We start from the raw sequence: 57,671 nt of genomic DNA, 5'->3' as shown, positions 1-57,671 counted from the left end.
CGATACTCAACGACCGGCAACCAAGGGCAACGGCAAGACTCCTGCCCTGGATCAATATACTGTGGACCTTACCCGCAGCGCGCGGGAAGGACGTATTGATCCGGTACTGGGACGCGAATTCGAAGTGCGCCAGATGGTCGATATCCTCACCCGTCGGCGGCAGAACAATCCGATTTTGACGGGAGAAGCAGGTGTCGGTAAAACCGCAGTAGTTGAGGGCCTGGCATTGCGTATTGCTCTGGGCGATGTGCCAACGCCACTCAAGGATGTCGCTATTCATACACTCGATCTGGGCCTGCTGCAGGCAGGAGCCGGGATTAAGGGCGAATTCGAGAACCGTCTCAAATCGGTGATTGAAGAAACAAAGCGCAGCGTGCATCCAATCATTCTTTTTATCGATGAAGCCCATACGCTGATTGGCTCAGGTGGCCAGGCAGGACAGAACGATGCGGCCAACCTCCTCAAACCAGCCTTGGCGCGCGGCGAACTGCGGACTATTGCCGCCACTACGTGGGCCGAGTACAAAAAATACTTCGAGAAGGATGCTGCCCTCGCCCGCCGCTTTCAGGTAGTAAAAGTAGAGGAGCCGGAAGAAGATCAGGCAATCTACATGTTGCGTGGCCTCTTGGAAAAAATGCAGGAGCACCATCGGGTAGCGGTCATGGACGAAGCGCTCGTCATGGCTGTCCGCCTGTCCAATCGCTACATCACAGGCAGGCAATTGCCGGACAAGGCCGTCAGCGTACTGGATACCGCCTGCGCGCGTGTCGCTCTAGGCCAGACATCACAGCCCGGCATGCTGGAAGATTGCCGGCGCATGATCGACAACCTGCGCACTGAAATATCTCTGCTGGAAAAGGAACAGATCAAAGGCAGCGACCATCAGCGCCGACTTGCTCAACTCGGTGCAGAACTGACCGACGCCGAGAAACGCGAACAGGAACTGGTCACACAGTGGCAACGCGAATTGGAACTGGTCAAACAGTTGCACGAACTTAGCGAACAGACCACAGGGCAGGACCACCGCACCGAGCTTGCCGACCTACGGGCCGAGCTTGCAAAAGTTCAGGGTGAGCAGCCATTGGTGCATGCGCTGGTAGACGGGGCCACCATTGGTGAAGTGATCTCCGGCTGGACAGGCATCCCACTGGGCAAAATGTTGCGCGACGAGATTGATACCGTCCAGCGCTTACCTGCACTGCTGGCCGAACGCGTTCTTGGTCAGGACCATGCTCTGCACGAAATAGGCAAACGCATCAAGATTTCCCGTGCGCGCATGGAAGACCCCAATAAGCCAATCGGCGTATTTCTATTGCTTGGCCCAAGCGGTGTTGGCAAAACGGAAACCGCACTGGCATTGGCCGATACGCTGTACGGCGGTGAACGCAATGTCATCACGATCAATATGTCCGAGTATCAGGAAGCCCACACTGTCTCCAGTCTCAAGGGCTCACCGCCGGGCTACGTCGGATACGGCGAAGGCGGCGTACTGACTGAAGCTGTGCGTCGCAAACCCTACAGCGTCGTATTACTGGATGAAGTCGAAAAGGCCCATCCGGACGTGCTCGAACTGTTTTTCCAGGTATTCGACAAAGGCGTATTGGATGACGGCGAAGGACGCGAGATCAACTTCCGCAACACGGTGATTATCCTCACGTCCAATGTCGGCACCGAGCACATCATGCAGACGTGTCTCGGAGTCAGCGAGCTACCCGCCCCCGCCCAGATCGTCGAAGACCTGCGCGACCAGCTCAACAACGTGTTCAAACCTGCATTTCTCGGGCGCTTGAGTATTGTTCCGTATTACCCGGTACAGGACGCCGTGCTCGAGCGCATTGTCGGTCTGAAGCTAGCGCGTATCCGTGAGCGTTTCGAACGAAATCATCAGGCCTCTCTAGAGTTCAGCCCGGAGCTGGTGCCCACGATTGCCGCACGCTGCACGGAAGTCGACAGCGGAGCCCGGAACATCGACAACATCCTGTCCGGCACATTGATGCCTGAATTGGCAGAGCACGTGTTGGCACGTATGGCAGAAGACAAACCCGTCAATAGCATGAGCATCGGCCTTGATGAGGCCGGAGGCTTTTCGTACACCGTGGCGTAGACGACAACCGGAATCCGGATGAGATTCAGCGTCGCCCGAATTGCCGGGCGTCGATAGGAAGTGTTTCAGGAGCAGCAGAATGGGCAGGTATTTGGGTGTTTTGATTATGTTGCTAGGGCTGACCGCCTGCGGCATCACTGACCGTGTAGGCAAGCGAGTCGATGACACATGGGCAGGCGACATGCTGTTCAGCAGCGATGAAAAGATCGTTCTGACCGTGGACGGCGGCAACCAGTTGAACCCCAATACCTCCGGCATGCCTTTGTCCGTCGTGACCAGGGTTTATCAGTTGACCTCACTGGACAAGTTCAACAGCGCGGACTCAAACACGCTGCTGGACCACCCAGAACAAGTGCTCGGCAACACCGTGCTCGATACCCGCGAACTCGTGGTTTTGCCCGGGATGGGTCAGGTCCAGACCTGGCCACTCGCCAAGGAAGCACGGTACATCGCAGTAGCGGCCTTCTTTCGTGATGATAGCGGCGGCCGCTGGAAAATGGCATTCAATGCAGACGCGTTTCGCAAGGACGGGATTCTGTTTTCATCCGAGGGCGGCCGCGTGCTTTTGGACGTGAACCGCATCAGTGCCGAGCGAGGGCAAGATGTGCTGCAGATGCCCGAAGAACAAATCATCGCGCCATTACAGCCAGCCCAGCCAGAGCATACGGAGCCTGGGCTTATGGAGCGCATGCAGTCAAAGGCCGCCGAATCTGCAGAAGACGCTGCCAACAATTCTATTAAGAAGTCGCTGAGCAATACATTTGACTCAGCTCTGGAAGGTGCTAAATGAGTAAAAAGAGCCGTGTGATGTGGTCAGAGGGCATGTTCCTTCTACCACAGCACTTCCAGTATCAGGATGAGTTCCACCAGAACCAGCTGGCTCAGGCGACACTGCGCTCGTCACCATTTCATTGGGGCGTGCAGCTTCTGGAAGTGGATGAGCAAGCCTTGGTCAACGGAGTGCTGCAACTCAAGCGGCTACAGATGGTTTTCCCGGACGGCTCGCTCTTTGACGCACCGCAGCACGACCCTCTGCCTGCTGCGCGCGATTTGAAAGATGTGCAGCACGGTTCGGAGCTGAAAGTGTATGCGGCGTTGAAATTGGCTGAACCGTACAGTGCCAATTACCTGGACGAAGGAGAAGAGCGCAAAGGCGCACGTCGCTACCGTAAAGCATTTGATATGTTGCCTGATATCAATGAAGGCGAGCTGGAAAACGAAATTACCAGCCTGCGACTTAATGTGGTTCTGCTGATTGATGGTGATTCACTCGATGGCTACAGCTATTGCCCGCTGACCCTGCTTCAGCGCAACAACATTAACGGATTTAGCCTGGACACTCAGTTCATTCATCCTGCCCTGCACATCGGGTCGCATGAAACGTTGCTGAAAATTGCCCAGCGCCTGCTCGCACTTCTGCAGAGCAAGAGCGAAACACTGTCTGGCCGCCGCCGGGAAAGAGCTGACCAGATCGCTGAATTCGGGTCTAGCGATGTCAGCCTGTTCTGGCTGCTTTATACCGTCAATCGCGCGTATCCGGGTCTTGCTCACCTGCTTCAGCATCCGAGACTGCATCCAGAGCAGCTGTATCGCTTTCTGGCTGAGCTGGCGGGCAGTCTGCTGACATTTTCCCTGAGCGCACAGCTCAATGACATCCCTGCCTACGATCATCATGATCCCGCCACTTCGATGATAAAGCTCGACAGGCTGGTTCGCGAACTGCTCAACAGTGTTGTGCCCAACCAATATATTCCGATCAGCCTGGAACAGACTCGTACGTCCTATTTTGTGGGCCGTCTGAACGATCCACGCTTGAGTGAGGCTGACTTTTACATTGCGGTTCATGCAGACATGCCAGGTGCTCAGGTTCTTGAACTGGTACCACGTGCCTTCAAGGTCGGCTCGCCGGAAGACATTGAGGTAGTGGTTAATACGGCAATGCCGGGGGCGGCGCTCAGTCACTGTGTGCGAACCCCAAATGCCATTCCCGTTCGTCTGGACAACCAATACTTCTCGATCGAACCCCATGGCCGGGTCTACGAACGCATGATGAAAGCTAACGCCATCGCGTTCTATGTACCCAGCGCATTTAAAAATCTCAAGCTTGAACTGATGGCGGTGCTCAAATGAATGATGCCGTGATGCAAGGCGGCGTTACTGCCCCAGCGCAAACACTGACACTCAAGGATATGGTCAAGGACTTCATGACCATGGCGCTGATGATTCGTCGCGGAAGCAAGGTGCGCGACGTCTCAAGGCTGCGTGCCAGCGTCGACGAATTCTTTCCCGCGCTTGAGCGGGATGCGCGTCGTGCCAACTACAGCGTCGAACAAGTCAGGGATGCGCAATACGCGCTATGTGCGTTTCTGGATGAAAGCGTCTTGAATGCCGGGCAGAGTGAAATACGCAATCAGATTGAAGTTAATCCACTGCAATTTCAGTATTTTGGCGTGCATTTGGCTGGTCAGGGTTTCTTCGAGAAACTCGAAGCATTGCGTACTGACGTGAAACGCAACCTTGATGTCCTTGAGGTTTATCACCTGTGCCTGGCACTGGGCTTTGAAGGCAAATACAGCCTCGAGAAGAAAGATCAACTTCGTTACATCGCCAATACCCTGGGGCAGGACATCGCTCGTTACCGAACCCCGCGCAAAGCGCTTTCCCCAGATTGGGCACTGCCCGATCAAGTGTCTCAGATGTTCCGTTATGAAGTCCCCTTGTGGCTCTACCTGGTACTCATCGCACTGATATGCGGTGCCGTTTACCTGACCCTGGACTGGCTTCTGGGCAAAGAGGTGGCAGCACTGGCCGAACAGGTCCGTCAGCTGTTCGGCGTTTAATTCAGTTACGGATCCGGTCAGGAAGACATGAAAGCATTATTGCGTTGTTTGAAAAATTTCTGGTTTGCACTGGCACTCCTGTGGACAGTCGGTTTGCTCGCCTGCTGGCTGGCACTCCCGCGCTGGAATTTCACGCGGGAAAACATTTACGTGGCCATGGCGCTGATCAGTGCCTTCTGCCTGCTGCTTATTGTGCTGCGTCAGTACCGCAGAATTCGCGCCGAACAGAACATCGAAAGCCTGGTGCAACTGGAGGTAGACCGGTCGTTAGGGGCAGAGGGCGAGTTTCGTGACCAACACGTACTGCGCGAGCGCCTCAAACACGCTATATCGATGCTGCGCTCATCGCGCTCTGCGGGCGGCGGCGGAGCATCTGCGCTTTCTGATCTGCCATGGTATCTGGTCGTCGGCATGTCAGCATCGGGCAAGACCTCGCTACTGACACGCTCAGGTCTGTCAGCGACCATTGCCGGAGCTCAGGCGAGCGGCATGGACAGCGGGACTCAGCACTGCGACTGGTATTTCAGTCCTGACGCAGTCTTGATTGATACTGCGGGCCGCTACTTGCGCGATGACCAGTCAGCCAGCGAGTTCGCCTCGTTCCTAAAGCTACTGCGCAAGCAACGCGCCAAACCCGCCGTTAACGGGTTGATTCTGGTGGTGAGCCTGCCAGAGATTGTCTCTGCTACCTTGGCCGAACGCGAAGCCCTGGCTGCCCGTCTGGTTTCTCGTATTGATGAATACAGCGAGTGCCTGGGTATTAACCCTCCGCTTTATCTGATGCTCAGCAAGACAGATCTGCTGCCAGGCTTCAACCAAGCCTTCGACGGTATGGACACTGCACAACGCCAGCAGCCTCTGGGCATGACGTTCGCCTTGTCGGATGTGCGCGCCAAAGGCCTGCGCGCCGTCATGGAAACCAAGTTTGCCCATTTGCTGGAGAGCGTGCGACACCACGTGGATACTCAGCTGATTATCGGGGGCAAAACCGCCAGCGCCGAGCTGCTGCAATTTCCCAATTACTTTGCCGAACTGTCGACCGTTATCTCTGGTTTTCTTGACCAGTTTGAACGCTCAGCGCAAGGGCATACGCCTCCTATTGTGCGAGGCGTCTATTTCACCAGCGCCCTGCAGACAGATGAGCAGTTGCCACCTGTCTATGAGGATGCTCTTGGAGATTACTACGCGCTTGAACCCAAAGAGCATCCGATACACAGCGATATACGTAGAAAGATAGGCGACAAGAGCTACTTCATTACTGAGACATTTCGTCAGGTAGTGTTCCCGGATCGCAATCTGAGCCTTTACTACTCACGCCTGGGCCGCACACGATCCTTGACCCCTGCATTGATCGCGATAGCGGCTTTGGCAGGTATAGGCTTGATCGCGTGGGAGGCGGTTTCTTATAACAAAAACCGTGAAATGCTGGCGGGCATCGCAAGCGAACTGACACAGCTTGAGACTGCACCCGATCGGTCAGATCGGCTGCGCTCGGGACAGGCGATGGAAACATTGCGTGTTTACCTTAGCGAGTTCGAAGGATACGGCAATCACGGCGTACCCTTCGCGTTGGGCGCAGGCCTGTACAGCGGCGATGATCTGCTGATCCCGCTGCGTGAGGCGTACCTGCAGCAGCTACGTACCCAAGCGCTGGAGCCCATCGGCAAGTACTTGCAGGTGCAGCTGCGCGAGCTTAACCAGTTTGCTCAGACGGTGGATCGGAGCCCACTGGCGCCTACCGATAAACGTCGCTCGGCCAAGTCCCCGTTAAAAAAACCGGCAAAAACACCGAGCATCAGCGCGTTGAAAGCGACTGTCAGCCTTCCGCGTAACAGCGCAGATCTGACCGGACAGCTACGCTCGGGCGTCAACGAGGCAGGTGAAGCCGGGCGTCGCAGAACGCTGGATGCTCTTCGCGATAACGCCAAGTCCGAATCAACTACGGATCTTGCCGAAGACACCGCACTGACTGCCGGGTTGTCACTGTCGGAAGACAGCCTCAGCCGGCTGACAGAGCAACAAGTGTCTTCAGTGATCAAGGCTTACAGCGCACTTAAGCTGTACTTGATTCTGTCGCGTCCGGATGAACACCGCGATGCCGAATTCGTTGCTGATGAACTTCCTCAAGCCTGGGCACTGGCGGCGCAGGCCGAGGGCCAAGAGATCAGTCCAGCACTGATTGAAGCCAATACCGCGATGTACGTGCGCTACCTGCAACAAGGTACCGCGCCAGCGCTGCGACGTAATGAGCAACTGGTCAACGACACACGGCAGAGCCTGCGTTCCTTCATGATCGCCAGTTCTCTGGTTGATCGTGAGTATCTGCGCCTTCAGCTGGAGTCGAGCCGTCAGTTCCCGTCGCTTACGCTATCGGACATGGTGCCCGCAGCCGGACGTGATCAGTTATTTTCGGCGGAAGCAGTACCTGCCATTTACACCCGACAAGGTTGGGAAGAGTTTCTGCAGCCCGAACTGATCAAGTTGCTGTCAGGCAACCTGCGCAACGACAGTGACTGGGTACTCGATAGCGAGGGCAGCAATGGCATGGTTCAGAAAGCCAACTTCGTGCGTGAGCTGATGGCTCGCTACAAAGCCGACTACGCAGATGCCTGGTTCAGGATGCTCAGAGGCGTAGGTGTGCGTCATTTCACCGACATGGCCAATGCTACCGAGCGTTTATCAGTGCTTAGCGACGTGCAGAACTCTCCCGTCAAGAGTCTATTGCACGCCGTGAACCAGAACACGTCGTGGGACTTGCCCAAAGTCAACTCTGCGGCGTCTCCGAATAAAGCGGACGACGGGTTCTGGAGCGGCATCAAAGGCACCTTCAGTACCCAAAGCGAGCAAGCCGAAAGCCTGGTAGTGACATTGCCACGTGTCGACGATGGGAGTCTGGCAAAACGCTTCGAACCCGTCGCACGCCTGTTCGCAACGCAAAATGCAGAGGGCGCGGACAGCACGGTGATGGATCGATATCTGGCAGCGTTACGCAAGCTCAAAGTGCGTTTGACCAATATTCAGCGATCGCAGGATGTCGGCAAGAACAGCAAGCTATTGATCAGCGAAACACTGGAAGGACAGCCGTCCGAAGTTACACAGGTACGCAACTACATCGAGACCAGCGTCGATACCAGCGAAGGAGGCCTGTCGAACTCCTTGCAACGCCTGTTCAACTCGCCACTGCAGTTTGCCTGGGAAACACTTCGCGACCCGGCTGGCCAACAGATCGCAAAAGCATGGTCGCAGGATGTCGCCCGCCCCTGGAAACAGGTCATGGCTTACCGGTACCCCATTGTGGCTGGCAGTGAAAACGAGGCATCAGTCAAGGATTTGCAGCGTTTCGTCGATCCTGAAACAGGTTTGCTGCCCGCGTTCAAACGCAACGAAATCGGCAACCTCGCCGGCGGCGAAGGATTGGGCATGGGTACAGGCGGCAACGCTGCGCCTCTGGTCAATACACGCATGATTGACAGCATCGACAAGGCCAGCTCGGTAGGACAGGTCATCGCCAGTTTGTCTGATCGTGAAAACGGCTTCGAAATCATGCTGGAGCCATCGGCTCGTTACACGGACATCATTTTCACGCTCGACGGACAGGAACAGCATTATCGAAACGGTCGTACCAGTTGGAACCGGTTCTCCTGGCCGGGTACCTCCAACGCACCGGGGGCACGTCTGGATGTAGTGACTCTGGAAGGCCAACGCATCACTGTTTTCGACTACCCGGGCCGTTGGGGCTTGCTGAAGATGAACGACAGTGCTCGCGTCACCGATCTGGACACGGTTCAGCAACGTTTCAGCTGGCAGTCGGCCGCCGGGCCGGTAAGCCTGGTCGTTCGTAACTATGGCGGCGTCAAAATGACTGACCTGGCACAGGTCAAATCATTGAGCGTGCTTAACGACCCTGGGCAGAAAAACTGATTATGGCAAGCCATCACAGAGGGGGCACAGGCTGATGATCGGATGTTTTGGCAAAGTGCCCGCGAGTGCCGACTTCGTCAGTTTGAACGGAGCCATGCCTGAGGTATGTGAGTTCGATCTGTGGCTACAAAACAGTCTGGGACGCATGCAGACGCGTGAGGATTGGCGGGAATTGTTTGATGAGTTGCCCGTGTGTTTTTTCTCATACCGCAGTCGCAATGGACAGTGGCTGCTGGGTGGATTCATAAGCTCGCGGGACGCCAGCGGCAGACGTTATCCATTTATGGTATTTCAAAGCATAAAGGTGGATCCCAGCGACCCGTTCATCAATCCGCACACGTTGTGCGAGTTGTTCGCCGGGCAGATAAAACCGCTTCTCATGCAGGCCGCGCAGGGAACGGACATAGAACAGATTTTTGCTCGACTCAGAACCATGCGTTTGTGGACCTCCAAGGATCTGGATCTCTATCGACGTGTGCATGACAAGTTTCTTATGGACTTTAACCTGCGTGATGTGTCGCGGCCACTGCGACACAGCTATCCGGAGTTCGGTACCCAGTCGGGGCTGGCCAGCCTTTACAAATTGCGCAAGGCCATGAGGAACAATGAGCCGCCCGCAATAAGCCTGCCTCTGCCAGCAGAAAGCGGCCTGAAGCGCCCCATGGCTGACTTATGGTGCACATTGCTGTCACGTCTGCGCGGCAAAACGGGCATGCCGGATGTCAGCGTGCTGGTAGACAGCTTTATGCGACCGGGACTGCTGTGCTTTCCGTCGCGTGGAAACAGTGAAATGTATCGGATGTTGACCGGTATCGCTGCACCCGAGGACCGCTACAACCTGCTGGATCCTTTACCGGAGCCCGCGTCTGCCGCCTCGCTTGTGTTGCCTGCCGATCACCTTGCATTGAACGACTTTATTGAGCGCTTTACAGACGCTCGGGATGAACAGTATTGATGAACAGGCTCAAATATTACTTTCTCAAGTACCAGCCATATGTTCTGGGGATTGCGTTCTTCCTGGCCATCTTCCTGGTGTGGTCGCTCGGTGTAGCGATGGGGTTTTCCTCCCTTCACAGCCTGCTGGCCGGGATAGGAGTGTTTCTGTTGCTATCGGCTGGTTATGTCCTTTTCATGGGACGAAGCCACGCACCGCGCCACGACCTTGAAGCGCTTCTACGTGATGACGCCGATCAGGCCGTGTTGAATTCCAGCCCGCAGGATCGCGAGGAAGTCAGCCTGCTACGCGAGCGCCTGCTGCAAAGCATCGAGCGCCTGCAGGGCAATTCAGGGAAGAACGCATCCAGTAAGGACGCACTCTATGCCCTGCCCTGGTACCTGGTAATCGGCCAGCCCGCGTCCGGCAAAAGCACCATGCTGTATCAGTCCGGATTGAATTTTCCCTATGCGGAGCGCGAAGGCGCACGCGTCGCAGGACTAGGCGGCACTCGCAACTGTGACTGGTTTTTCAGTTCTGAAGCAGTGTTACTGGACACTGCCGGCCGCTATATGGATAACCAGGAAGAGGCTGGCAAATGGCGTGCGTTTTTAAGTCTGCTTCGACAACACAGGCAACGGCGCCCGCTGAACGGCCTGATCGTCGCAGTGAGTGTAGAGGATGTTCTGAAGTCAACGCCCGACAGCCTCGAACGTCTTGCCAAGCGCCTGCGCGAACGCATTCAGGAAGCGCACGATCTGCTTGAGCTGCGCCTGCCTATCTATCTGGTGTTCACCAAATGCGACCTGATACCAGGCTTCACTCACTTCTATCGCCAGCTCGATAACCAGACTCGTGGCGAAGTAATGGGCAAGACATTTGCGCACGAAGGTTTCAGGCAGTCCGATTGGGGTAAGCGCTTCACCGCGGCAATGGGCGAATTGGTAGACCATTGGCAGCAAATTGCCGATCAGCAATTGGTGCAACAGGACATTCAGCTGACCAGACAGGACCCGGCGGCGTATCGCTTCCCTCTGGAACTGACAGCGCTCAAACCATTGCTTGAGACTTTTGTTACCGACTTGCTCAGAGCGAACCCGTATCAGAGTGCCGAGCTGCTCCGCGGCTTCTATTTCACCAGTGCACTCGACGCTGATAAAGCTACGCAGGGATTGTATGCACAGCATGTCACCGAGCGCTTTGCGCTGGCTGACTCGTCAGCCGAACTGCCGGTTACCGGGCAGACGCAGCCGATGTTTATCAATAGCCTTTTTCAGAAGGTCATTATCCCTGATCAACATCTTGTGGCGCTGTACACCAGCAATCGCAGCGAAACCCGGCGCAAAGGTATATGGATCGGCACAGCCGCATTGGCAGGCTTGCTGCTTTGTGTAGGCTGGGGCGTTTCGTACAGCAATAACAAAGCAGCCATCCAGGCAATTTCCGGCGGGCTGGTCGCAGCACAGCAAAAAGACGAACACACCAGCGGCCAATACACCCAATGGCAGACTCTGGATCAACTGCGACAGACTTCAGCAGATCTTTATACTCGTCACCACGGTGGCGGCGTACCGCTGAGCATGCGTCTGGGGTTGTACAAGGGTTATGACGTGGAGCCCTATGTACGTCAGCGCTATTTCGCACGTCTTGAAAGCGTAATGCTCAAACCGACTGCCGATAACCTGACCCGCTCGTTGTACCTGTTGAGCAGTATCAAGATATACCAGCGCAACGCGCCGACGCTTACAACCGTGACAGGAATCGACAGCGTCGAGCCGCGCGCGCTCCCTGTGGATAACCGCGCGCAGTCAGTTGCGACCTTTGGCAAGACCACGCTGGACACCTACTTGATGCTGTCCAAGGCGCAACGTGAGCAAGCCGATCCTGCGGTATTAAAGGCTCGCATTCCTGATTATTGGTATCCGGCGATCTACAAGCAGGTTCAACGCGATACAAACGTGTCAGCTCAAGCTGCTGGCGAGGTCGATGACTATCAGTTTGCCGGGCGTCAGATAGCATTCTATAGCGATCAGATCCGTGAACTTGACGTACCACGCATTCTCAACAATGCATTCTTGATCTCCAGCTCGCGCAATTACATAAATAGCCTGCTCTCACAGTCGTTGCGCGCTATCGAAACCATCACGCTGGAGTCCGACACCCTATTTGCGTTTGGCCGCGCGGACTTTCAAAGCCTTGAGCTTGCCGGGCAACGCCAGTTGAGCGCCATCGCCGGGAAACTGCTGAACACACCGAACGTGGGCAAGATCGTGATCACTGGCCACGCAGACCAGATTGGCGATGCGCAGAGCAATCTGCAGGTATCCAGACAGCGTGCGCAAACCATCAAAACCTACCTGGTAGGTAAAGGCTTGCCGAGCGAACTGGTCGACGCGGTCGGTGAAGGCAGCAATAAACCACTGGTGCATTGCGACATGCAGATGCCGCGCGCCGAGCTCATCCACTGCCTCGAGCCCAACAGACGAGTCGAAATCGAGGTGCGTGCGCTTAACTGAGCCGCCCCCGAGGTAAAACGATCGCCATGTGTGTGCCTGCTTCGGCATGCATGGCTTTAGAACGGCCCAGCCATTACGTGGCAGGGTCAAACACAGGGCGATCCAACTTGTGGATCAATGAAAGCCCTTTTAAGGAGAAATGAAAAATGGCATTTGACGCATTCCTCAAAATTGACGGCATCCCGGGTGAAAGTCTGGACGACAAGTTCAAGGACTGGATCGAAATCCTGAGCTACACGCACGGCGCTACACAGGCGACTTCGGCGACTGCCAGTTCGTCTGGAGGCGCTTCTTCCGAACGCGTTAACCTGAGCGACTTCACGGTTATCAAGTATGTCGACAAGGCTTCTCCCAAAGCCTTCGAGTCATGCTGCAAAGGCCAGCACATCAAGGAAGTTGTCCTCAACCTCAACCGTGCCGGCGGCGACAAGCTGACCTACATGACCATCACGCTGGAAGAAGTGGTCATCTCTTCTGTCACCTTCCTGGGCAACATGCCTGTGGCTGGCGAAACCAAGGCGGAGAGCGATCTGCCATTGGAAGAGATCAAGTTCAACTTCTCCCGCATCAAGATCGCCTACACCCAGCAGAAGCGTTCCGATGGTGCAGGCGGCGGTAAAGTTGCAGGCGGCTGGGACCGCTCGCTGAACAAGGTCTACTCCTGAGTAGGGCCTCGGGCGACTGAAGTTGTTCGGCCGCTCAATCGAGGGTCCCGCGCCTGCAAGGGCGCGGTGGCCTTCTCTTTTCACCTTTGAATGCAGAGCCGTCCATGTCTGACATCCTCGAAGACCTTTCGCTGGCCACATTGCGTACTCCCATTCAGGGTGGCGCGGGCGAAGACCTGAGTTTTTCCAGCCTGTTCGATCAGATCAAGGAGGCACGCCGCGCCGATGTCGACTATCTGACTCAGGGCGACTGGCAAACCGATCTGAAACAGGCCGACTGGGAACAGGTTGTGCAACTGGCCAGCGCCGGGATTGCAGAACAAAGCAAAGACTTGATGCTGGTCGCATGGCTAGGTGAAGGTCTGGCGCACAAATATCATTTCCGCGGTATCCGTTTCGCGCTGGCAGTGGCTCAAGCCATGCTGGAAGATTTCTGGGACACCCTGTTCCCTTCTCTGGAAGACGGCACCGAAGAGCGTTCTGCTCGCTTGGGGTGGTTGAATACAACCTTGGCCGAAGTGGTCCGTACGTTACCGATTACCCAGGGACAGGGCTACAGCCTGTTCAAATATGATGAATCTCGACAAGTTGAAAACCTGGCTCGACAGAACTCGTCGGCAATGAACCAGGCTCTCGAAGAAGGCAAGATCAACGCTGAATTGTTCCAGCGCTCGGTAGTACTCACCGACACAGATCACCTGAACCGCAAATACGCGGAAATGAGTGAATGCCTGGTTGCATGCAAACAGCTGCAATCAACCATCGATAGCGTCTTCGAACGCGATATACCCAGTTTTCTTGCCCTCAACGATGTACTCACTCACGCTCGACAGCTTGTTGAGCGACTGCTCAAGGAGCGCGGTGTCGAACTCGTGACACCGGCAAGCCAGTCAAAAGAAGACGTTGCAGACGAGCCCTTCAAAGAACGACCAGCGGCACGCGACGACATTCCTGCAGCCAACGCCCCTATGCGCACCGTGCCACTGACCCGTGACGAAGCGTTTGCCTTGTTGCAAGGCGTCGCACAATTCTTCAAACAGACAGAACCCCACAGCCCGGTGCCCTACCTGGTAGAGCGCGCAATCAAATGGGGAAATATGCCGCTGGAAAGCTGGCTGAGCGATGTGATCAAGGATGGTAGCGTCGTCGATGGAATCCGCGATGTTCTGGGCACCCTGCAACAGCGCGACTAAAAGGCTGTGATAGCCACCAAAAGGAGTTTCAACATGCGTCCGATCATTTTGCTGAACGACCCGACCGACAAGGCCGGGGTTGTTGTCGAAGGATCTCCGACCACTCTGGTCAACGGTCGACTGGTGGCCAGAGTCGGCGATAAAGTCATGTGCCCGCATGGGGTCTGTGCAATCGCGACAGGTGACACGTCAACGTTGGTAGATGGCCGGCCGGTTGCCCGCCATGGCGACAAGACTGCGTGTGGCTCCAGTCTGATCGCCACCAACAGTGACTGTGGCATATTTTAAGGACGACAGCATGTTGAAGCCCTACGGCCAAGGTCATCGCTCTTTATGGGATGTCATTGGTGAGCGACGCGAACAGGAACAACGTCAGGCAACTCCGGCACGTCCGCCGGCAGACTATGACCTCACACGCGTCAAAATAGACAACGCCTGGCTGTGGCTGCCGAATCTCGAACCTGCTCAAGCGGCTTCAGGCGCATGGCTTGGAGCCGTTAACGGCGATTTTGAACACGACCCCAGGCTGGTCAGTCCATCGGGCCACCGTTATAACCTGCGCCGCATTCGTCTGCCCCAGCACAAACCGGAAATCGATACGTTGCCACGTACGCTTCAACTGCTTGAGGCCATGCTCGCACAATGGGCTGATTTCGCAGCCAGCGTCGATTGGGAAAACACGAAGGTAGTATTGTTTGCGCCGTCGGGCATCGCCCCATCAGCATGGGAGAACCATGCGTTGCCGATCTGGCCGTTTGATTACCTGCCCGGCGAGGGTTTCGACACCCCTTCGCTGAACTTTGATGAATGGTTGCCTTGGGCGCTTCAAAACGATACCGAAGCGTCTAGCCTGCTGTGCGTCAGCATAGACACCTGGGCGACAAAAGACCGGGCTGGCGCTCTGTCCAACGGCGCCATGGTCGGTGAAAGCATCTCGATCGTGCACTTGCAGCGCGTAGACCATGCCAACCCCGACGAGGAAAATACCTGGCAACTCTATCCAGCCATGACCCGCGAACACTCTCCGCGTGCATCGCAGCCAAGGCAAAGCAGCGTCGATCTGCAACAGCTGGCAGAGGCCCTTTGCGAGCAGAGGGGTATTCAACCGAACGACATCCAGGGACTCGTCATCGACGGTCATCTTCATGACAGACGTCTTGAGCAGCTCTCTCATTACGCAAGTACCCAACTGCCGAACCTGGTGGTAGCGGAGCATGTCGCCGGGCAGGCATTACTGGCAGGCGAGCGAGGAAGGAGCGCGACTCAACTGACGTCGCTGGCACTTGCTTTTCACGCAGGCAAGGCAAGGCAGGGATCGGTGCTGATATTTGACAGACACGCCTCCACTCAGACTCAAGCCTGGTTGCTGAGTACCGGCAAGACGATAGCGCAAGCTGGCGATGAGGTAGCCGAACACCGCGGGCTTGAACACGACGGACAGAGCAAAGACTCATGAAGGAGAATTTCGATTTCAATCCAAAATCCTGCTCGATCAATGATCTGAATCCGGGTTGTGTCGAAATGTGGACACTTGGCCAGCAAGTGGCTGTCAGGCGCTTGTGTGTGAAAACCCGCGCCGAATACAAGCAACCGGCCAGGTATGAACTGCTCAAGGACTTCAGTACGCGGGCTGCGCGGATCGCAGGCAATTACGCACGTGTTTACCTGGAGCAAGAGCACAACGGCCAGCCCGAACAAAAAGGACGGTTTTACTGGACAGGGCTAGCGGCGTTTGCAAGCAAACAGGTCATGTGTGCACTGGATTACTCCGGCAACACAAAGATGCGCTATTTGCCGCCCGCCGTACCGCCCTTGGAGATTACCAAGATATTTTTGGGCAAGGGAAACTTTTGGCTATTCCAGGACATCTTCGTCTGGCACTGGTTTTATATTAATTACCCACAGCAGTTCGATGAGTGCATAAAAACTCGGGACTTCAGTACGTATGACCCACGATTCAAGCAAAGCTTTGCGCAACTGCCATGGATTGATGATGCGCTGCCAAGGATAAACAACCTGAAGGTGACTGATTATCTGGAAAGCGGCTTCAAGTTGATATCGGCCATTGAGAAGGAGCCGGCAGGCACACTGCGTGAAAAATATAAATTTCAGTCCCTCTTGGCAATTGCCAAACATGAACAACTGATGATACTGCAACCGTTGATATACGAGGATAAAGGCTTCAGGGCACTGTTGTCTATGCAAGCGCTGGTCGAGGGGCAGATGGGTGTTCCGCGCCGACTGGCGTCCCTGAATGTTGAATGCGAGACAGGCGACCCAGAGCAGGATGTCATCATGACCGATGGCAAGCTGTACGACGCCGAGGACAGAATGATCTTTATTACAACAATTGCCTCTACGTATCATCGGAGAATGCAGAGAAAAAATGTTGAGATGGAAAAGGCAATTATGACGATAGGGACGTGGAATGAACGCAACACTTAAATATATGATAGCGGTTTTCATACTGCTGACCGGTTGTGAGGCTTCGGATATGAATACAAAAAATCGTGAGGTCGAACTTTCTCTTGGAGTGTCAATTGATACTGTCCTGGCTTCAACATCTGTAAAGCTGCGAAAAGACTGCGATGATACGATGTGCCTCTACCAATTTATGGTGCCATCCAAATCCTCTGAACTGATCACTATCAAGATACGCTCAGTATCCAGCATATTAGCGATTGAGAACGTTAGTTCAACCACTATCGTCACCAATCCCCTGGGGCTTATTACAGATATAGACGTGTATGTAGCAGGAGTGTCAACCAATGCGAAACACGAAGACGCAATGGCGTACTTTTATCAACAAGTACAGAATCTAAACGCTGCGGGATGGCAGCGTTACATTTTCCCTAATGAAGCGAGAATACCCGGTACAGAAGCAGGCAAATTTACCAATTTAAATGAAGTGCTAGGTAAAAATGTTGGTACAGGCCCCTGGATGGACCCGAATCTCAAGCTTACGAAGCAGGTATGGGTCTCATTGCCTATGATCAATACGTGGATGTTCTACAGCGGTCACGAGTATCTTGATCTGATGGTACAGCGCGAGAACAGCAAAGACGACCCGCAGAACCGTGGATCTTACTTGTTTACATGGACGTTCAAATCAGAAAGTCAGTTCTACGCTGAATTCGTGAGAGCCGAAGATCACGCACGCTGGAGAGAACTTCTGCCTGCCGAATTAACCCGAATGGGTAAAGAGCGGCAGAAGACAGAGGCGCAACTGAAAAAAATGGGCATAACGATCGATGAAAACTATAAAGATGCCAAACCTCCCGTAGAAGCGGGTTAAACCAAAGATACGTCGCAAACCGATTCAAGCGGTAAAGGAGTTACACCATGGATCTGACATTCGGTACCGCCCTCAGCCAGAGCGGACGTTTACTGCAACTCACCACGCCACTGGGCGAGCATCAGCTCCAGGCGCTGCGCATGCATGGGGTCGAGCGCATCGGCCGCGTGCCCCGCTACACTCTCGACGTGGTGGTGCAGGACACCGAATACGATCCTGAAAAACTCATCGGCCAACCCGTCAGCCTGGCAATCCTCTGCGATGACGGTTCTCCCGCGCAGCGTCATGGCCTGGTCGAGAGCGTGCGCTATCTGGGCAATGACGGCGGCCTGCATGACTGGCAACTGGTCTTCGCGCCCTGGTTCAGCCTGCTCGAGTACCGCCTCGACTGCCGTATCTGGCAGGACAAGAATCTGCCGGCGATTCTTGAAGCCGTTTTCTCACTGTACGAACAGGCCAAGGGCAATTATCGCCTGGACCTGCGTCGCGAATACGCCCCGCTCTCCTACGTCACCCAGTTCAATGAAAGTGATGCCAACTTCGTGCAGCGCTGGTGCGAACAGGAAGGTCTTTTCTGGTACGTCGAACACACGGCGGACAAGCATTGCATCGTCTTCACTGACACCGTCGACACCCTGCCCGCGTTGGCACCCCAGAGCATTCGCTTTCACACTCAGAACGCCACCGAGAAACAGGACGGCATTACCCAGTGGAGCAGTGGCTCGCAGTTGCTCAGCGGCAAGCTGCATTGGCGCAGTGTCGATTACCTGGCCCACGGCCAGCCACGGGAAACCGTGATGCCTGCTTTGCAGGCGGCTTCGGCGCCACAGGCGCTGGAGCGTTACGAGTATCAGGGCCAGTACGGCTGGCAGAAGCAGGACCGCGGCGAGTGGCTGAGCCGCGTACAGATTGAACAGCGCGAATCCCAAGCGCGTCGCGTGCAAGGTCAAAGCGGCGTGCGGCAAATGGAAGCCGGACGCTGGTTTGAGCTGACCCAGCATCCGCTGTACGAACGCAAGGCAGCCGAAGAGCGTCAGTTCCTGCTGATCGAAGTCGAGATCTTCGCCGAGAGCAACCTGCCGCTGGCCAAGGAACGCCGCGAAGTGCCGGGGAGCATGGCGGCGCTGTTCAGATCAGTGCGCCCTGAGCCTTCAGGGCTTGGCGTCGTGAACAAGCTAGCGGACACCTTGGGCGTCGGCAGCCACGGCTTCTTCCTCAATCGCTTCGAAGGCCAGTTGCACAGCGTGCCGTTCCGCAGCCCGGCCGAGCATTTCAAGCCGAATAATCCTGGCCCGCAGACCGCCGTGGTGGTCACACCCAACGGTCATGAGGTGTTTACCGACACTCTGAACCGGATATGCGTACGCTTCCACTGGGACCGACTTTCCCAAGAGGGCGAACTGGGTTCCTGCTGGCTGCGCATGATGCAACCGAGCAGCGGCCCGGACTGGGGCAGTGTGCATGTGCCCCGTGCCGGTGAAGAGGTGGTCATCACTTTTCTGGACAACGACATCGACCGACCTCTGGTCATGGGCCAGGTCTACGGCGGCCACAAACCCGCCTGGCACTCCAGCGGGTTGATGGCCGGTTACAAGAGCAAGGAAGTCGCCGGAGGTGGTTTCAACCAGTGGGTGATGGACGACTCGACCGGCCAGGTCCGCACCCAGATCCACAGCAGCCATGGCCACACCCAACTCAACCTCGGTTATTTGATCGACCAGCGCGGCAACAACCGCGGCGGCCTACGTGGTACCGGGTTTGAACTGCGCACCGATGCTTACGGTGCCCTGCGCGCCCAGCAAGGTCTTTACCTCAGCACCTGGAAACGCAGCGGTGCTCAGGGCGCACAGATCGATGCCAGCGAAGCGCAGCAACAACTGAAAAACAGCGAGCAACGCGTCAAGACCCTGTCCGACACCGCGCAACAGCACAATGCCCTGCCCATGCAGGAAGGCCTGGACAGCCTGACACAGCTCAACAGCGATGCCGACGTGACTTACGGCAGCGACGACGGCAGCCCGAGCCAAGGCCCCGGTGAACAACAACGCAACGGCGGCGACACCGCCTGGGCGATCCGCAGCGGTGGACGCGGCAAGACACCGGGTTACCAGCAACCGCTGCTGATCGCCTCCTCCCCTGCCGACATCGCCACCGCCACGCCGAAAAGCACCCACCTGCACAGCGGCAAACACCTGACCCTGAGCACCGGCGAAGACGTCAGCATCGCCAGCGGCAAATCCCTGCTGGCCAGCGTCGCGCAAAGCATCAGCCTCTTTGCCCAGAATGCCGGGGCGAAGCTGTTTGCAGCCAAGGGCAAGATCGAGCTACAGGCGCAGAGTGATGCGATGGAATTGACCGCGCAGCAGGGAATGAAGATCACCTCGACCGCTGCCGGAATAGAAATCGCCGCACAGGAAGGCATCCTGCTCACCAGCGGTGGCGGCTATATCCGCATCAAGGACGGCAACATCGAGATTCATGCGCCGGGGACTATTGATGTCAAGGGAGCGAAGAAGACGTTTAGCGGGCCGACCAGTCTGTCGCACAGCTATAACGAGATGCCCAAGACCGACTTCGCGGATCCTTATGTGGTGCGCAAGCAGAGCACTGGAGAGCCCGCTGCAGGTATGAAGGTCGAAGTGACCCGCGCGGATGGGAGTGTCATGCAGTACGTTTCTGATGCCGCAGGGAAGATACCGCTCCAGCAAAGTCAGATTGCAGAATTTGTAAAAATCAAAGTGCTGGGAGAAGCGTAATGCCTGATTCCTCTTTCTTCGTCGCCCAGACAAACCAATGCATGGAGGCCAACCATGGGAAATAAAAGCTCACCCTCAACTGACAATACGCTCCATCTGGCTCAGGAACATGATGCAGACGGCGAGCTAATGGCCACTACGACCATGTCACGGTCAAACGACCCAGTGGAAAAGTCTGTTCCGTGTAAAAGCGGGAAAGTTGTGCCAATTATTTTCATACCAGGGGTGATGGGTACTAACCTGATGAATATGAAAACCAGAGAACGGGCTTGGGCGGCGCCAAACATGGATGGAGTATTTCCAGTATTAAAAACGGTAGGACTCCTTCTCGGAAGCTGGTTCAAGTCACCCAAACGACGTCAACTTGAGCTTGATCCTAGGCCTGGCGCTGTAGGCATCTATGAAGACGGAGAAATTGATGGCGGTGAGAGCGGACTTTCCAAGGAAGAGTTACGTACTCGAAAGTGGGGCTCCATCATGCGAACCTCATATCACCCAATTATGAACGAAATGCAGCGCCAAATGAACAGCATCATGATAGCTGGCAATCCTCAAGGAGAATGGAAAGAACGTGTACAACAAGCACCTGCGGACTGGGGTGACTGGGAAGAAAATCCAAGCTTATCAGCACTTGGAGATGCAAGCGGCTTGATGAAAGCAGCAGATATTCAATACGAAGTTTGGCCAGCTGGCTATAATTGGTTGCAATCAAACAAAGACTCTGCTGCCGACATAATAAATTACATTAATAAAACTGTAATACCTCACTACAACGGCAAAGCAGAAAAAGTAATAATTGTCACCCATTCCATGGGAGGACTTGTAGGAAGAGCTATGGTTGCTTGCCGTGGGTTTAGCAAATTGTACGGTATTGTACACGGTGCAATGCCTGCAACTGGCGCCCCCGCGAGCTATAAGCGTGTAAGGGGTGGCTTTGAAGATTTTGGCGAAAAGAAAATATTAAGCAGGGATGCGGCTGACGCTGTAGCAGTTATGGCCTTTGCTCAGGGACTGCTAGAACTACTGCCATCAAGAGACTATAACAACGGACAACCTTGGCTTTTTTTAAGAGATCGTACTACTGGGAAAAAAGTATTTACTCTTCCGAAAACCTGCCCTTATACGGAGATCTACAAATCCGATAAGTGGTGGGCTCTCATCCCAGATACCAACGACAAACTGCTTGATCCTGCGAAAATAATCGGCACTAAAACCGACGATGATGTTTCGATGGAAAGTAGCGAAGAGAACTCACTTAAAAATACTTTTTTTGGAATAATAGATTCGGTCAAAAACTTTCACGAAGATATAGAGAATAAGTATTACGACAAAACATATGTACACTATTGCGTAGAGGCAAAATCGGAGAAGTTTTTTACATGGGGCAATCTTGAATGGTCCTCCAAAAGCGTCGAAGGATTAGACCCTGAAACCGCAAGTCTGACCAGTGACAATCTAGACTCCGAACTACAGCTAAATGGAAAATATGTGTTAACCGTAGGAGAAAAATACCACCCTGGGGATGGAACAGTGCCGGTTTACTCTGGCGCTGCACCACGTGGAAAGCCAGGGGTAAAAGGAGCCTTCGCTCATGGACAAAATGCAGAAAATGCAGGAAAACTCATCAATTATTGCAAAGAAGGTAAATATAATAACTCCGTTGGGTACAAGCATCAAAATGCTTATACCGACGAAAAGGGCAGAACACTTTATGCAACCCTATATAGTTTAGTCAGGCTATCAGAAAATAGTTAAGCATCTAAGGCAGACCATGAAAAACATTCCAACCTTAACAAAAGCGCTAACTTATGCCTTAACAATTTTTGCACTTTACTCTCCACTATCCTTGGCACTACCCATTGAAGGAAAGGAAATGAACAACAAGCTGGCCACCCATTATTTTGGCAGATTCCAACTAGATCTACCAACGGGTTCTGAAATTGTCGCTGACTACAAGCTCTACAACGAAAAAGTAGAGCTTGTTAGCAAAAATGGAAAGTCTGATTTGAGCTCGTTTGTCGATCAAACAATTGAAGAACTAAAAAAAGGAACTGCTTATGGGACATCAAGCAGATATGAAAAAACTATACCCCTTAGCAATGGTAGCGTGTTAATACTTTCCAAACTAGATAATCTCTATACGTTTCATGCCTATCTACTTACATCAAAGAACACACTTTATCGGATGCTAGTAAAGTCAATTTCGGCTAAAGGAATAGATGGCGCCATCAATAAAACCCGGCTAATAAGTGAATCCATATTTTTTAGGCGACCACAAGACGCTCCACCCCAAGGCGCTTTTGCTTTAGAAGCAGGTTATACCACACTAGGGACAACCCAATCCTTGGAAGGTATTTACATGGGAGCACAAATCTCAACGCACCCAGGAACGTTTGTTAGTCTACTGACCCAACGAATCGTTGAACATGATGACACGTTAATAAAACGTTTTGAAAATGAAAGCGGCGGCCTTATTCCAGGCATGGCAGAATTATTGAGTAAAACAAAAACGCTTAGAAAAAGGACACGTATGATTGGTGATTTTAAAGCAGAGGAAGTCGCTGTAACAACATTAATAGATGGAAAACGATTTTACACTTTTCAGATCGAATACGAGGGACAGATAAAATCAAATATTCGTCCATTTATAGATCTAAGACTGGGCACACATGAAGTTGGAAGCGACTTTAAATCCGACGAAGAAGCTTTGGCCTTTTGGGATAAGGTAGTAGACAGCCTGAAACCGCTTCCCTGACTTGGCTATCTATACAGCAATAAAGAATAAAATAAATGGAACAATTTAATGCCCGACTTTATAGGCTACATACTAATTGCTCTAATCCTGGCATTGCCCCTCTACGGAGCTTGCTATGCACCGTTCAAAATACTGACGTTTCTGGTAAACGGCAAAAGCCCACTAAACCACATTTTGCGATATCAGTGTTTTATCTCATGCGCATTATCTTTCATCGCTGCTTTTTGCGCATTTTTCTTATACTTGGCGACACGTGGCAATTACGACTTTCTCATGCCCGTGGCATGCTACTTCTTCATCCAGGCAGTTTCGATGCTTATAATGACGATAAAGGCAAAGGCATCCATCTAAAAGAAACACATGGACGACAATTCATGTTAGATCAGGGATACGAGACCATTCCAGGTAGGGGAGCTACACCATGGATCTGACATTCGGTACCGCCCTCAGCCAGAGCGGACGCCTGCTGCAACTCACCACGCCGTTGGGCGAGCATCAGCTTCAGGCCCTGCGCATGCATGGGGTCGAGCGCATCGGCCGCGTGCCCCGCTACACTCTCGACGTGGTGGTGCAGGACACCGAATACGATCCTGAAAAACTCATCGGCCAACCCGTCAGCCTGGCCATCCTCTGCGATGACGGTTCTCCCGCGCAGCGTCATGGCCTGGTCGAGAGCGTGCGCTATCTGGGCAATGACGGCGGCCTGCATGACTGGCAACTGGTCTTCGCGCCCTGGTTCAGCCTGCTCGAGTACCGCCTCGACTGCCGCATCTGGCAGGACAAGAACCTGCCGGCGATCCTTGAAGCCGTTTTCTCGATGTACGAGCAGGCCAAGGGCAATTATCGCCTGGACCTGCGTCGCGAATACGCCCCGCTCTCCTACGTCACCCAGTTCAATGAAAGTGATGCCAACTTCGTGCAGCGCTGGTGCGAACAGGAAGGTCTTTTCTGGTACGTCGAACATACCGCTGACAAGCACTGCATCGTCTTTACCGATACCGTCGATACCCTCCCCGCGTTGGCGCCCCAGAGCATTCGGTTTCACACTCAGAACGCCACCGAGAAACAGGACGGCATTACTCAGTGGAGCAGTGGCTCGCAGTTGCTTAGCGGCAAGCTGCACTGGCGCAGTGTCGATTACCTAGCCCACGGCCAGCCACGCGAAACCGTGATGCCGGCCTTGCAGGCCGCTTCGGCCCCGCAGGCGCTGGAGCGGTACGAGTATCAAGGCCAGTACGGCTGGCAGAAGCAGGACCGCGGCGAATGGCTGAGTCGCGTACAGATCGAGCAGCGTGAATCGCAGGCTCGTCGTATTCAGGGTCAAAGTGGTGTGCGGCAAATGGAAGCCGGACGCTGGTTTGAACTGACCCAGCATCCGCTGTACGAGCGCAAGGCGGCTGAAGAGCGCCAGTTTCTGCTGATCGAAGTCGAGATGTTCGCCGAAAGCAACCTGCCGCTGGCCAAGGGACGTCGCGAAGTGCCGGGCAGTCTGGCGGCGCTGTTCAGATCAGTCCGTCCTGAGCCATCAGGGCTTGGCGTCGTGAACAAGGTAGCGGACAACTTGGGCGTCGGCAGCCACGGCTTCTTCCTCAACCGCTTCGAAGGCCAGTTGCACAGCGTGCCGTTCCGCAGCCCGTCGGAGCATTTCAAGCCGAATAATCCTGGCCCGCAGACCGCCGTGGTGGTCACACCCAACGGTCATGAGGTGTTTACCGACACTTTGAACCGGGTATGCGTACGCTTTCACTGGGACCGGCTTTCCCAAGACGGCGAGCTGGGTTCCTGCTGGCTGCGCATGATGCAACCGAGCAGCGGCCCGGACTGGGGCAGTGTGCACGTGCCGCGTGCCGGTGAAGAGGTGGTCATCACCTTCCTGGATAACGACATCGACCGGCCACTGGTGATGGGCCAGGTTTACGGTGGTCACAAACCTGCCTGGCACTCCAGCGGCTTGATGGCCGGCTACAAGAGCAAGGAAGTCGGCGGCGGAGGTTTCAACCACTGGGTGATGGACGACTCCACCGGCCAGGTCCGCACCCAGATCCACAGCAGCCACGGGCATACCCAGCTCAACCTCGGTTACCTGATCGACCAGCGCGGCAACAATCGCGGAGGCCTGCGCGGTACCGGGTTTGAATTGCGCACCGATGCCTACGGCGCACTGCGCGCCCAGCAGGGTTTGTACCTCAGCACCTGGAAACGCAGCGGTGCTCAGGGCGCACAGATCGATGCCAGCGAAGCGCAACAGCAACTGAAAAACAGTGAACAACGCGTCAAGACCCTGTCCGATACGGCCCAACAGCACAATGCCCTGCCCATGCAGGAAGGCTTGGACAGCCTGACCCAGCTCAACAGCGACGCCGACGTGACCTACGGCAGTGACGACGGCGCCCCAAGCCAAGGCCCCGGCGAGCAGCAACGCAACGGCGGTGATACCGCCTGGGCAATCCGCAGCGGCGGACGCGGTAAAACGCCGGGTTACCAGCAACCTCTGCTGATCGCCTCCTCCCCTGCCGATATCGCCACCGCCACGCCGAAAAGCACCCACCTGCACAGCGGCAAACACCTGACCCTGAGCACCGGCGAAGACGTCAGCATCGCCAGCGGCAAATCCCTGCTGGCCAGCGTCGCGCAAAGCATCAGCCTGTTCGCCCAGAATGCGGGAGCGAAGCTGTTTGCAGCCAAGGGCAAGATCGAGCTGCAGGCGCAGAGTGATGCGATGGAATTGACCGCGCAGCAGGGCATGAAAATCACCTCTCTTGCACAGTTAGTGGAAATGTCTGCACAGAAAGAAATTTTGCTCACCAGTGGCGGCGCTTATATCAGGATCATACGCGGCAATATCGAGGTGCATGCGCCAGGCACAATAGACATCAAAGGTGCCAAAAAGACCCTCAGCGGTCCCGCAAGCATGGACTATGCAAATAAGGAGCTTCCCATCGCAGTACCCGCAGGGCTGTATGACGAGCAAAATCGCCTCATGACCACTCACGGTGTACCGCTTGAGGATGTCGCGGTCGAGGTTGATATTCCTGACGAAGGCAAGAAAATATTTTTTACCGACCAAGACGGTAATATTCCACGGATTTTTAGCGACAAGCCTGGTAATGGCAAGGTTACGCTGGTACCTGACGAGTTGATCGTGCCCGCGGGGTCGGACGAATACTCTCCGAGTAAAAAATCATGAAAGATGACTTTAACTTTAACCCTCATGCTTGCTCGATCAATGACCTGAATCCTGGATGCAAAGCGCTATGGTCGATCGGCCAGCAAGTTGCCGTTCGCCGATTGAGTGTACAGTCTCGCGTACCCTGCCTGAAACCAGCACAATATAAGTTAATAAGCGACTTTAGTGCACGTGCCGCGCGCATTGCAGGCAACTACGCCAGAATTTATCTAGAACAAGAGCTCAACGGGAAGCCCGCATTGAAGGGGCGATTTTACTGGACCGGTTTAGCGGCGTTTGCGAGCAAGCAGGTAATGTGTGCGCTAGACTATTCCAGCACTTCAAACTGGCGCTATGCATTTCCATCATTGGCTGCGTTTGAAGCAACAAAAAATTACTTAGGCAAAGGAAATTTCTGGCTATTCCAAGACATCTTCGTTTGGCACTGGTTTTATATAAATTTTCCAGAGCAATTCACTGAATGTATTGAAAAGCGCGACTTCAACAAGTACAACGAAGAATTCAAAGCGTCATTTAAAAAGCTGCCTTGGGCAGAAGACGCGCTACTGAAAATAGACAATCTCAAAGTCACTGATTATCTGAGACTGGGATTTTCCTTGATAGCTAAAATTGAAATCATCCGTGGCAGGGACGCCCAAAGACAACAGCAGCTAGCCTCTTTAATAGCCATCGCAAACCATGAGCAAAGGAAAATATTACAACCTTTAATCTACGAGAGCTTCGGATTCAAAACTCTTTTATACGGTCAATCTAAACTGGAGGGTCATTTCGGCGTGCCTCGTCGGCTTGCTGCCTTTAGCACTGCTTGTGAGTCAGATAATCCTAAGCTCAATGTAACAATGACCGAAGGTCAACTGTACGACCCTACCGAAAGAATGAAGTTTATCACTAAAATTGCAGACAAATTTCACACACTTATGGACATAAATAAAAAATATATGGAAAACACCATTATAGAAATATCGTCCTGGCACGACCATGCATAAAAAATTTTTTTTGACGCTACTTTTGTTTCTTACAGCCTGTGGAAACCCTGATATGAAACAGAAACCGCTACTGATAAAATTTAAACTGGATGAGCCTGTTGAAACCTTGCTTTCAGCGTCAACTGTGAATTTTGACAGGGACTGTAATGACAAAATTTGCTTTTACGATTTTGACATTCCTCTACAAAGCTCAAGCAAGGCGACGGCTGTCATCGAGTCAAGCCAGCAGCCTCTGATATTTGACGATGTTGTCAGCGCTGTATTCAGCACGATTGAAGACAGTAACATTACTAATGCCAAAATTATATTAGGTGGAGTACCCTCAAACTCGGAACACACCAAGGCCATCGACTATTTTTACCAGCAACTCGGAAATCTGAAAGCAACAGGCTGGAGGCGCTACATTTACCCCAACGAAGCAAGAATACCGGGATCCGAGGCTAGAAAATTTAAAGACTTTGACACTGTGCTTGAAAAGCCTGCTGTTACAGGGCCCTGGAAGGATCCAGCCTTAATCCTCTCCAAGGAAGAGTGGCTGTCTTCACCGATGCTCAGCGACTGGTATTTTTATAAGGATGGTGTATACCTTACCTTTAGTGTTCAGCGTGAAAATACACCTGACTCCAAGCAGGAACGTGGTTCTTATTTATTTACCCTCAGCTTCAGGTCGGAAACTGAGTTCTATAAAAGCTTTATAGACAGCGACGATCGTGAACACTGGAAAACTCTAGTGCCCGCCGAACTAAGAAAAATGGCAAAAGAGCGAGCAGCGGCAGAGTCATTATTAAAAAAATCGGGCATTTTGATAGATGAAAACTATCAAGAACCAATGATCAGTATCCTGGAAGCAAAGCATTGAACCTGGTGCGCTTCGTAAAAATGGTTGATGCACGTCCGGTCATGGGGACGGGTCAGCCGCGACAACCGATAATCTGGCAGCAACCTGACCAGAAAAACGAGCGACTCCAGTCAATGGCTGCCTATCAGACTGACCAGATGAAAAATTGTGGCGATTTAGCGCCCAGGTTACGCGGTTGCGTAGTACACCACCCGAAAACTCCATACACTCAGCAACCTGATCATAAAAACGCCAGAACACAGGGTTTCCCGGAAGAAAGACGTAACCCCAATGGAACATCAGGAGCAGCACCATGAGCACAGCAGATCAGACGCGCAGCACTGGCACGTACAGCGCCAAGTGGCAGGAGCGCTTCAATTTCTTCGAGACGTATGGTGCGCCGAACGACCCGCGGTTCAAGGCTGGCCTCAAATCACTTCCTGGCTTCAGGAAGAAAATGCGGATCAATTTCAACGTCATCGCGTATTTCTTTGGCCCCATTTATTTCTTCGTGCTGGGCCTGTGGAAAAAAGGCATTGCGTTGATTGGCATAATGCTCGCGACCAACGCCTTGATCCTTCTGGTATGTACGCTTTTGGGAACCGAGGTTCCTTACGCGCAGGGGGGAGGTTTGAATGTGGCCTTCTCGCTGATGTATGCCTTGACCGTCAATTATTCGTACTACCTCAAAGAAGTAAAAGGCGAGCAAGGCTGGAACCCGTTCAAAGGCATGCGTCTTTAACCCGAAAAGATAACCGATGACACCGTCCTCTTGCCGAGCATGAGGGTTCGCGGCTCATCGACCCATGCCATGTTCAGCCAGCGTTATATTTGAATCAGTCATTCAGGTAATTGCCACATGGATGCGAAGCCAGGACTCCAATGACAGCGCCCTCCTCCCCCGCAGCCTTGCTGCCACTGAAAATTATTGCGACTGGCGTAGCGGTGCCCGCAAATCGAGTGGACTCGTCTGCGCTGGACACGTTATTGAACAAGCCTGCGGGTTATGTCGAAAAGCGCTCCGGCGTACATTGTCGTTTTCACGCAACACTCGATGCCAGCCAGGCCGAACTTGCAGCACAAGCACTTCAGGATGCCTTGAGAAGAGAGCAGATCCCGGCGAGTTCGATCGATCTGTTGATCTCGGCCTCGGCAGTACCCATGCAGGCCTTACCCTGCACGGCAGCATTGATTCTCAAAGCGGCCCACCTGCCATCGGGTACGCCCGGCTTTGATATCAACAGCAGTTGCGTCGGCTTCATTACGGCGCTACAGGTCGCTGCCGGCTTGCTGAATGCCGGGATCTACAAGCGCATTGCGATCGTCTCGGCAGATCTCGTTTCGCGCGGTATCGACTGGGATGACGAGGAAAGCTCGCTGATCCTCGGCGACGGAGCAGCCTGCGCCATTGTCGAACGCGGTGACGGCAGCAGCGGCATTCTGAGCAGCCTGTCCGAGACTTATCCACAGGGCAGCGACCTGTGCGAGATTCAAGCAGGCGGTACACGCCGCAATCCACGTGCAGGCATGACTGACAGTGACTTTCTGTTCCATATGAAGGGCAAGCAGCTGTTTCGTCAGGCTGCCGCGTTGATCGAGGGCTACCTCGCACGTCTGTTGGAAAGGAGCGGATTGACGCTTGCCGAGATCGCCACCGTGGTCCCCCATCAGGCCAGCCATCTTTCGCTTGAGCACATGCGAAAAAGGCTTGGAGTACGGCCTGAGGTACTGGTGGATATTTATCGCTATCACGGTAACCAGGTCTCGGCATCGATTCCGACGGCGCTGCATACTGCTTTTACCACCGGCCGCTTTACACCCGGCAAACCCGTGATGCTGATCGGTACCGCTGCCGGTTTGACATTGGCGGGCATGGTGCTGCTGCCATGAAGGTTCTGCTGACCGGCGCCACCAGTGGCCTCGGACGCAATGCGGCAGAGTGGCTATTGAACGCAGGCCATAGGGTACATGCCACCGGACGTGACTCGGCAGTGGGGAATCTGCTGCGAGAACAAGGAGCGGCGTTCACCGCCCTGGATCTGACCCGGGCTACAGCACAGCAATGTGAGCAATTGATGCTCGGCAATGACGTGGTCTGGCACTGCGCGGCAAAGTCTTCTCCCTGGGGTAGCGAGGCCGAGTTTCATGAGGCCAATGTAGTCGTCACAGAAAAGCTGGCCGAGGCAGCGGGCCGCTGCGGCGTTTCGCGCTTCGTGCACATATCCACGCCTGCGATCTATTTCGACTTTCAAGACCATGAGCGTATTGACGAGCAATACCGTGCCCGACGATTCGCCAATCACTACGCCAGCAGCAAGTACCAGGCAGAACAATCCATACAGGCGCTGGTGCCGCTTTATCCACAGACCACGTTTATTATCCTGCGGCCCCGTGGATTGTTCGGCCCGTATGACCGGGTGATTCTGCCCCGGATTCTGGGCCAGATAGAACGCGACCGCGGCGTGCTGCGTTTGCCCGGTGGTGGTGAGGCGGTACTGGACCTGACGTTTGTACTGAACGTTGTGCACGCCATGGATCTGGCCAGCCATAACAATTCTTTGTCTTCAGGTGCCGCCTACAACATCACCAATCATCAGCCCATGCGACTGGTGGATACCTTGCAGTTGTTACTGCACGAACAACTCGGCATTCGTTATCGTGTGCAGCGCGTGCCTTACCGATTGCTGCACTCGCTGGCGACGGCACTCGAGCTGCTGGCCTGTATAACGCGCAAGGAACCCGTGCTGACTCGATACAGTGTGGCGGCGGTGAACTTCGATATGACCCTGAGCCAGACGCGAGCCATTGAAGAACTGGGCTACCGGCCGCGATACTCGATGGAAGAAGGCGTTCAGCTCACGGGAGAGTGGCTTAAGTCTCATGCGGTGAAGCCCCATGGCTAGCATTACCACCTTTGAAGTGGGTTACTGCACGCATATCGGTTGTATGGCGTTGCAAGGCGCGGGCCTGAGGGTCTGCAAATTTCCGTCCAGAGCGTATCTGCTGGAGGTTGGCGATCGCCGCTGGTTATGGGATACCGGCTACGCCAACCATTTTCAGGAGCATACCCGGTCGGGGGTGTTCCGCATCTACAGCCAGGTTACCCCGGTATACCTGGATGCGGGTGAAACGCTGCTGGATCAGCTGCGTAATGCGGGTTACGCGGCCAACGATATTCAGGCGCTGATCATTTCCCACTTTCATGCCGATCACATCGCCGGCCTTCGGGACTTCAGTCATCTCGACTTTATCTGCTCGGGCGAAGGCTGGCAGAAAACCCGCTCATTACGTGGCATCGCCGCGCTCAAGCGCGCCTTCGTACCGGGACTGATTCCGGAAGGTTTCGAGGCAGCGTTGCAGTTCGTCGAGGGCTTTGAGCAGGTCAGCCTGACCGAGCAACTGGCACCGTTTACACATGGCTACGAACTGCCGGGCAGTGACGGGCAGATTGTTCTGGTGCCGCTACCAGGTCATGCCGCTGGACACCTGGGTGCATTTATTCTCACCGACGATGGCTGGACACTGCTGGCCAGTGATTCCGCATGGTCGCCGCTTAGCTATCAAGAATTGCGCGGGCCTTCTGTGCTTGCCAACGTGCTGATGGACGACAGCAAGGCCTACTACCAGACGCTGAATCGTCTGAACCTGTTGTGGGCAGCAGGCCATGTGGATATTCGTTTGTGCCACGAGGGCGATTTATGATCCCGGTGATGACGCTCTGGCACTACTGGCGAGCGCGTCGCCTGCGCTTTTCCAATCGCCAGGCACTGGAGCATTTTCAGAACAGGCAACTGAAACGCTTTGCCCATAGGGTGCTGGCCAAAAGTCCCTATTTTCGGGCTTACAGCGCTCTGCCATTCAACGAATGGCCGCTGATGGACAAAGCGCTGATGATGACGCAGTTCGACCAGATGAACACGGCAGGTCTGCAACGTGATCAGTTGCTGGCCTGCGCAAGGCGCGGCGAAGCCGAACGCGACTTCACGCCACGCATCGGCCGCTTTAGCGTCGGGCTGTCCTCGGGCACGTCAGGGCAGCGCGGCGTTTTCGTCGTGAGCCCGCAGGAACAGCAGATCTGGGCGGGCGGGATGCTTGCCAAGATGCTGCCAGACGGTATTTTCGCGGGTGAGCGAGTCGCGCTGTTTTTACGTGCGGACAATAACCTGTACCACAGCGTCGACAATCGCTGGCTGAGCCTGGCCTTCTATGACCTGTTCGCGCCGTTCACTGAGCAGTTGCCTCGCTTACAAGCACAGGCGCCGACCATTATCGTTGCGCCAGCACAGGTGCTGCGCGCCCTGGCCCTGGCCGTTCTGAGCGGGCAGATCCAACTCGAAGTAAAGAAAGTGATCTCCGTCGCCGAAGTCCTGGATGCACAGGATCGCCAGTTGCTGAACACGGTGTTCCGCGAGGTCGGCGAGGTCTATCAGGCAACCGAAGGCTTTCTGGCGGCCACGTGCTCTCATGGCACACTGCATTTAAACGAAGAGTTCGTGCATATCGAGCCCCAATGGCTTGATGAGCAGCGCTTCACGCCGTTGATCACCGACTTCACTCGCAGCACCCAACCTATCGTACGCTACCGACTGGATGATGTACTGGTCAGGCAATCCGAGCCCTGCCCGTGTGGTCAGCATTCGATGGCAATTTCCCGAATAGAAGGTCGCCGCGACGATCAGCTTTCGCTGCCCGACCTGCACGGTGAGATGCAGATTATCTTTGCCGACCTGTGCAGTCGGGCAATTGCCAATGCACTGCCACTGACCAGTGACTACCGCTTGATTCAGCTTTCGAAAACCCGGCTGCAGCTGATTGCAGACTGTACGCAAACCGAACTGGAGCACAGCCGCAGACAACTTGTCGCCCTGTTCACACAACAGGGTGTTGCCACTGACAAACTTGAATGGCAACTGACGGTGCAGAACGTGATGCCGAACTTCGATCGAAAACGACGCCGTATTGTCCGGCAGGCAGAAGCATGAACAACCCAATGATGTTTCGGTTGTGGCACATGCTGCTTGGCTGGGGTTCGGTCGGTCTGATCTATACGCTGACCGACCATTTGCAGAGCACCGGCCAGGTCATGACACCCTCGCCGCTCGACCGAATGATCGCATTCACGCCCCACGCAATCTGGCTGTACCTGTCGTTCTTCGTGGTTGTTCCACTGGGCTATCTGATGACCCCACTCGATCGGGTGCGCTGGCTGTCTCGCGCCATGCGTCTTACCGCACTGGGTGCCGGAACGGTCTATCTACTGTGGCCGACAACGATGGTGTACCCGGTCGATGAGGGCACAACGTTAAGCTCTACACTGCTGGCAGCACTGACTTATGTAGACTCGACCCAGAATTGCCTGCCATCCCTGCACATGGCCCTGATGGTGCTGGCAGTCTGGGGGATCAGTGCAGCAAGGCGTAGCGCGCGTACTGCAGTGTTTGTCTTATGGGTGGCCGCCATTGCCTATTCGATCCTGCAATTGCGCCGTCATCTGTTCATCGACGTGGTCAGTGGCGCCGTGCTCGCACTGGTGGCGGGTATGCTGGTCGATGCGCTCGGCCGAAGCAGGCAAGTCGCACTCAAAGGGAATATGCAATGAGCGATCTGGCCATTCCGATCATCATCATGCTGCTGGCCGTAACAGGCGAGGCCGTCATTTTGCAGTGGATGCAGCGCAAGCCGGTTGACTGGCATGACGTGGTGTTCAATCTGAATTCCGGCCACCTCATGCTGTGGCTGTTCCGTGGCCTGGAAGTCATCTGTTACGGATTTGTCGCCACGTACTTGAGCCTTGGCCTGCTGGATACATGGCCGCCACTATGGGTCTGGGCGTTCGCGTTGCTGGCCTGGGATTTCTGTTTTTACTGGTTGCACCGCCTGCATCACCACGTTGGCGTACTCTGGGCCGTGCATGTGGTGCATCATCAGGGCGAGCACTTCAACCTGTCCCTGGGCGTGCGTAACTCTTGGTATTCGTCACTCACCTCGATTCCGTTCTTCATTCCGCTGGCCGTGCTGGGGGTGCCCCTGCATGTGTTTGTCGCAGTGTCGATCCTGCATTACTCGATGCAGTTCTTTAACCATAATGCGCTGACACCCAGGCTGGGCGTGCTGGAGAAGATTTTCGTTACTCCGACCCATCATCGCGTGCATCACGTCAAAGACCGGGCCTACTCAGACAAGAACTTCGGCGGTACTTTCATTTTCTGGGACAAGCTGTTCGGCACATTTTCCAGGCTGCCCGATGTGCCTTACACGTTTGGAATCGGAGGGCCTCGCTCTTCCGCAAATCCGTTCTGGGCCAGCAACGTACCTTTTCTGCATTACCTGCGACTGTCGATAAAATCGAACGAACCGACCCGCTCGCGCGTTTCGGGTTTGAGCATTTTCAGTGGCGCGTTGCTGCTCTTCGCGCTGGTGGTGGGCTATATCTATCAATACGGCTATGGCTACAGCGACATCACCTGGCCGCAGGTCGTCCTGTTCGTTTTTCTCGTGGCGGGCTCGGTGGCGCTGGGAGCAATGACCGAAGCGAGGACCTGGAGTGTTCCTGTCTGGCTGATAGTCAGCCTGGGGCTGGCGTTGCTGTTTCTGGGTTATTACGGCTGGTCGCAGGCTTACTGGCAATTGCCGATGGTCGCCCTCGCCCTGCACGGCGCATGGGTGGCCGTGTCTTCTCGCGGCTACAACCTTCCAGCCGCAAATCCGGTGGAAAAACATCATGGCTGAGTCACTTGCCCCCCTGTCATTTCCTGCCGATGGCGAACAGGCGTTTCATCACGCCCTCAAGCAGGCGGCCCACGCCTACCTGGCAGACGACCATCGCTACGCAAGCATTCGGCAAAAGGTGACGGCATTGCTCCTTATCCTGCTGTGCGGCGGTTTTTATGCCTCGAGCCTTATGCAACACAATGCGTGGGCATTCGTGGGCTGCTATTTCCTGTTTGTCCTGACAGGCATGCTACTCAACGTAATGGTGTTTCACGACGCCACCCACAATGCTTTTTTCCGGGCCGCCTGGGCAAACCGGCTGGTGGGGAGGTTGATGACCTTGCCGCTCGGGATTGATCCGGATTATTGGCGAGTCAGGCATGTGCAGTTTCATCATGCCTATGCCAACGTTGAACATTACGATCTGGACACCGAGGAGAATGGCGTCCTGCGACAGTCGCCCTTCCAGGGCTGGCGTAAGCACATGCGTTATCAACATCTTTACTGGCCCATGGTCGCAGCGTTGTCGCTGCCCTACATCTCATGGATATTCGACTGGTCGGACCGTCTTGGAAAGACGCCGCTCAAAGCCAAAAGAATCCTTCCGGGAAACAAAGGCTGGGCGGTATTTCTGGCCAGTAAGGCATGCCATCTGCTGCTGGTACTGATAGTGCCGCTGGTGATATTCGAGGGCAGCTGGACGACGGTGCTGATCGCGTACTTTTTGAGCCAGATGCTCGCCTCTCTCTGGGTGGTATTTCTGCTGCTTGGTACGCACTGGGCAGAAGCGGAGTTCTATCAGCCATCAGGCAGCCCGTTGATGCCACACGGCTGGTATCGACATAACTTCGCGACAACCTGCGACTGGCAAACCTCTCCACGCTGGCTGCACCATGCCGTGGGCGGGCTGAACTTTCATCTGACTCATCACCTGTTCCCTGGCTGGAGTCATCGACACTACCCGGCGCTGGCAAACATCATCGCCGACCTGGCACCCCGCCACGGTCTGCACTATCGCTGCATCGACTACCGTGAGTTGCTCAGGCAGCAGCGAAAGTTCTTGCGCAGTATGGGGCGGGACACGCAGGTGACGAACATCACCTGACTAACTCAGAGCCAGAAGTTTTGTGACTTCTGGCATGACCGCACCGATGTTGTTTGTCTGCGTACTCTCAAGTATTCCGGCATTCATATAACCATCCAGCACAATCGGTTTCGTCGAATCCGACACTCTGGCATTTCGATATGTCCCTATTGAAGCCAGAGTAGTAAGTCCATCAGCAAAGACAACTGACCACCGAACCCAACCAGGGAAGAAAAATGGGTAAGCAATCTCGCAGCAAGCGGGCCTCGCCGGAGCCTATGGTGATTTACCGCAGTCACGTTGCCGCTTTCCGCTCGCGTTATCTGCTGTCCTTTCTGACTCCGATTTTCATGGGCATATTTTCTCTCGCCATTACCGCAGGCACGATGGTCGATGCGTACTTTCCAAATGAGCCGGAGAGAACGGGCCAGTCAATGATGCTCATGATGGGCGTATCACTGGTCTTGAGTTTCGGCGGCATCATGATGAGTCGTGGGCATGCCTGCGGAATGTGGATATTGGCGGCCATTCTGGTGAGCTGCTTTTTCGCCGTGTTGCCCACCGCCCCTGCGCACTGGCGGCGTTTTGAATTGATGCTTTACGTGCTGGGGCTGCTTTTCCCGTTGCTGGGCCTTTTATCGCTCAACAGCGAGCGCGGCCGGGAGTTGCGCATGCAATGGAGGATTATTCGATCCGAACGCAAGGAGATCCGTCAGGAGATGCGGCGGCGCAAGGATCTCGAGGTGCATCGTGAAAGCCTGCGCAAGAGAAAGGCGCTACGCAAATAGCCCGGGCTCAACGAGGACTTTATCGCGCCCAACAAAAAACCCGCCGAAGCGGGTTTTTCCAAGACCATCCCGACTCCCTGTCGGCTGCCTCCGAGGCGATGGTCGATCATCCTTGATCCTGGTGAACTCCTGTTCACCACTTGATGGATCCAATACTACGGAGGAAGGACCAGATCTGAAATGGCCAAATCCCTCCACCGCGTGTAAGCGTTTGGCTATACCTTGTCGAGGCGGGCATGAAGAGCTCGGGGCGCAATTGCGTAGTACGCCACCTGGAAACTTCATACAATCGCTCGCCGATCACAAAAGCAGCAACGTCAGAGATACAGGATTTCCCGGAAGAAAACGTCACCCCACGGAACACAAGGAGTAGAACCATGAGCACGACAGATCAGACCCAAAGCACTGGCCAGCACAGCGCCAAGTGGCAAGAGCGTTTCAATTTTTTCGAGACGTATGGTGCGCCGAACGATCCACGCTTCAAGCCGGCAGTGAACGCGCTGCCTGACTTCAAGAAGAAGTTGCTTGTCTGCGCCAACATCATCGCGTTTTTCTTCGGTCCGATTTACTTCTTCGTGCTGGGTCTGTGGAAGAAAAATCTGGCGCTGATCGGCGTCATTATCGCGGTCAACATCGTTATAGCGCTGCTTTTCGGGATCCTTGGAATGGAGGTTCCGGCAGCATTGGGCACCGGCTTGAACGTCGTGTTTTCTCTGATGTACGCCCTGACGGCCAACTACTCCTACTACCTCAAGGAAGTGAAAGGCGAGCAAGGCTGGAACCCGTTCAAAGGCATGCGCCTCTGACCTGCAGACGTAGCCAGCTGAGCACCCGCACCGCTCAATGAGCGTGCGGGTTGGCTGTGGATAACTCCCCTTGGGCTTTATGCCTGCCCTTCCACCAGCCGCAACTCCCCATCCGCATACAGCACTTCACGCCCCACCCACGCCAGATCAACCTGCGGCAGCACTGCCGAGGGTTTGCGCAGTTCACGCAGCAACGTCGAGCCGTGCGAGAGACGTCCGCCCATGCGCGCGATTACCGCGCGGGCGTTCTGGTAGTGCGCGTGGCGTCCGGGGTCGAGGGTGTCTTCCAGCAGGATGTCCTCGCCCAGAATGCCCTGGACCTGGCCCGGATAGATCATGAAGCCGGTGGCCTGCTCGGTGCCTTCGCGGCCGTCCTGCCAGAAGCTGCCTGCACGGCTGCGAATGTCCGGATGGGGCGCAAACCAGTGTTCCCGGTCGGCGCCGGGCATGGCGTGATGCAGGCGGAAGAACAGGCGCATCAGGTTGTCGCGATACCACTCGCGCACTTGCAGGTAGTAGCCGCGCATGCCCGGCAGGCCTGCGCGGTGGGCGATGCGAATGAAACACGGCCAGGTCGGGAAGGCCTGTAAAGGCAGGTCAGTGGCTGCCGGGCGCGGGGTCGCGGGATCGGTTTCCCAGGGCAGCCGGTGCGGGCAGTGCTCCAGATCGTCGTAAGCGGTCGGCGGGCGTCCCAGCAGGTCTCCGCCGCTGCTGGCCAGCGAGGTGGCGATGCACAGGTTGCCTTGCACGACGAATACGTAGAAACGGGTGAACCAGTCAGCCAATTGCTGGCCGTCAGCACCTTGGGCCGTGAGGGCATGCAGCTCTCGGTCGAAGCGGTGCAGTTGCTTTTCAAGGGTCAACAAGTGGCCACGCGCGATGCGCTGCATCCGCAGAAACACCGGCAATGAGCGCAGCAGACGCAGCGGTCGCCACGGTAGATGCGGGGTCGCGCCGCCGACCTCGTCGGCGTAGCTGTTGGAGGCGATGCCCCAGTCAGCCAGACGTGCGAGAAACAGGTCGTTGTTGATGTAGGAAGCTGCGCCAAACAGTGCGGTAAATGGCTCGTTGTCCTGCAATACGCGTGAATCCCAACGCGCCATGATCGCCGGGATGCTGCCTGCGGCACGCCGCTGTGCGTACTCGACCAGTCTGCTGGGCTGTGGCGGCAGGATCTCCGCAATATTGGCGGCGGTCAGGTGACGGCGCCAGCCGTAGTCACTGATCGGGCGGTACTGCAGCAGCCACAGCTGGCGGCCATCCCAGGCCCATTCGACGTCGCCCGGCACGTAGTGGAATACGCGCAGAACGCCCTGCAGGAAGTCCCAGAGCGCTTCCTCAGTCAAACCGTGGGATGGCTTGAAGTCGCCGCTGCTCCAGGCCGCGCCGAGGCGGGAAATGATCGCTCGCTCAGGGCTTGCCTGACCGTCGGCCAGCGACTCCAGGTGCCCTTCCACCCACTCCAGCTCGACCGACAGGTGACGCACGAAGGCGATCCCGGAAAGCACCGGCGTGATGAAGCGCTGCACCACAACCTCTTCGACGCCAGCGTTGTGCAGCTCTGCGACGCGCGCGGGCACGTTGTGGTCGGGCTCGCGAAGAAAAGTGGTACTCAGACCGGCATTGGCCGCATCGGCCTGATCCTCACCGAAACTGGATGAGCGCACGGCCCAGATAGCGTCAGGCTGACGGGCCAGAAACTCGGGCAAGGCCGAGTCATCGCCCTGCACCAGAGACAGTGCCTCGGGCACCGGTTGCCCGGCGATGGCCGCCAGACGCAGACGCCCGCCTTTGGTGTGCGCAACGAAGCCGCGCTCGCCCGACTCCAGCCACTGCGCAAACTCTGCCGGTGCGTCGATCCACGGGTAGTGACCCCAGCCCGGTTTCAGGCTGATGGTCAGGTCGGCACGCGCCAGAATGGCCGACCACGCTGCTGCCTGCTCGATACCCAAAACCTTGTCCTGATCGCCCCAGACCAGCTCTATCGGATCCTGCACCCACTCCAGCAGCGGCAGCGCGGTGTCGGCACGCAACAGGTCCCAATACGGCACGAAAGCACGGCAGCGAGCGTAGCCGGAACCCATGCGCTGGTAGTGCGCGGCAGGCCAGCTCTGCCTGGAAAACTTGTGCGCAAACAGTGTGGGCTTGTTGGCCAGCAGCCAGTGAATGGTCTTGCGAATGGGCAGCGGCGACATCAACGCAGGCAAACGCCGCTGCCACAGAAAAACTCCCACCGGGGCCAGCAGCACGCTTCTGCAGAAATGCCCCGGCTGGCGCTGCAAGGCATGCATGACCAGCAAGGCATTGACCCCCACAGCGACGATGGCGCTGCCCTTCACGGTCGCCGCCAACAGCGCATCGGCGTAGGCGGCGAGGTCTTCGCAGGGTGGCTGAGGATTGTTGCCGAAGCCTGGCAGCTCAAGCGGCACGACCTGATGCTGCTGAAAATGCGGCAGCGCGTCGTCCCACCATTCGGCACTGCTGCCGTTGCCCGCCAGCAGATACAGCAGCGGCAAGTCAGACATGACCAAGCTCCTTCGACGCGTGAACAGCCGAAGTGCGGCGATCATGGCGATACAGCCAGATCAGCGGCGGCAACAACGCCAGCAGCGCCGCCAGATCGAGCCACACGTGAGACCAGACGCCCCCACGCACGGAAATCAGGATGTCCTGAGGCGCCCACAGCAGCAGGCCCGCAATCAGCCAGCCCCAGGGCATGGCGCTTTTCAGGCGATTGCCCAAGTGCACCAGCGCCAGCATGTACACGGAGTACGTTTGCAAGGTTGCGCCGAACAGCGCCATCCACCAGACCTGTTGCGCGCGAGCAGCGGCGGGAACCGCCTCGGTCCAGAACGCCTGCTCGAGGCTAGTCAGGTAGCCATCGAGCAAGCCGGAAAAGCCTGCCCAGGTGAACACCAGACTGCCCAGCACATGCGCAACTGCGACGGCATACAGCCAGGTCACCAGCGTACGGCGCAGGGTGTCAGAAGAGAGCGGCATACCAGGTCCTTGAGTCGTCCTTGTGAGGTGGCGAGTTTAGCGATAACTCATCAGGCTTAATACCGCCGCCCTTGCCTGCGGCTCAATTCACTGTGGATGCTGGGCGCGGCTGCGCGTGACACCGTAAAAGCACTTTGCCTCCAGTCAAAACTACCAGTAGCCACCAACCCGCTTTGCCCTTCAATGTACGGCTCCGCTCGTCAGGCCATCTGCCGGGCGAGCCCTGCAGTCGGGAGTAGCGGTGATGGATGCGCTGAATGTCATCAATATCGACACTGACGGAATCAACTCGCTGTTCACTATCGTTCTGCAATACGGAGCGACTGTTGTTTTGAGACTGGTGATCGCAGCGTTGCTGTGGATTGTCGGTCGCTGGCTGATCGGTGTGCTGGTCAGGATGGCGCAGCGTTCGCTGACGCGGCAGCGGTTTGATCCGACGGTCCTGCGCTATGTCGGCTCGTTCATCACGGTGACGCTGAATATCATTCTGGTGATCGCCATTCTGAGCTATTGCGGCATCGAGACCACCAGCTTTGCGGCGCTGCTGGCGGCCGTGGCGCTGGCGATCGGCATGGCCTGGTCGGGTTTGCTGGCCAATCTGGCCGCGGGTGGTTTCATCATCGTGCTGCGGCCCTTCAAGGTCGGCGATCTGATTTCAGCGGCGGGCGTGACCGGAACTGTGGTCGAAATCGGTTTGTTCGTTACGTCGATCAACACTCCGGAAAACGTGCTGAATCTGGTGGGCAACAACAAGATCTTCTCTGACACGATCGTCAATTTTTCCAGCAATGCCTTTCGCAGCGTCGAACTGACCGCGATATTGCCCGGCACTGCCGACGAGCAGAAGATCATCCCGCGTCTCAAGGATCAGATAGCCCGCCTCCCCAACGTACTGAGCAGCCCTGCGGTCGATGTGCACCTGTCCTCTGCGACAGCCGACTCCATCACCTTGTCAGTACGGCCCTATTGCCACAATGATCACTATGATTCAGTGCATCGCCAGACGCTTGCCCTCATCAGAGCGTTGATGCTGCACCTGTCCTGAGCGGCACGCATAGGCAAAATTCATCGCCCTTCAAGCTCACCCGAACCTGTTGGCAGCCGATCAATAAGGATCGGTCCATATTCCGCGTGGCCTCTGCTTTTTTATCTTTACGGGTTTAACCATGAGCCTTTTATCTCGTTTTCGGGCCGGCACATCGCGGACCGAAGGCGCCATCAGTGTCATTACGTCCGCCCGAGAATTGAACGCCAAGCTGTCTGCGCTGAGCTTCGATCCGGTCTATCTGACCGGTTTCGTTTCGCCGCACGTCGACTTCGATCAGGTAGCCAAGTCTGTCGCTGCGCGCTTTCCCAACGCGAAGATCAGCCTGCGCACAACGTCAGGCGAACTGTGCTCGGGCAATGATTCGCTGTACTGCGCGGCGGAGAACCAGTGGGACCGGATTGTCCTCGCGCTGTTCGACTCAAGCGTCATAAAGAGCGCGGAGGTGGTGCACATTCCGCTGCACAGCGAAGACATTCGCGGCGCAGGCAAGCGACTGTCGATGCGCGAGCGCATTGCGCGCCTGACCGATTCGATCAAGCGCACGCAGATCAACACCCCCATCGACCACCGCGATACGCTGGCCTACGTCACGTTCGACGGGCTGTCGGCGTCGGAGTCGTTCTTCATGGAAGCGCTGTATGAGTCCGGGCGCTTTCCGTGCCTGTTCGTGGGCGGTTCTGCGGGAGGCAAAGGCGACTTCAAGAAGACCTTGATTCACGACGGCAAACGCAGCTACGAAAATCATGCCCAGGTGGTGTTTCTCAAGAGCGCGAAAAACGTGCGCTTCGGCGTCTTCAAGAGCCAGAACTTCGAGCCGACGCCATTGAGCCTGAGCGTGCTGACGGCCTCCCTGGAGGAGCGTTACATCAGCCAGGTGGTCAACGCCCGAGGCGAGATCACCACGATGGTTGCGGCGCTGTGTGACGCGCTCAAGTGCGAGCGGCATGAGCTGGAAGGCAAGCTGGCGCAGTACTCGTTCGCCATCCGGGTGGGCGAGGAGCTGTTTGTGCGTTCGATTGCGCGCATTGATTATGAAAGCGAGCGGGTTCACCTGTTCTGCGACGTGGCGCCCGGCGAAGAGCTGGTGATGGTCAAACGAACATCCATGATCGACACCACGCGCAAGGACTTCGCGCGCTTTCTGCAGGGCAAGTCCGGAAAGCCGCTGCTCGGCCTGTTGAGCGACTGCATCCTGCGGCGCCTGAACAACGGCAGTGAACTGGGCCGGATGAATGACGTGTTCGGTGCAACGCCGGTGGTGGGCTTCTCGACCTTTGGCGAGATTCTGGGGTTGAACCTCAACCAGACGCTCACCGCCGTGTTCTTCTTCAAGGTGCCCGAAGGGCAGCCGTTCCGCGACGACTACATCGATAATTTCATCGCCTATTACGGAGAGTTCAAGGCGTTCTTTCTGCGCCGGCAGATCAAGAAGCTGGCCGGTCTGAGCCATGTGGTGGTCAAGCAGATCGATCAGTTCAAGCAGCGTAACTTCGTGCAAACCATTGACCCGAGCGGTCTGGACGAGCAGATCCGCCCGGTGTTCGGTGGCCTGAGCGACTTGGGCGATGTGCTGGTCAAGGCCCATCATGATCAGGAAGAAATCGCCGCTCAGTTGCGCCACTACTCTGGCGAGCTGCATGTTTCGATGGACGAGCTGTCGCAAACCATCACCCAGCAGGAAACGGTTATCGACAAAGCAGGCAATACCGTCAAAAGCCTGGTCAGTCAGGCGGACGAGGTGGTGCTGGGCTCGCGGGAGCTGGCCAAATCCAGCCTGCGCATTCAGTCGGTGGTGCAGATGATCCAGCAGATCGCCGGGCAGACCAACCTGCTGGCGCTCAACGCCGCCATCGAGGCTGCGCGGGCGGGCGAAATGGGACGCGGCTTTGCCGTGGTGGCCGATGAAGTGCGCCAGCTTGCGCAGAAGACGTCGCAGAACGCCAACGACATCGGCACCGATATCGAGCGTCTGGCCGAGGAAATTCGCAAGGTGGCGCAGCACATCGAGGAACAGTCCCTTGAGGTCGGAACGCTGACGGGGCTGTTGTCGGAGCTGGAAAGCTCCAGTGACATGACGGCAGGCACCTCGCAGCGTACCCGGCAGCTGGCGGACACCCTGCGCGGCCTGACTCAGTAGCAGCGCCTGCTGTCAGGACGGCGCATTGCCCGTCCTGACAGCAGACCGTGTTACAAGCGGCTTACTGGTTACCCAGCACGCCGACCTTGCCCATGACGTTGCTCATGAACTGCTGCACGGTCATTTTCTGGCCATTGAAGTCGACCATCTGGTTGGCGTAATGCAGGTCGGAGACGATGTTGTCGCCGTCGACCTTGGCCAGTTGCATCATCTCGGCCATGGCACTGGCCATGTCGCCAGCGGCCTTGGCCTGATCGGCGATGACCTTGAGGTCGGTCTGGCCTTCACGCATGGCTTGCTGGGTCGCGAGATCGCGAATCATCGGTTTGGACAGGACGACCTTCGCGTTGACTTCGCCCAGGCTCTTCATGAGCAGCGCATCGGAAGGCTGATCGAGCGGGCCTGGATCGGCCAGGTCCACGGCGATACGCATGTGGCTTTCACCGTTGCTGGTCTTGAGCGAGAGTTTTTCCAGCTCGATGTGCGGTTTGGCTGCCAGCAGCGTTTTCATCTGGGTGTTCATCAGCTCCTGATCAGCCGGGCTCAGCTCCAGACGGAACGGACGCTTCTCCTGCGCGGCCTGTTGCTGCTGAGGCAGGATTTTATCCTGATACAACTGATACAGCGCCTGAGTCGCCAACACATCGAAATTGGCGATCTTGAAGCCCATGTGCGCAGAACCGACGTCCTTGCCCGCGTAGGCAATCATGCCGGCATCGTAGTTGATCTGAGCTGCCAGGTTACCGGCATCTTCCTGCACCAGGTTGGTGTTGGTGAAATCGCGGATCTGTACCTGTGGCTTGCCCACCACCTGGAAACCCGCGTTCTGGATTTTCATGTTGGTGTGGCCCAGATAGAAACCGGACTTGCCTTTGGTGCCACCCGTGTCGAAGGTCATGCCTTTGATCTCGATGCTGACCGGACCGTCAGGCGACGCGACATTGAGTTGCAAATTGTCCATGTTGCCCGCAAGGGTGAATTTTTCCGCGTTGGCCGACGACTCGGCATTCAGGTCCAGACCTGAAAAACGGAACGTGCCGTCGACGTCGGTCATTTCCAGCGGGGCCATCTGCAGCGTGCCTTTGGTGGCGCGGTCATAGCCGATGCTGGCCTGGCCCGTGAGTGGTGGCACATCCTTGCTCATGGCGAACCATTTCTCGGCGCTGGGGCTTTTTTCCATCTGGAAATTGCTCAGGGCCATGACCGGCAGCAGGTTCAGGGTCTTCAGATGCGACAGCGGAATGGGGCCGTGCTCGATATGGTCGACGAACAGAAACTGGCCGCCCTGGGTGCTATCGGACAGGTTCTGGATGTCGACGCGGTAGTGCGCCGTGCTGCTGAAGAAGTGCTTGTCGAGCGAGAGCATTTCCAGCTTGACGCTGGTGTCCGTGCCTTTGAACGACTTGGCCAGTTCCTGATTGGTCTTGCTGATCGAGTCGTTCAGCGCGCCTTCCAGTTGATTGCCGGTGTACCAGGCACCGGCCGTAGCCAGTGCGCCCGCTACGACGATGACGCCAATCGCTATACCTGCTGATTTATTCATAGTGACGTAAAGATATCCGTTCTGATGATGGGAAGGTCGTACCGGGACCGGCAGCGCCGATTGAAAGCCGCGAGAGACTATCATCGGCAGATCCCGTGAGCCCAGCCTTCATGGCCATTTCTGTGGGCGCGTAGCCGTTCCGTAAGCGCGTTGGACATGGCCTTGTGCCTTTTGTTGCGCACGCCAATCCTGTGGAAAGGTTTTGAAACAGGCCCTAGCCACAGCCTTCCCGGAAACGTTAGGCTGAAACGAATTTGCGAACAGGACGTGATCACATGAGCGAGCAGCAAAAACAACGAGGTCCGATCAAGGCCGTCATTTTCGACATGGATGGCCTGTTGCTGGACACCGAGGGGGTTTACACCGAAGTCACCCACCTGATTGCCAGTCGCCACGGTCGCACCTTCGACTGGTCGGTCAAGCAGCACACCATTGGCCGCGGTGCCCGGGACTTTTCGGACTACGTGATCAAGGCGCTGGAGCTGCCAATGTCGATCGACGAGTTTCTCGAAGTCAGGGAGCCCATGCTTGAAGAGCGTTTCCCGCGCGCTGCAGCCATGCCCGGTGCCGAAGCCCTGGTCCGTCATCTGGCTGCGCATAATATTCCGATCGCCGTGGGCACCAGTTCGTCGGTGCATTACTTCGAGGCCAAGACCACCTTGCACCGCGCATGGTTCGAGCTGTTCGACACCGTCGTCACCGCCGACGACCCGGAAGTCGGCGCTGCCAAGCCAGCCCCGGACATCTTTCTGGTCGCCGCCCGCCGTCTTGGCGTCTCGCCAGCCGATTGCCTGGTCTTTGAAGACTCACCGTTCGGTGTGACCGCCGCCAAGGCTGCCGGGATGTACGCCGTGGCCGTGCCGGACTCGCACATGCCGGTCGAGCAGTACGAGCATGCGGACCTGCTGCTGGGCTCGCTGGCCGACTTCCCGCTCACGGCGTGGGGGTTGCCTGAGCTCGCCTGAATGACAAGGAGATGCTGAGCATGAATTATCGAACCCTTGGCCAGTCCGGCCTAAAGGTTTCCACACTGACCCTCGGCTCGATGATGTTCGGTGAGCAGACCGGCGCCGAAGAGTCGCTGCGTATCATCGACAAGGCCAGGGATCAGGGCACCAATTTCATCGACACGGCGGATGTCTACAACGCCGGGCGCTCGGAGGAAATCGTCGGTCGGGCCATCGCGGCACAGCGCAGTGACTGGGTGCTGGCCACCAAGGTCGCCATCGGCCCGGCCGACGGCGTGCCCAACCGGGCCGGCCTGAATCGCAAGCACATGTTCAATGCCATCGAGAACAGCCTGCGGCGACTGGATACCGACTATGTGGATATCTATTACCTGCACAAGGAAGATCACGACACGCCGCTGGAAGTGACGGTGTCGGCGATTGGCGATCTGATCCGGCAGGGCAAGATCCGCTACTGGGGTGTGTCGAACTTCCGCGGCTGGCGAATTGCCGAAATCGTCAACGTCGCGCAACGCCTGGGCGTCGACAAGCCGGTCATCAGCCAGCCGCTGTACAACATCGTCAACCGCCAGGCTGAGGTCGAGCAGATCACCGCTGCCGCACACCATGGCTTGGGCGTCGTGCCCTACAGCCCGCTCGCCCGCGGTGTGCTCAGCGGTAAGTACGCCCCGGACATCGCTCCCGACAGCGAGAGCCGTGCCGGACGTCAGGACAAGCGGCTGCTGGAAACCGAATGGCGCACGGAGTCGTTGCGTATCGCGCAGCGAATCCAGGCGTATGTGCAGGACAAAGGCGTCGGCATTGTCGAGTTCGCCATTGCCTGGGTGCTCAACAACCAGGCCGTGACCTCAGCCATCGTCGGACCAAGGACCGAGCAGCAGTGGGACGGTTATACCAAGGCACTCACGGTGGAGATCACCGCTGAAGACGAAGCGTTCATCGATTCGCTGGTGACACCCGGCCATGCATCGACGCCCGGTTTCAATGACGTTCAGCACTTCGTTTCCGGCCGCCTGACGCGCTGAGACGATCACGCCTGCGGCCTTATGCCGCGAGCGTGTCACTGTTGCGCTCTGGAACGGTCGTTTCAGAGCGCAATGTCATAAAAACAATACGTGAAACTCCTGTTACCTATGAATGCGAACTCGGTACGTGAGGTCGATGAGCGCTAAGATAGACGCGTATTTTGTCGAGCTCGCCGGGCTGCAGCGCGGTCTTGCGCTCGCCGCTAAACATAATGATGTTTGTATTTTCGCGACGGACTGCCAAGTCTTGGCTAGTCTGTCGGCAACAAAGCGATTAATTGGACGTTGTCCAGCCAGGGTTGATGAAGAAGTAGGTCAATGCGCAAATCAGATAGAGAAGCCTTTCTGGGCTCCGTACTGGGCAATGAGCAGCCTCCGGCGCACCTTGCCAGAACCGTGATTGAAGAAAAGCTGCGAAACGCCATTATCGATGGCAGCCTGCCAAGCGGCACGGCATTGCGCCAACAGGAACTGGCGACGCTGTTTGGCGTCAGCCGCATGCCTGTGCGCGAAGCACTGCGCCAGCTCGAGGCGCAGTCGCTGCTGCGTGTCGAGACGCACAAGGGCGCGGTGGTCGCACCGTTGATCACCGAAGACGCGGTGGATGCCTATGCCTTGCGCATTCTCCTGGAGTCCGAGGCGTTGCGCCTTTCTATCCCATTGCTGGACGCCGATGATCTGGCGACGGCGAAGGGCTATATCGAGCAGCTTGAGGTCGAGACGGATTTCGGCCAGATCGGCAGACTCAATCGGATGTTCCACCTCTCGCTGTATGCCAAGACCCACAACAAGCGTCTCATGCGCCTGGTTGAAGAAGGCCTGAACGAAGAAGAACGCTTCCTGCGTTTCAATCTTTCCGACATGGGCCTGGGGAAGCTCTCTCAGGATGACCATTGGCAGCTGTTGCGGCTCGCCGAGCAGAAAGCGATCGAACCCTGTGTCGAAGCACTGCAGCATCACCTCAACCGTGGTGTTCAAGCCGTCACTCAATACCTGACCAGCAAAAAGGCCACCAAGGCCAAGCCGACCCGCACAGCGAAGAAAAACCCCGCCTGAATCATCAAGGCGGTCTATCCAGCAGGCGATGACTCAACGTCTGCGGATTGGCCGCTTGCACCTCCAGCCCTCCTCTTCACACCTCCTCGATACATTGCCAGGCTCAACCTCGGCATGGCGTTTTTATCGCTATTTTCCTGATCTGCCGGATGGCCCAACGCCGGAATAAGGCAAACTCGACCGTGGCGCTGAGGAAACCAACCGGAGGATGTTCCCTGGCTACGGCTGAACGGCTCGCGCAGGATCGGAGCGGTTCTCTGTTCATCTGAACTCAATGGATAAGGAGTTGTTGAACGGGGCACACAGACATTGGAAGTCATTTCCAACTTCGCCCATTAAAAAAACCAGAACCCTGATTATTCAGCACATCGGCAACGCTGGGCGAGGCATTCGCTCATTATTAATAATTCCGGCTTAATCAGTCGGGAGGGTTGTCTGCACGCCTGTAAAACGTATTCACCACGTTTTACATGGCAACTTACATGCTTAAAAACGGCTCATTAAATATTATTAAAAAAATGATTGCAGCCCTTGATAAGTTTGTTTTAAGTTTTCTTCGTCGTCAGTGATGTCGGCGGCTTACCGGGCTAGACCTCTTGATGTACAAGGGCCAGCGCTCGGAAAGCCAACGCGGCAGGGTGTCTCGAATTGAAATAACCGATGCGTGTTTGCGGCGAACAGGCCCCTCACACTCAGGCCTGAGTTCGCCTCTAACCCGGCATTTCATTGCGTTTTATCGCGGCACTGTCGACATGTTTATATCGTAGAAAACTGCAGTGCTACTTACCGCCCTCTTTCAATAGGACCGTCACTATGCCTTGTGAAAAAACACGACTCGCACATAAGAAAGTTGAACTTGGTCGTCATCCGATCTTTGCAGAAATCACGACATTGGATGTACTCCGGCGCTTTATGGAGACCCATGTATTCGCCGTCTGGGATTTCATGTCGCTGACCAAGCGCCTGCAACAGGAACTGACCTGCACCCAGTTGCCGTGGCTGCCGCCGACAGACGCTTCCGCTGCCCGCCTGATCAACGAGATCGTACTGGGTGAGGAGTCCGATGACCGACTGGGCGCGGGTCATTACAGCCACTTCGAGCTGTACCTGGATGCGATGCGCGAGATTGGCGCGAGCACGGTACAGATCGAGCGCTTCATCGAACTTCAGAGACAGGGCATGCGTTACACAACCGCACTGCAACACGTCGACGCGGGGCAGGCGGCGACGGCATTCGTTACACACACGCTCGATATCGCCCTGCATGCGCCGGCACACAGCGTTGCTGCGGCCTTTCTGCATGGACGCGAGAGCGTCATCCCGCAGATGTTCCAGACCATCCTCGATGACTGGGGCATCACCGCCCACCAGGCACCCACCTTCCGCTACTACCTGGAACGCCACATCGAAGTGGACGCCGAGGACCACGGTCCGGCAGCAGAGCATTTGCTGGCTCGTCTGGTTGCCGACGACGCGCAGCGCGAGCGAGAGGTTTATCAGACCGCCATCGCCGCTGTGGAAAGCAGAGTCCAGCTATGGGACACGCTGCGCCTGAGCATGCGAACGCCGCTCGTGCAGGCCAGCGCGTAAGACCCGCCCGCAACACCCTGAAGCCTTTACAAGGAAGCCATCATGAAAGCAGAAGACTACATGTCGTTCATCGATGCGTGGGAAGGTCGCGCCACCATTCGTACTCGCCCACGCAGGATGGTCGAGAACGATGACAAACTGATCTACCCCCTCAGCCGCCAACCGCTGGTGCTCAGCGACACGTTCACACGCGAGTGTGCGCATTTGCGCGATTACGCGCTGGTGCAGAGCCTCTACAAGTTCATCAATGATGTGGTGATCTTCGAGACCGAGATCGTTGACAGGACCGCGCGCAGTATCGCCAAGGACCACTTCACGATTCGCTTCCCGTTTGCCTGTCGCTACGACGCGATGACGGTGGTGGTCGATGAGGACTATCACGCACTGGTCGCGATGGACTTCATGCAACAGACCATCGCCCTGACGGGCATAGAACCTATCCCGTTGCCGGACGAGATTGAACTCAGCCGGGCCATTCCGGCCGCACTGGCTCTGGCCCCCGAGCATTTGCGCAGCGCAGTGGAGCTGATCTGTGTCGCCATCGCGGAGAACACTGTGACCAACGATGTGGCGGCGTTCGCCAAGGACGAATCGGTCAAGCAATCGGTCAAGGGGCTGATGGCCGACCACTTGCTGGACGAGGGGCGTCACTCGGGCTTCTGGGCGCGGCTGGTACGCATCTACTGGCACACCGCTCCCCAACAGGACCGGGAATCCATCGCCCGCATCATGCCGGTGTTCATCGCTCAATACCTGACCAACGATATTCAGAATGGCTTCGACTTCACCCTGATCGACCATCTGCAGGTGGCGGACACCGTCAAGCAGGCGCTCAGGGACGAAACCAGGGCTGTGAGTTTCCCAGTCAACCGCCATCACCCACTGGTGGCCAACATCGTGCGTTTCTTCAAGAACAGCTCGATGCTGGACGATCCTTGTGTACAGCATGCGCTGGCGGACTATCTGCCTGCGCAGGGGACGCTGCAATGAAGCGCCTGGAGATTGTGCTCATCGGTCACAGCCTGACCTTGAGTGAACTGAATGCCGAGCTGCTGGACCACGGGCATGGCGTGCGGCATCTGTCTGATCAGCAGGCGCTGGACGCGGTGACGATGCCTGATGGCGGCGTGCTGATCGAAGATGGCAGTCTGGACCTGTCCCAGGAACACCTGAGTGCGTTCGGCCACTGCACGCATCTGCGCCTTCGGGTCGGTTTCGGCAATGCGCTGGAGTACGGGTTACCTCGGCTGGAGCTGCTGTGCTGGCATGGCGCTGCCCAGGCTCGACGCTTGATCGTTCGTGAGTGGCTGCCGGTCGAGGAATCAGGCAACGGGCGCGAACTGCGGGATGCCACTGTCACAGCCATGGTGGATCTGGCGACAGTGCAGATCAGCCGCTTATCCAGAGAAGACGACTATTTCAACGGTCTGACAAGCGTCACATCGACCCAGAGTGATCGACAGCATGGCTTGCAGGCGATTGATCAATTGCTGTTCGAGCATCGCCTGAATCAGACGGATCAACCGCACCTGCTGAAACTGGCCGAAACACCCATCACCGAGCGGCTGGAGCAGGCGTTGCTGAAGTTTGCCGAGCGCCCGGCACTCTCCGTTCGCAACCAGACGCTCAGCTATCGGCAACTGCACGCGCACAGCCTGGCTATCCAGCGCTTGCTGCGGCCGTTGCTGGCGCACGCGAAAGCCGACGCACCTCCGGTGATTGGTATCTGCCTGCACAAGTCAGCCGAGCTGTATGCCGGCATCCTCGCGATTCTGGGTTGCGGTGCGGTGTACCTGCCGCTTGATCCCGGCCAGCCTGTGCAGCGTCAGCAGTACATTCTGGAAAACTCGGGGGCGATGCTGTTGCTGCACGATGGCGCGCACCCGCTGGCGGCTGCGGAGTTTCCGGCACTGAATATTGCTGCGCCGCCTGTAGAGGACGGAGCTTCAGCACATGCATGCGTTGCTGCCGATCAGGATGCGCCCTGCATGGCGCTGTACACGTCGGGCACCACCGGGCAGCCGAAAGGCGTATTGCTCAGCCAGCGCAATCTCAGCCACTTCACCGCCTGGTATGCCGAGCATGTGAGCCTGAACGAACACAGCCGGGTGCTGCAATTCTCTACGCTGAGTTTCGACTCGTCGATCATCGACATTTTCCCCACCTGGCTCAGTGGCGCCGAACTGGTGGTCCCCGATGAAGACCAGCGGCGTGATCCGTTGCAGTTGGTCCGCGTGCTGCAACAAGGCATCACCCATGCATTCCTGCCGCCGGCGCTGTTGAGCATCCTGCCGCTGGATCAGCCGCTGGGGCTTGAGCATGTCATGACCGGAGGCGACGTCTGTGAGCCGCATGTGATTGCGCAACTCACCGGCCAATGTCATTTCCACAACCTGTACGGCCCCACCGAAGCCACAGTGTTGGTTACCGCCTGCGAGTTCGCTTCGTCCAGCAGCAACCGGCATCTGGGCCGACCGATAGCCAACAGCCAGACGTGGATTCTGGACGAGCAATTGCAGCCCGTGGCCGTGCAGACTCAAGGGGAGCTGTACATCGTTGGACCCGGTGTGTGCCTGGGCTATGTAAACAACCCCGAGCTTACCGCCGAGCGTTATGTGTGGCTGACGAAACCGGATGGGCAACTGATGCGTGCCTACCGTACCGGCGATATGGCCAAGTGGACGGCTGACGGCATCGTCCTCAGCGGACGCCGTGATAATCAGGTGAAGATTCGCGGTTTTCGGGTCGAGCCGGAAGAGATCGAGCATTGCCTGCGCGACAGCTGGCTGTATCGACAGGTCGCCGTGGTGATCGACAGGCAGCGGCGAATTCTGGCGTTTCTCGCTCAACCGTATCTTGAGCATGACGAACAGGCGCTAAAGGCGCATGTACAACGCCTTCTGCCTGATTACATGCATCCCGCCGTCTACACGATGTTGCCCGGCATGCCGTTCGCCAGCAACGGCAAGGTCGATCGCAAAGCGCTTCTGGAAATACCACTGAGCTTTATCGGGCAGCACACTCGTCGCCAGCCCGAGACGGAGCAGGAGCGGGCGCTGCTGGAGCTATGGGGCGAGCTGTTGGAGCTGCCGCCAGACGACATCTCGACTGATGAAAGCTTTTTCAATCTCGGAGGCCACTCGATCCTGCTGTCGCGCCTGTTGCTGGGCGTTCGTGAACACTTTGGGCGCAGTATTCCCATCAATCGTTTTATCGAAGCACCGACCGTGCTGACGCTCGCCAGCCTGATCGCCAGTGACGGCACTTCTGCCGGAGTCCTCAGTGCTCAGGCCCTGCGGGATGCGAACCCGGACTTTCAGCTGGCTACATTGCCTGTCAGCAGAATGGGTGATGTTCATAAGGTGATTGTCACGGGTGCCAACGGCTTCCTGGGTGTGCATATCGTCGAAGCGCTGCTCAACTGGGGGGCAACCGAGATCGCCTGCCTGGTGCGCGAGGCTGCAGGACAAAGCGCGCAACAGCGCTTCGAACATGCCCTGCGGGAAAACCGCCTGGATCACCTGGACCTGAGTCGCGTGAAGGTCTATCCCGCTGACCTGACCAAGCCTCGGTTGGGGCTCAGTGAAGCCGTGTATGAACGACTGGATCTCGAGTTTGGTGCGTTGGTGCACAACGCTGCCAATGTGAACCATGTTCAGGATTACGAAACCCTGGTCAAAGACAATGTGGCCCCGGTCTTTGAATGCCTGAAGCTCTGTGAGGGGCGCCGTAAAAAGGTCTTCAATTTCGTTTCGACGCTGTCAGCCTGCAGTGCCATCGATGCCGCCGGCAATGTGCTTGAACAACCCGCTGCCGCTACCCCGCCGATCTACATCAAGAACGGCTACAACCTCTCCAAGTGGGTGGCTGAGCGCATCCTGCAATGTGCCCGGGACCAAGGTGCCTGGGTAAACATCTATCGCCCCGGCAACATCGCCTTCAACAGCGTTACCGGCGTGTGTCAGCCACAGAAAAACCGCTTGATGCTGATGCTCAAGGGCTCGCTGCAATTGGGTCAGGTTCCGGCATTCGCCATCAACTTCGACCTGATGCCGGTGGACTTTCTGGCGCGCTTCATCGGCTTCCATGCCAGCCGTTATCAGCCAGAACACGCGGTGTTCAATCTGCATAACCCCGAGCCCTTGAGCTGGAGCGACTACGTGCACGCCTTCCGCGAGGCAGGGCGTCAGTTCGAGCTGGTCAGCGTCGAGCAATGGCAGGCGCAACTCCGGCGCGTCGACAGCCAGAACGCGCTGTTTGGCGTGCTGGGGTTCTACCTCGACGGGTTTGAAGAAGACATCGGCGACATCTCGATGATCGAGCACCGCAACACCCTGAACGGCATTCGTCGCATGGGCGAACAGTACCCGCAAAAAACTCCGGCGTTGCTGCGCAGGGGTTGCGATTACCTGAAAGAAATCGACTTCATCTGAGCCATTACCCACTGAGATAAATGGAGAACGACATGAACACACTTCACAGCAATCTGAAACCCGACACCCTTATCAAGAACCCGGTGGCGTGCCGAGTGGTGTCCGCCGTGGACGTCTCCGGTGACGCGGCCAGCGTGTGGGCTGTCGTCGGCAATTTCGGCGGCTTCCAGGCATTCATACCGGCGCTGGAGAGCATTGAGGTCACTGGCGAAGGTCCGGGCTCGGTTCGCAACAAGCTGTTCAAGGATGGCAATGTGGCCATCGAACAACTGAACTCCAGGGACGATCAGGCGCTTTATATGACCTGGTCACTGATCCACACCAGCTTGCCAGTCAGCAATCTGTGGGCGGCAATGACAGTGGAAGCCAGCGGTGATGGCGATACCTGCATCGCCAGCTGGACGATTGTTGCCGACCCTGTTGAGGGAGGGCCTGAAGGGGATGCATTCGAGGCGTTTCTTCAGGGGTTTGCAGATGGCGCAATGAGTAACGTGCGCAGCCTGTTTGGCTGATTGACGCTGCATCACAGCAGCCCGCTCGGAGCAAATGCCTGAGCGGGCTTCTTTATTTGATGACCCATAACGACAAAACCCCTCATCGCGTAAGCGATGAGGGATTTCGGAATTCAATCTTGACGATGACCTACTCTCACATGGGGAAACCCCACACTACCATCGGCGATACATCGTTTCACTGCTGAGTTCGGGATGGGATCAGGTGGTTCCAATGCTCTATGGTCGTCAAGAAATTCTGTTGCCGATCCGTTAGCAGGTAACGTTCCAGCGAATTTTGGTGACTTCTACTTAAACAAAAACCCTCAACGCGTAAGCGATGAGGGTTTCTGGAATTCAATCTTGACGATGACCTACTCTCACATGGGGAAACCCCACACTACCATCGGCGATACATCGTTTCACTACTGAGTTCGGGATGGGATCAGGTGGTTCCAATGCTCTATGGTCGTCAAGAAATTCGGGTACCGAATCGTGCCCTGCGGCGCGCTTCAGCAAATCGGGTATGTGATAGCAAGCTGGTTCAGGTGTCGTTCGTGACGCAAACTTTCGGTTCGTGTCATCTTCACAGTCACCGCAATCTGTGTCGTTCGACGCAAATTGCTTGGGTGTTATATGGTCAAGCCTCACGGGCAATTAGTATTGGTTAGCTCAACGCCTCACAGCGCTTACACACCCAACCTATCAACGTCGTAGTCTTCGACGGCCCTTTAGGGAACTCAAGGTTCCAGTGAGATCTCATCTTGAGGCAAGTTTCCCGCTTAGATGCTTTCAGCGGTTATCTTTTCCGAACATAGCTACCCGGCAATGCCACTGGCGTGACAACCGGAACACCAGAGGTTCGTCCACTCCGGTCCTCTCGTACTAGGAGCAGCCCCTCTCAAATCTCAAACGTCCACGGCAGATAGGGACCGAACTGTCTCACGACGTTCTAAACCCAGCTCGCGTACCACTTTAAATGGCGAACAGCCATACCCTTGGGACCGGCTTCAGCCCCAGGATGTGATGAGCCGACATCGAGGTGCCAAACACCGCCGTCGATATGAACTCTTGGGCGGTATCAGCCTGTTATCCCCGGAGTACCTTTTATCCGTTGAGCGATGGCCCTTCCATACAGAACCACCGGATCACTAAGACCTACTTTCGTACCTGCTCGACGTGTCTGTCTCGCAGTCAAGCGCGCTTTTGCCTTTATACTCTACGACCGATTTCCGACCGGTCTGAGCGCACCTTCGTACTCCTCCGTTACTCTTTAGGAGGAGACCGCCCCAGTCAAACTACCCACCATACACTGTCCTCGATCCGGATAACGGACCTGAGTTAGAACCTCAAAGTTGCCAGGGTGGTATTTCAAGGTTGGCTCCACGCAGACTGGCGTCCACGCTTCAAAGCCTCCCACCTATCCTACACAAGCAAATTCAAAGTCCAGTGCAAAGCTATAGTAAAGGTTCACGGGGTCTTTCCGTCTAGCCGCGGATACACTGCATCTTCACAGCGATTTCAATTTCACTGAGTCTCGGGTGGAGACAGCGCCGCCATCGTTACGCCATTCGTGCAGGTCGGAACTTACCCGACAAGGAATTTCGCTACCTTAGGACCGTTATAGTTACGGCCGCCGTTTACCGGGGCTTCGATCAAGAGCTTCGCTTGCGCTAACCCCATCAATTAACCTTCCGGCACCGGGCAGGCGTCACACCCTATACGTCCACTTTCGTGTTTGCAGAGTGCTGTGTTTTTAATAAACAGTCGCAGCGGCCTGGTATCTTCGACCGGCAGGGGCTTACGCAGTAAATGCTTCACCTCCACCGGCGCACCTTCTCCCGAAGTTACGGTGCCATTTTGCCTAGTTCCTTCACCCGAGTTCTCTCAAGCGCCTTGGTATTCTCTACCCAACCACCTGTGTCGGTTTGGGGTACGGTTCCTGGTTACCTGAAGCTTAGAAGCTTTTCTTGGAAGCATGGCATCAACCACTTCATGTTCTAAAAGAACACTCGTCATCAGCTCTCGGCCTTAAGATCCCGGATTTACCTAAGATCTCAGCCTACCACCTTAAACCTGGACTACCAACGCCAGGCTGGCCTAGCCTTCTCCGTCCCTCCATCGCAATAACCAGAAGTACAGGAATATTAACCTGTTTTCCATCGACTACGCTTTTCAGCCTCGCCTTAGGGACCGACTAACCCTGCGTCGATTAACGTTGCGCAGGAAACCTTGGTCTTTCGGCGTGGGTGTTTTTCACACCCATTGTCGTTACTCATGTCAGCATTCGCACTTCTGATACCTCCAGCAAGCTTCTCAACTCACCTTCACAGGCTTACAGAACGCTCCTCTACCGCATCATCAAAAGATGATACCCGTAGCTTCGGTGCATGGTTTGAGCCCCGTTACATCTTCCGCGCAGGCCGACTCGACTAGTGAGCTATTACGCTTTCTTTAAAGGGTGGCTGCTTCTAAGCCAACCTCCTAGCTGTCTAAGCCTTCCCACATCGTTTCCCACTTAACCATGACTTTGGGACCTTAGCTGACGGTCTGGGTTGTTTCCCTTTTCACGACGGACGTTAGCACCCGCCGTGTGTCTCCCATGCTCGGCACTTGTAGGTATTCGGAGTTTGCATCGGTTTGGTAAGTCGGGATGACCCCCTAGCCGAAACAGTGCTCTACCCCCTACAGTGATACATGAGGCGCTACCTAAATAGCTTTCGAGGAGAACCAGCTATCTCCGAGCTTGATTAGCCTTTCACTCCGATCCACAGGTCATCCGCTAACTTTTCAACGGTAGTCGGTTCGGTCCTCCAGTTAGTGTTACCCAACCTTCAACCTGCCCATGGATAGATCGCCCGGTTTCGGGTCTATTCCCAGCGACTAGACGCCCTATTAAGACTCGCTTTCGCTACGCCTCCCCTATTCGGTTAAGCTCGCCACTGAAAATAAGTCGCTGACCCATTATACAAAAGGTACGCAGTCACCCAACAAAGTGGGC

41 protein-coding genes, 3 rRNA genes and 2 pseudogenes (2 of these 46 running past the window's edge) are annotated in these 57,671 nt (G+C 56.1%); 40 read left to right on the top strand and 6 right to left on the bottom strand.

All coding sequences use genetic code 11. The features are described from left to right. From tssH to V476_RS12255, 30 genes are all read left to right on the top strand, one after another. Positions 1-2,104 carry the 3' portion of a type VI secretion system ATPase TssH gene (tssH, locus tag V476_RS12400; protein ID WP_024959080.1) on the top strand. Its footprint begins 500 nt before the window's first position, so only the last 2,104 of its 2,604 coding nucleotides appear in the window; its start codon lies beyond the left edge, outside the window; its stop codon occupies positions 2,102-2,104. Positions 2,105-2,183: 79 nt separating this feature from the next. Further along, positions 2,184-2,894 (top strand): type VI secretion system lipoprotein TssJ, encoded by a 711-nt coding sequence (gene tssJ / locus V476_RS12395; RefSeq protein ID WP_003372332.1) that lies wholly within the window; start codon positions 2,184-2,186, stop codon positions 2,892-2,894. Next, complete coding sequence (tssK, locus tag V476_RS12390; protein ID WP_003372334.1) at positions 2,891-4,234, top strand: type VI secretion system baseplate subunit TssK; 1,344 nt, start codon at positions 2,891-2,893, stop codon at positions 4,232-4,234. The genes tssJ and tssK overlap by 4 nt, the downstream gene beginning before the upstream one ends. Then, a complete protein-coding gene (icmH, locus tag V476_RS12385; protein ID WP_010406254.1) occupies positions 4,231-4,944 on the top strand; it encodes a type IVB secretion system protein IcmH/DotU in 714 nt (237 codons plus the stop codon). The genes tssK and icmH overlap by 4 nt, the downstream gene beginning before the upstream one ends. A 27-nt stretch (positions 4,945-4,971) precedes the next feature. Continuing rightward, positions 4,972-8,865, top strand: a complete 3,894-nt coding sequence (locus tag V476_RS12380; RefSeq protein WP_024959079.1) for a type VI secretion protein IcmF/TssM N-terminal domain-containing protein — start codon at positions 4,972-4,974, stop codon at positions 8,863-8,865. Positions 8,866-8,899: 34 nt separating this feature from the next. Continuing rightward, positions 8,900-9,820: a type VI secretion system-associated protein TagF gene (tagF, locus tag V476_RS12375; protein WP_024959078.1), complete on the top strand. Its 921-nt coding sequence runs from the start codon at positions 8,900-8,902 to the stop codon at positions 9,818-9,820. Continuing rightward, a complete protein-coding gene (gene tssM, locus V476_RS12370; protein ID WP_024959077.1) occupies positions 9,820-12,315 on the top strand; it encodes a type VI secretion system membrane subunit TssM in 2,496 nt (831 codons plus the stop codon). Before tagF ends, tssM begins: the two co-directional genes overlap by 1 nt. A gap of 146 nt (positions 12,316-12,461) precedes the next feature. Continuing rightward, on the top strand, positions 12,462-12,980 hold the full coding sequence (locus V476_RS12365; protein WP_005730234.1) for an Hcp family type VI secretion system effector: 519 nt from the start codon (positions 12,462-12,464) through the stop codon (positions 12,978-12,980). A gap of 104 nt (positions 12,981-13,084) precedes the next feature. Next, entirely contained in the window at positions 13,085-14,173 is a 1,089-nt protein-coding gene (gene tssA / locus V476_RS12360) for a type VI secretion system protein TssA (RefSeq protein WP_024959076.1), read from the top strand. A 33-nt stretch (positions 14,174-14,206) separates the two neighbouring features. Next, positions 14,207-14,461: a PAAR domain-containing protein gene (locus V476_RS12355; RefSeq protein ID WP_024959075.1), complete on the top strand. Its 255-nt coding sequence runs from the start codon at positions 14,207-14,209 to the stop codon at positions 14,459-14,461. Positions 14,462-14,471: 10 nt separating this feature from the next. Continuing rightward, positions 14,472-15,629 carry a hypothetical protein gene (locus V476_RS12350; protein WP_027903016.1) on the top strand — a complete coding sequence of 386 codons (1,158 nt, stop codon included), beginning with the start codon at positions 14,472-14,474 and terminating at the stop codon, positions 15,627-15,629. Then, the gene (locus V476_RS12345; RefSeq protein WP_024959074.1) at positions 15,626-16,618 is read left to right on the top strand and encodes a DUF2515 family protein; all 993 of its coding nucleotides are present in this window, start codon (positions 15,626-15,628) and stop codon (positions 16,616-16,618) included. Before V476_RS12350 ends, V476_RS12345 begins: the two co-directional genes overlap by 4 nt. Beyond that, complete coding sequence (locus V476_RS12340) at positions 16,602-17,468, top strand: hypothetical protein (RefSeq protein ID WP_024959073.1); 867 nt, start codon at positions 16,602-16,604, stop codon at positions 17,466-17,468. The genes V476_RS12345 and V476_RS12340 overlap by 17 nt, the downstream gene beginning before the upstream one ends. 47 nt (positions 17,469-17,515) lie before the next feature. Further along, positions 17,516-20,224, top strand: coding sequence for a type VI secretion system Vgr family protein (locus tag V476_RS12335; RefSeq protein ID WP_027903015.1), 2,709 nt, complete (start codon positions 17,516-17,518; stop codon positions 20,222-20,224). 54 nt (positions 20,225-20,278) lie between these two features. Beyond that, positions 20,279-21,979, top strand: a complete 1,701-nt coding sequence (locus V476_RS12330; RefSeq protein WP_024959071.1) for an esterase/lipase family protein — start codon at positions 20,279-20,281, stop codon at positions 21,977-21,979. A gap of 16 nt (positions 21,980-21,995) precedes the next feature. Then, on the top strand, positions 21,996-22,979 hold the full coding sequence (locus V476_RS12325; protein WP_235810981.1) for a T6SS immunity protein Tli4 family protein: 984 nt from the start codon (positions 21,996-21,998) through the stop codon (positions 22,977-22,979). A gap of 35 nt (positions 22,980-23,014) precedes the next feature. Next, entirely contained in the window at positions 23,015-23,410 is a 396-nt protein-coding gene (locus V476_RS12320; RefSeq protein ID WP_154232052.1) for a hypothetical protein, read from the top strand. Then, complete coding sequence (locus tag V476_RS12315) at positions 23,401-26,166, top strand: type VI secretion system Vgr family protein (protein WP_051128933.1); 2,766 nt, start codon at positions 23,401-23,403, stop codon at positions 26,164-26,166. Before V476_RS12320 ends, V476_RS12315 begins: the two co-directional genes overlap by 10 nt. Next, on the top strand, positions 26,163-27,152 hold the full coding sequence (locus V476_RS12310) for a DUF2515 family protein (protein ID WP_235810926.1): 990 nt from the start codon (positions 26,163-26,165) through the stop codon (positions 27,150-27,152). Before V476_RS12315 ends, V476_RS12310 begins: the two co-directional genes overlap by 4 nt. 52 nt (positions 27,153-27,204) lie before the next feature. Beyond that, entirely contained in the window at positions 27,205-28,011 is an 807-nt protein-coding gene (locus tag V476_RS12305) for a hypothetical protein (RefSeq protein WP_235810925.1), read from the top strand. 292 nt (positions 28,012-28,303) lie between these two features. Continuing rightward, positions 28,304-28,732: a DUF2628 domain-containing protein gene (locus V476_RS12300; protein WP_024961298.1), complete on the top strand. Its 429-nt coding sequence runs from the start codon at positions 28,304-28,306 to the stop codon at positions 28,730-28,732. A gap of 140 nt (positions 28,733-28,872) precedes the next feature. After that, positions 28,873-29,880, top strand: coding sequence for a 3-oxoacyl-[acyl-carrier-protein] synthase III C-terminal domain-containing protein (locus tag V476_RS12295; protein ID WP_024961297.1), 1,008 nt, complete (start codon positions 28,873-28,875; stop codon positions 29,878-29,880). Further along, entirely contained in the window at positions 29,877-30,893 is a 1,017-nt protein-coding gene (locus tag V476_RS12290) for an NAD-dependent epimerase/dehydratase family protein (RefSeq protein WP_024961296.1), read from the top strand. The genes V476_RS12295 and V476_RS12290 overlap by 4 nt, the downstream gene beginning before the upstream one ends. Then, positions 30,886-31,692: an MBL fold metallo-hydrolase gene (locus tag V476_RS12285; protein WP_024649819.1), complete on the top strand. Its 807-nt coding sequence runs from the start codon at positions 30,886-30,888 to the stop codon at positions 31,690-31,692. Before V476_RS12290 ends, V476_RS12285 begins: the two co-directional genes overlap by 8 nt. Continuing rightward, on the top strand, positions 31,689-32,972 hold the full coding sequence (locus V476_RS12280) for a F390 synthetase-related protein (protein WP_024961295.1): 1,284 nt from the start codon (positions 31,689-31,691) through the stop codon (positions 32,970-32,972). Before V476_RS12285 ends, V476_RS12280 begins: the two co-directional genes overlap by 4 nt. Beyond that, positions 32,969-33,589 (top strand): phosphatase PAP2 family protein, encoded by a 621-nt coding sequence (locus V476_RS12275; RefSeq protein ID WP_003343712.1) that lies wholly within the window; start codon positions 32,969-32,971, stop codon positions 33,587-33,589. Before V476_RS12280 ends, V476_RS12275 begins: the two co-directional genes overlap by 4 nt. Further along, complete coding sequence (locus tag V476_RS12270) at positions 33,586-34,719, top strand: sterol desaturase family protein (protein WP_024961294.1); 1,134 nt, start codon at positions 33,586-33,588, stop codon at positions 34,717-34,719. The genes V476_RS12275 and V476_RS12270 overlap by 4 nt, the downstream gene beginning before the upstream one ends. Next, positions 34,712-35,806 (top strand): fatty acid desaturase family protein, encoded by a 1,095-nt coding sequence (locus V476_RS12265; RefSeq protein ID WP_024961293.1) that lies wholly within the window; start codon positions 34,712-34,714, stop codon positions 35,804-35,806. The genes V476_RS12270 and V476_RS12265 overlap by 8 nt, the downstream gene beginning before the upstream one ends. A 215-nt stretch (positions 35,807-36,021) precedes the next feature. Further along, positions 36,022-36,573: a hypothetical protein gene (locus tag V476_RS12260; RefSeq protein WP_003424320.1), complete on the top strand. Its 552-nt coding sequence runs from the start codon at positions 36,022-36,024 to the stop codon at positions 36,571-36,573. 377 nt (positions 36,574-36,950) lie between these two features. Continuing rightward, the gene (locus V476_RS12255; protein WP_003424322.1) at positions 36,951-37,379 is read left to right on the top strand and encodes a DUF2628 domain-containing protein; all 429 of its coding nucleotides are present in this window, start codon (positions 36,951-36,953) and stop codon (positions 37,377-37,379) included. Positions 37,380-37,456: 77 nt separating this feature from the next. On the opposite strand, the gene V476_RS12250 is transcribed toward V476_RS12255, so the two are convergent. Together V476_RS12250 and V476_RS12245 are read right to left on the bottom strand one after the other, a co-directional pair. Continuing rightward, entirely contained in the window at positions 37,457-39,904 is a 2,448-nt protein-coding gene (locus tag V476_RS12250; protein WP_024961292.1) for a PEP-utilizing enzyme, read from the bottom strand. After that, positions 39,897-40,379, bottom strand: coding sequence for a hypothetical protein (locus V476_RS12245; protein WP_024961291.1), 483 nt, complete (start codon positions 40,377-40,379; stop codon positions 39,897-39,899). Before V476_RS12245 ends, V476_RS12250 begins: the two co-directional genes overlap by 8 nt. 244 nt (positions 40,380-40,623) lie before the next feature. Here V476_RS12245 and V476_RS12240 point away from each other — a divergent pair, with 244 nt between their 5' ends. The 3 genes and pseudogenes from V476_RS12240 to V476_RS29325 form a co-directional block, all read left to right on the top strand. After that, on the top strand, positions 40,624-41,424 hold the full coding sequence (locus tag V476_RS12240) for a mechanosensitive ion channel family protein (protein WP_024961290.1): 801 nt from the start codon (positions 40,624-40,626) through the stop codon (positions 41,422-41,424). A 121-nt stretch (positions 41,425-41,545) separates the two neighbouring features. Beyond that, positions 41,546-42,652: pseudogene (locus V476_RS29330) on the top strand (FIST signal transduction protein); the annotation flags it as partial. 555 nt (positions 42,653-43,207) lie between these two features. Further along, positions 43,208-43,564 (top strand): annotated as a pseudogene (locus tag V476_RS29325) (methyl-accepting chemotaxis protein); the annotation flags it as partial. A 61-nt stretch (positions 43,565-43,625) separates the two neighbouring features. Here the strand turns inward: V476_RS29325 and V476_RS12230 are convergent. Next, complete coding sequence (locus V476_RS12230) at positions 43,626-45,107, bottom strand: YdgA family protein (protein ID WP_024961288.1); 1,482 nt, start codon at positions 45,105-45,107, stop codon at positions 43,626-43,628. 275 nt (positions 45,108-45,382) lie between these two features. Between V476_RS12230 and V476_RS12225 the strand changes: the two genes are divergently transcribed. The 7 genes from V476_RS12225 to V476_RS12195 all read left to right on the top strand — a co-directional run bounded on the left by V476_RS12225 (position 45,383) and on the right by V476_RS12195 (position 54,691). After that, entirely contained in the window at positions 45,383-46,072 is a 690-nt protein-coding gene (locus V476_RS12225) for an HAD-IA family hydrolase (protein WP_003424343.1), read from the top strand. 20 nt (positions 46,073-46,092) lie between these two features. Continuing rightward, complete coding sequence (locus V476_RS12220; RefSeq protein ID WP_024961287.1) at positions 46,093-47,100, top strand: aldo/keto reductase; 1,008 nt, start codon at positions 46,093-46,095, stop codon at positions 47,098-47,100. 318 nt (positions 47,101-47,418) lie between these two features. Next, positions 47,419-48,156: a GntR family transcriptional regulator gene (locus V476_RS12215; protein ID WP_003343737.1), complete on the top strand. Its 738-nt coding sequence runs from the start codon at positions 47,419-47,421 to the stop codon at positions 48,154-48,156. 813 nt (positions 48,157-48,969) lie between these two features. Then, positions 48,970-49,746, top strand: a complete 777-nt coding sequence (locus tag V476_RS12210) for a DUF3050 domain-containing protein (protein ID WP_024961286.1) — start codon at positions 48,970-48,972, stop codon at positions 49,744-49,746. A 42-nt stretch (positions 49,747-49,788) separates the two neighbouring features. Further along, a complete protein-coding gene (locus V476_RS12205; RefSeq protein WP_024961285.1) occupies positions 49,789-50,736 on the top strand; it encodes a diiron oxygenase in 948 nt (315 codons plus the stop codon). Continuing rightward, entirely contained in the window at positions 50,733-54,179 is a 3,447-nt protein-coding gene (locus V476_RS12200; RefSeq protein WP_024961284.1) for a non-ribosomal peptide synthetase, read from the top strand. The genes V476_RS12205 and V476_RS12200 overlap by 4 nt, the downstream gene beginning before the upstream one ends. Before the next feature lie 32 nt (positions 54,180-54,211). Further along, positions 54,212-54,691, top strand: a complete 480-nt coding sequence (locus V476_RS12195) for an SRPBCC family protein (protein ID WP_003424356.1) — start codon at positions 54,212-54,214, stop codon at positions 54,689-54,691. A gap of 117 nt (positions 54,692-54,808) precedes the next feature. Here the strand turns inward: V476_RS12195 and rrf (V476_RS12190) are convergent. The 3 genes from rrf (V476_RS12190) to V476_RS12180 form a co-directional block, all read right to left on the bottom strand. Then, positions 54,809-54,924 (bottom strand): 5S ribosomal RNA (gene rrf, locus V476_RS12190). A gap of 107 nt (positions 54,925-55,031) precedes the next feature. Then, positions 55,032-55,147 (bottom strand): 5S ribosomal RNA (rrf, locus tag V476_RS12185). Positions 55,148-55,306: 159 nt separating this feature from the next. Next, positions 55,307-57,671, bottom strand: a 23S ribosomal RNA gene (locus V476_RS12180); it runs 529 nt beyond the window's last position.

The organism is Pseudomonas syringae KCTC 12500 (assembly GCF_000507185.2).
Taxonomy (GTDB): Bacteria; Pseudomonadota; Gammaproteobacteria; order Pseudomonadales; family Pseudomonadaceae; genus Aquipseudomonas; species Aquipseudomonas syringae.
The sequence above is the reverse complement of the archived record's forward strand: the minus strand, read 5'-3'. Positions and strand labels throughout refer to the sequence as shown.

Excerpts from the sequence above, each read along its gene's own strand:
- V476_RS12310 (WP_235810926.1), top strand. The coding sequence starts at position 26,163 with ATGAAAGATGACTTTAACTTTAACCCTCATGCTTGCTCGATCAATGAC.
- V476_RS12380 (WP_024959079.1), top strand. The coding sequence starts at position 4,972 with ATGAAAGCATTATTGCGTTGTTTGAAAAATTTCTGGTTTGCACTGGCA.
- V476_RS12240 (WP_024961290.1), top strand. The coding sequence starts at position 40,624 with ATGGATGCGCTGAATGTCATCAATATCGACACTGACGGAATCAACTCG.
- tssJ (WP_003372332.1), top strand. The coding sequence starts at position 2,184 with ATGGGCAGGTATTTGGGTGTTTTGATTATGTTGCTAGGGCTGACCGCC.
- V476_RS12225 (WP_003424343.1), top strand. The coding sequence starts at position 45,383 with ATGAGCGAGCAGCAAAAACAACGAGGTCCGATCAAGGCCGTCATTTTC.
- V476_RS12280 (WP_024961295.1), top strand. The coding sequence starts at position 31,689 with ATGATCCCGGTGATGACGCTCTGGCACTACTGGCGAGCGCGTCGCCTG.
- V476_RS12305 (WP_235810925.1), top strand. The coding sequence starts at position 27,205 with ATGAAACAGAAACCGCTACTGATAAAATTTAAACTGGATGAGCCTGTT.
- tagF (WP_024959078.1), top strand. The coding sequence starts at position 8,900 with ATGATCGGATGTTTTGGCAAAGTGCCCGCGAGTGCCGACTTCGTCAGT.
- tssM (WP_024959077.1), top strand. The coding sequence starts at position 9,820 with ATGAACAGGCTCAAATATTACTTTCTCAAGTACCAGCCATATGTTCTG.
- V476_RS12340 (WP_024959073.1), top strand. The coding sequence starts at position 16,602 with ATGAACGCAACACTTAAATATATGATAGCGGTTTTCATACTGCTGACC.
- V476_RS12210 (WP_024961286.1), top strand. The coding sequence starts at position 48,970 with ATGCCTTGTGAAAAAACACGACTCGCACATAAGAAAGTTGAACTTGGT.
- V476_RS12290 (WP_024961296.1), top strand. The coding sequence starts at position 29,877 with ATGAAGGTTCTGCTGACCGGCGCCACCAGTGGCCTCGGACGCAATGCG.
- V476_RS12330 (WP_024959071.1), top strand. The coding sequence starts at position 20,279 with ATGGGAAATAAAAGCTCACCCTCAACTGACAATACGCTCCATCTGGCT.
- tssK (WP_003372334.1), top strand. The coding sequence starts at position 2,891 with ATGAGTAAAAAGAGCCGTGTGATGTGGTCAGAGGGCATGTTCCTTCTA.
- V476_RS12335 (WP_027903015.1), top strand. The coding sequence starts at position 17,516 with ATGGATCTGACATTCGGTACCGCCCTCAGCCAGAGCGGACGTTTACTG.
- V476_RS12325 (WP_235810981.1), top strand. The coding sequence starts at position 21,996 with ATGAAAAACATTCCAACCTTAACAAAAGCGCTAACTTATGCCTTAACA.
- V476_RS12205 (WP_024961285.1), top strand. The coding sequence starts at position 49,789 with ATGAAAGCAGAAGACTACATGTCGTTCATCGATGCGTGGGAAGGTCGC.
- V476_RS12255 (WP_003424322.1), top strand. The coding sequence starts at position 36,951 with ATGAGCACGACAGATCAGACCCAAAGCACTGGCCAGCACAGCGCCAAG.
- V476_RS12285 (WP_024649819.1), top strand. The coding sequence starts at position 30,886 with ATGGCTAGCATTACCACCTTTGAAGTGGGTTACTGCACGCATATCGGT.
- V476_RS12270 (WP_024961294.1), top strand. The coding sequence starts at position 33,586 with ATGAGCGATCTGGCCATTCCGATCATCATCATGCTGCTGGCCGTAACA.
- V476_RS12350 (WP_027903016.1), top strand. The coding sequence starts at position 14,472 with ATGTTGAAGCCCTACGGCCAAGGTCATCGCTCTTTATGGGATGTCATT.
- V476_RS12365 (WP_005730234.1), top strand. The coding sequence starts at position 12,462 with ATGGCATTTGACGCATTCCTCAAAATTGACGGCATCCCGGGTGAAAGT.
- V476_RS12275 (WP_003343712.1), top strand. The coding sequence starts at position 32,969 with ATGAACAACCCAATGATGTTTCGGTTGTGGCACATGCTGCTTGGCTGG.
- V476_RS12315 (WP_051128933.1), top strand. The coding sequence starts at position 23,401 with ATGGATCTGACATTCGGTACCGCCCTCAGCCAGAGCGGACGCCTGCTG.
- V476_RS12230 (WP_024961288.1), bottom strand. The coding sequence starts at position 45,107 with ATGAATAAATCAGCAGGTATAGCGATTGGCGTCATCGTCGTAGCGGGC.
- V476_RS12250 (WP_024961292.1), bottom strand. The coding sequence starts at position 39,904 with ATGTCTGACTTGCCGCTGCTGTATCTGCTGGCGGGCAACGGCAGCAGT.
- V476_RS12215 (WP_003343737.1), top strand. The coding sequence starts at position 47,419 with ATGCGCAAATCAGATAGAGAAGCCTTTCTGGGCTCCGTACTGGGCAAT.
- V476_RS12260 (WP_003424320.1), top strand. The coding sequence starts at position 36,022 with ATGGGTAAGCAATCTCGCAGCAAGCGGGCCTCGCCGGAGCCTATGGTG.
- V476_RS12345 (WP_024959074.1), top strand. The coding sequence starts at position 15,626 with ATGAAGGAGAATTTCGATTTCAATCCAAAATCCTGCTCGATCAATGAT.
- icmH (WP_010406254.1), top strand. The coding sequence starts at position 4,231 with ATGAATGATGCCGTGATGCAAGGCGGCGTTACTGCCCCAGCGCAAACA.
- V476_RS12320 (WP_154232052.1), top strand. The coding sequence starts at position 23,015 with ATGGAACAATTTAATGCCCGACTTTATAGGCTACATACTAATTGCTCT.
- V476_RS12220 (WP_024961287.1), top strand. The coding sequence starts at position 46,093 with ATGAATTATCGAACCCTTGGCCAGTCCGGCCTAAAGGTTTCCACACTG.
- V476_RS12265 (WP_024961293.1), top strand. The coding sequence starts at position 34,712 with ATGGCTGAGTCACTTGCCCCCCTGTCATTTCCTGCCGATGGCGAACAG.
- V476_RS12300 (WP_024961298.1), top strand. The coding sequence starts at position 28,304 with ATGAGCACAGCAGATCAGACGCGCAGCACTGGCACGTACAGCGCCAAG.
- V476_RS12295 (WP_024961297.1), top strand. The coding sequence starts at position 28,873 with ATGACAGCGCCCTCCTCCCCCGCAGCCTTGCTGCCACTGAAAATTATT.
- V476_RS12200 (WP_024961284.1), top strand. The coding sequence starts at position 50,733 with ATGAAGCGCCTGGAGATTGTGCTCATCGGTCACAGCCTGACCTTGAGT.
- V476_RS12245 (WP_024961291.1), bottom strand. The coding sequence starts at position 40,379 with ATGCCGCTCTCTTCTGACACCCTGCGCCGTACGCTGGTGACCTGGCTG.
- V476_RS12355 (WP_024959075.1), top strand. The coding sequence starts at position 14,207 with ATGCGTCCGATCATTTTGCTGAACGACCCGACCGACAAGGCCGGGGTT.
- tssA (WP_024959076.1), top strand. The coding sequence starts at position 13,085 with ATGTCTGACATCCTCGAAGACCTTTCGCTGGCCACATTGCGTACTCCC.
- V476_RS12195 (WP_003424356.1), top strand. The coding sequence starts at position 54,212 with ATGAACACACTTCACAGCAATCTGAAACCCGACACCCTTATCAAGAAC.